This is a genomic window from Methylosinus trichosporium OB3b (assembly GCF_002752655.1).
Classification (GTDB): domain Bacteria; phylum Pseudomonadota; class Alphaproteobacteria; order Rhizobiales; family Beijerinckiaceae; genus Methylosinus; species Methylosinus trichosporium.
In genome coordinates this window covers 1,571,037-1,624,282 of the sequence record NZ_CP023737.1, presented here as the reverse complement: position 1 = coordinate 1,624,282, position 53,246 = coordinate 1,571,037, and the positions used below count along the sequence as shown (strand labels likewise).

Sequence of the window (53,246 nt, the reverse complement as noted above, 5' to 3'; positions counted from 1 at the left end):
CGCCGTGGCGCTCGCGGCGGCGAGCAAGGCTTTGCCGAGCGCGCTGAGCGGCGCCAGCGCGGGCGCGCCGGCGGCGTCGGTCATCAAGACTCTATCGCCCAGCAGCGACAAGGCGGCCAGCGCCGTCAGATTGTCGGCGCTCGGCTGGCGCGCCGCGAGCGCGGCGGCGGTCTGCGCGAGCTGCAGGGCGAGGGTGTCGCCCGTCAACGCGCCGACAGGCGCCGTCTTTATCTGCCCCGCGCTCTGCGTCGCCGCCGCCGCCGAGACGATCCATTCGGCGTAAGCGCCATCGCCGATTGCTTCGATGACGTCGACCGCGAGAATTCCCGTCACGCGATCCCAGGCCTGCCGCCGGGCGAGCATGGCGACCGTCGGATCGGCGGTCGAGACGATCGAGACGAAGGCGGTCGGCGCGAATGCGTCCCGCGCCACCGGCGGGATGACGACCTCCTTCGGCCCGAGCGCCGGCTCCATCGCTGTGTAGGACATGGTCGTGAGGATGCCGCCGAGATCGGCGGCCGCCTGAATGGCCGACAGCACGGGAGCGAGGACCGCGTTGATGCGATCCGTCCCATACCCCTTCAGCGCGTCCTCGAGCTCGGCGATCGACGTCGACATGTCCTCGACGCCGCCGACCCGCAGATCGAGATCGCGCAGGATCGCATTGAGGCGCTGGCTCAGAACGAGCGCCGTCGCCGCGTCGTTCGCCCGCAGTCGATAGGATTGGTCGAAGAGGATCGCCATGGATCAGTCTTCGAGGCGCGTGGCGGTGAGCACGCCGTCCGCCGATTCCGGCGTCGCGCCAGCGGCGGCGATGATGGCGAGCAGCTCGCTCCCCATGATCACATGCTCTTCCGCCGGCCGATAGACGGCCAGACCGACCTTGACGGGCCGGTGCATGACGACGTCGTAAATCGCCGCCGGATCGATTGTCTTCTTCATGACTGTTCCACTCCGCTTCAGAGCGCCACATCGGCGGTTTCTTCGATGACGAACGGCTTCAGCGCGTTGGTCGTGGCGAAGGTGAATTTCCATTTGTATGAGGTCAGATTCGGGAGCCCAGTGAAATTGACCGTCACCACCTTGAGCCCGTCGCTGCGCGTCCGAATCGACGTCGACGCCGCCGCCGCCTCCGTGGCGTAGCTCGCGCCATACAGCAGCTTCGCCGCGAAGCTGTGATAGGTCGTGTCATAGGACGAGAGCAGCACGGTGATCTGCACCGTGGTGATCGGCGCCGGCGTCGTCCATGCGTTCGAGATGGCGACGCCATTGGTGCGCGGCCGCGTGAGCGCGACGCGCGACTCGGCGAGCTTGACGCCAGGCGCGAAGTCCTGCGTGTGCGTCAACGCCAGCCGCGCCTGCACAAGCGCTGGAAGTCCGGTGAAGGGGGTCGTCCCGCTGATCGCGCCGACCGTATACCATGTGTTGTTGCTCTTGAATTGCCACTTGAGAATGGCGCTCCCGCCCCGCACACACGGCGCGAGGACGTCTATGCCCGTGATCCCGCCGTCGAGGCTCCACGGCTGCAGATTGACGACCGTGCTCGTCGACAAAAATTTGGCGTTGTATTCCTGGAAGCAGAGATCGCGATCGGGCATTGCGATGGCGTAATCATCGTCCACGAAGGTGAACAACGTGCCCTGGGTGTAGTCGTTGTTGTTCGAGATTTTGAACGTGTGAGCGCCGGCCGTGACGACGACGATGGCGTAGCGCGATTTCGGCGTGACGACGAACGGCTCGAGCGGGAAATGCGTCCAGCCGTTGGCGACGAGGTTCGCGGCGGCGACCGTCACCCACGCATAGATGCTGCTCAAATCCGGCTTGCCGTCGCTCACCTCGCACACGAGCAGCGTGACGTCGCCAGTCGCCGCCGCATCGGTAATCCAGAGATCGTAGCCCGTCACCCAACGCGTCGCGGTCGCCAGACGCGTCTGCGCGAGCAATTTTCCGGTGACGCTCTTCTGCGTCGCGCCGAACTTCCAATAGTCCTGTTCCCAATCGTCCTCGAAAAATCTCTGCAGCCGGATGATGCGGTGATTGAGCGACGCGGCCTTGATGTCATCCGCGACGAATGTCTCGCCGTTTTTGCGAAACACGCCGCTGACCGGGTCGAATTCGCCGGTCTTCCAGTAGCGCCCGTTTGTGCACACGAGGAACTCTTCGCCGTAACGCTGACGCAGACGGGACAGCGTGAGCACATCGCCCGAGATGGTCGTCATCTGGAATTGGGCGATCGGCAGATCGAGATCGCGTTCCTTCGCCGAGTCGCCGATCGACAGCGAGATGATCTCGGAATATTTGGGCAGCATCAAGCCGCCCGGCGTGATGGTGACGGCAGGATCGATCGACGACAGCAGCGCGATTTGCTGTTCATTGCGGTTCGCGTCGGCGAAGCGCACGCCTTCTTCGACCTTGGCCAGCCACGCCACATTGGCCGTGTCGCTTTCCGAGGCGGTGAGATAAACATCGGCGTGCGACATGGTGTAGGCGTCGGGCAGACCGATTTCCTCGCGCAGCCGCGCCAGCTCCCTCGCCAATTCCGAGAGCCCATCGACATTGGCGAGCCCTTTTAATGCGCTCGAGATGCTCGCGATCTCCGTCCGCAGCGTCTCCACCGAAGTATTGACGCTCTTTTTCCAGCTTTCGAGCGATGCGATGCGCCCGAAGGCGTCGTCGAGACTCTCGATTTCATCGGCGACGATCATCGAGATGGATGATTGCGCGACGACTCCAGCCGGAGTGAGCCGCACATAAGCGACGCCGAGATAGGTCGAGCCGATGACCGGATTGACCGGAGAAGCCGCTTCCGTCCCGGCGACGACCGTCAGCACCACTTGGCGATGCTGCTCGAGATAGACTTGCCGCGGTGTCGCTTCCTCGGTCGCTGGATTGATGAAATCGCGCACGACCGAATTGGCGTCCTGGGTCTGCCCGTAGCACACGATCGCGACGATGCGCGGGCTCACAGACGGGAGATAGGCGGTGATGTCGATCTCGCTCGCCTGATCGAGCCCATACATGCGTCCAGCGCTGTCGTAGTAGCGGCCCGGCGCCACGCTGACGACGGTCGACGTCTTGCGGGTCACCGCGAGCCCGGCAAATCCGCGCGCGCCAGACGGCTGCAGAAAGTCGGAGACGAGATTGTCGCCATATTCCTGCACATACCCCTGCAGCGCATTTTCATCATCGGCGAGCGCCTCCATATTGGCGCTGAAATTGATCCTCTTGCGCATGCATCAAGCTCCGTAGAAGCGCCGCTCGAACGCGGTTTCCAGATCGATGAGAATGGTCTCGTGCGGCAGCGAAGCCGCTCGCACGGCCTCCAGCGCATCGGCGAGCGCGCGGCCGTCGCGCGCGCGATAGAATCCGTGGAAGCCGCCGCCGCGCCATCGCTTGCGCTTCTTCGCCGGGCGCGAGGCGTCTATCGACAAGATCGCCGAATGGGTCGGCATGCCGCGCCACGACCAGCTCCAAAAGGAGCGCTTGCGCCGGTGCGCGACAGAGACGGACTCATCCCAGAGCCGCAGGCTGTCATAGACATATTCGGCCGCCGCAGACGGTCTCAGCCACCGCCGCAATGTCGAGCGATGCGACAGCCACGCCTTGCCGCGCGCCGCCGCGTGACGCGCCATGATGCGCGACGGGGACACGACGGCGGGATAAAGCCCAGGCGAGACGCTGCGCGAAAGCGCGTCGCCCGTCACGACGAACGACACCACCCATTGCGTGGCGCGGCTTCGTCCCCAATAGCGCTGACGGCGGAGCTGACCGCGTCCGAGCACGCGCGCGATCGACCATGCGTGCGGAAGATAGAGACGCGAAAAGACGCCGAGGCCTGCGTCGACGCCGTCCGGCGTCACATCCGCGATCCGCAACGGCGTCGCGACGCCGTCGCGCAAGAGCGTGGCCCGGCTCTCATGCACATCGTCGGCGCCCGCCGTCGACCATCCGCACCCCGAAGAATAATAGCGCCGCTCGAAAAACATTCGCCGCCCCGAGCCGCGCGGATCCGCGTAAACCTTGATCCGGATCTCTGGCATGTCGGCCAGCATCGCATCCATCTCGGCCGGCGTGAGGCGACGCCCGGGCGCGAAACGCGCGGGCGGCGTGACGGCGCGGAGCAGCTCGGCGTCGACATAGCCGAGATAGCGCTCATGAAGCGCCAGCGCGCCTTTGAGCCCCTGGTCGAGCAGCGCGCGTTGCGTGACGGCGCGCTTGCGCTCGATCGGCCAATCGTCGCGCCACACATCGGCTGATCGCGCAAAGGCGAGATAGCCGATCAGCGCCGCCGGGCAATCCGCCGCGCGCGCCAGCGCGGCGATCGTCTCGGCGGGTAGGTCCCAGCGCGCGGCGCTCGTCGCCTCGACGGCGCGCTCCCAAGGCGTCGGGTCCGGCAGCAGCGAGTCAATCATCGAGGGCGACGACCGAAACATCGAGACCGACGCAGTTCGCGCATTGGTCGTCGGCGATGGCGATATCGACCGGCGGCGCGCTCAGAACCACGCGCTCGACGCCAGCGACGCGCAGCGCCGCTTCGAAGGCCTGACGCAGCACATCGACGCCGAGCCCGCGGCGCGCGGCGATCATCGCCTGCGCCGCAGCGATCGCCGCCGCCTGGATCGGCGCCGAGGCGGCCCCGGCGTGAATTTGCAGGCTCGCGGCGACCGAATAGGCGACCGGCGCCGCCGCGGCGATGGCCACGGGCACGGTCATCGGCTTGACGTCCGTGCGGTTGAGCCGCGCCCTCACCGCCGCGAGCGCGCCGGCGCTCGGAACGCCGTCGCCGCCCCGCGCCAGGCACACGACGCGCACTCCCGCCTGTCCGGATGACGACAGTGATACGATCGGCCGCGCGTCGATCAGCTCCGGGGCGGCCTCCAGCGCATGGTGGACATAGGCGCCGGCCGATCCGCATGTCGTGAAAGCCTCCGGCGCGATCTGCGCGCGGCGCCGCAGCTCGGCGTCGCTCTCATAGACCGCGGCCGCATTCGCCGTCGCCGCCGCGATGAGGCGGCGCGCGACGCCATAGAGCGCCGCGAGCTGCTCGAGATCGGCGCCGACAGCGAAGGCCAGCATCGTCGCCTTCGCCGCGTCATTGATGCGCGCGCGCATCAACAGCTCGCGATAGGCGTCCGCTTCTTCGAGAACGACGCCCGGGTCGGTTTCCAGCCCGCCGACATTATAGGCCACGCCCGCCGCGGCGAATTTCGCCGTGAGCTCGGCGATCCGCGCGGCGAGGATCGCTTCATAGTCGATCGTCTCGACGACCTGCGGCGCCGGCAGCAGCGATAGATCGAGCGAGGATGCGAGGAAGCGGCTCACAGATCCACCGTCTTCGGAACGACCACAGTGAAATCCCCCTCGAGCGCGTTCGGCATATAATCGCCGTGGATTTGCATCCCGAGCCGGCCCTGCCCAGCGCTTTCGGCGTCGTTCGCATCGCTCGGCAGCGAGAAGCTCCGCACGCGGAAGCGCGGCTCCCACAAATCGATCGCAATGGCGACCGCGGACATGAAACGCAGCACGGTCGCCGGAACGAAGTTCTGGCCGAGCAGCGCGGGAACGGCCGAGCCGAATGTGCGACGCATGACGCGCGCGCCGACGCCCGTCGAGAAGATCACCTGCATCGACTGGACGACATGCGCCCAGCCGGTCAGAGTCTGGCCGGTGTGGCGGTCGATTCCGAGGCTGCTCACCAGTCCGTCGCTCCAGAAAGCCCGCCGCCGAAGCCGGTCCCGATGGAATAGCCCTGCAAATTGCCGAGGAAGCCCGCGCTCTGCACGACGCCGCCGGCGAGGATCGAGCCCGCGACCTTCAGCGCGCCATTGTGCTCGATCTGCGGCGCTTCCACGGTCACGCGCGATGTCGATTTGTGCTTGATCCCGCTCTCGCCGATGGTGATCTGATGATTGCCGCCGAACGCGCTCACAGTGAGCCCGCCGGTCGGATGAATGTGAAACAGATGCATCGCGCCGCCCATGTTCACCTGCGCCTCGAGGCCGCCATCCTTCGTGATCGTCCAGCCATGCAGCGCGTCGCCTGTGTTGCCGGCCCATGGATGCTTGTCGTCGACCGTCGCCGCGGCCTGCTCGTCCTTGTGCAGGGTCACCGAATGGCTCTGCTTCGAGATCGTCTCGGTGACGCCGTCGACCTCGCGCTTCAAGCTGCCGTCCTTCTGCGTCACGCGCGTCTTGCCGCGCAGATCGACATCGGCGTCGACATCGTCCGACGGCGCCGGATTATTGTCGGACCAGGTGAACGGCATGAGCACGGCGCGCTGCGCATCGCCGCTCGGGCAGAAGGCGGTGAGCTGCTGCCCGACGCTCGGCAACGACCATGTCTTGCGCACGCCGGCGGTCTGCGACATCGGCAGCCAATCCGTCTCCACCGGCCGGCCGTCTGCGTCCAGGCCGATCTGCAAGCGAACGCCCTTGGTCTTGTCGCGCGCGGTCACGACGCCATGCATGATGGTGCGCTCATGCGCCGCGCGCAGCTCCGCAATCTCCTGCACCGCGCCCGCCAGCGCCTGCTGAAGTTCTCGGATCGCCCGAACCGGGTCCATATGTCAGCTCTGCGGTTCAGTGAGCGTGGCGTCGGCGAATTCTTCGACGATCGTCGGGCCGTCGAATGATGGGCCGATATCGTGTTCCGCCGGCCCGACGCCGAGCGCCTCGCCGAGCGCGAAGGTAATGCCGAGCCGCGCGAGATCGGAACGCCAATCGGCGAGCGCGACTACGCCTGTGATCGCCGACTGAAGCAGATCGGCGAGGACGGATAGCTCGCCGGTTTCGGCGCGCATCGCGGCGAGCATTTCGGCCCAAACGCCTTGCGGCTCGACGCCGATGCTCGGCTCGCTCAACGGCTCGATGACGAGCTCGACAATGCGCGCCGGGATCTTCTGCCCTTTCTCCAGCTCGATCAGGTCGGCGCCGGCGACCAGCGAGTGAATGCGCGGGACGAAGCTGCGCCAGAGCCCGGACCAGACGTTCTGATCGGACTGCAGCGCGATCAAGCATTGACGCCAGAACAATGCGAAGGCCAGCGCCGCCGAGGCGTTCATATCCAGTTGCGCCTCTTGCTGGCCCGTCGCCAGCACGACGACAGGCGGCAGCAACAGCTCGAAACGAACCCGGCTCCCGCTCGCATCCAGCAGCGCGCGTCCCTCGACCTCCGTTTCGCCGCCGGCGACATAAACGCAGAGCGTCGGCGCGGTGACGGCAATCGCGACATTGGGCTCGAAATGCACCCGGTTCTCAGCCATGGTGCGGCCGCGCAGCGCGCGCGTCGCCGCGAGGCCGACGGCGAAGGACGTCAATCCGACCATGGAACGAACCTCATAGGGCGGCGAGCTGACAGATGATCCGGGACACGCCGTCCGGCTTGGCCGATAGGACTCGATAGCGCGGCGCGCCCGGACGCGACGGCGCGACGATCTCGTCGCCTTCCTTCGGAAGCGGCGCGTCGGGGCCGAAATGCTGCAGAGCGAAGTCCGCGGACGGCGTCTGCGCGATCACCTCCGAGCGGGCGCTGTCGCGTTCGCGGCCGACGGCGAGGATGTCGGTCGGCAAATCGAGAATGCCGACCAATTCGAGGGGAGGAGCCGCCGGCGTCGCATTGCGCAGAAATTCGCCCACGACGACCGGAATGATTTGCAGCGGCTCGCCGAAATTGTCGTCGAAATCGGCGTCCGCCGCTGCGAAGGCGTCGCGGAAGAGGGACATCCCGCGCCGGAGGTCAGTTGATTTTCGCGGCGTCGAGCGCCTGCGGCATGGTGCAGACATGCAGCGGATAGCTGTAGACCTCGACATCCGCCCAGGAGTCGCGATCCTTGTCCGGCACCACCCAGGAATATTCGTCCAGGCCGGGCGTATTGACGAATTCGAAACGCTCCGCCGGAGCCTTCGCGACCTGGAAAATCCCGGCTCCGGCCGGAAAGAATTTCGCTTTCTTCGCGCCGACCGCGAGCGTCGTCTGATCATCCGTGCCGCGGTAGTTGTGCCACATGATCTTGCCGAAGCGGAAAGATTCCCATGCGCCGCCGACGTCGTTCTGCAGATCCTTCGCCGCCATCGCATATTGATAGGTCTTGCGGACCTCGGCCGAGGTCACGAAGGCGTCCCAGAAGTCGTCGCCGCAGAGCGCATGGATCGTCACATTGGCGCCGCCGAGACCCTTCAGCGAGCGCACCATGCTGCGGCGCTTCGCATTGCAGGCTTTGATGATGTCACCCTCGGTCGCCGCAGAGCTGAAATCGAAGACGGTCTCGGTCGGCGCCGACACGCCGAACTCGTCGAACCAGGAATAGATGGTCGAGCCGTCCGCATCGACGACGACGCCGGTGACGCAGCCGAAGCGCATGTTCTCCTTGGTCAGGGCGAAGTTGTTCTTGATCTTCATCTGCCGGCGGCCGATCTCCATCTGAAGATCCTTCAAGCCGACTTCCTGGCCGAAGGGCCGGATTCCCTGAATTTCATGCGCCCAGACGCGCGACGAATCGGCGATGCGCGTGCTGCTGAAGGCGCGCACCTTTCGCTTGTCGCCGCTCTCCTGATGCGGCGGCGCGCCGCGCGGGCTCGTCTGGATCAGCGCCGGCGCGAAATCGCGCTCCTCGATGAAGATTTCCGGTGTGCGCACCGCCCTGTCCTCGAAGAGGCCGGGAATGGTCTCGAGGAAGCCGGGCACATAGGAATAGCGGTCGATGGCGGTGGTCAGCGAGCGAGCGGTGAAGGCGTCGCCCAGGAAGACGTCCATGATGGGCATTTCAAAGTCCTTTCAGGGGCTGGGCGACCAGCCGAGAGCAGGCCCGGCGTCGCCGGGGCGCGGATGGGAAGGGTCAGCGGAACTTGACGAGGCCGGCGCCGAGTTCGCGCTTCGCCTGGTCGATCTGCGCGGTGGACGGCGAGCCGCCGAAAATGAGATCGGCGAGCCGCACGGTCGCATGCGCATTGATGACGGTGATCTTCTTCGTCGTGGACGCGCCCGTCGTCGCCGGATAGCCGGCGATGGCGGATGCGCGTAGACCCGGCGCCCAGGCGACATGCACCTCGTTCGTCTCGTCGCCCTCGTCGACATGGAGGGTGAAGCTGTCGCCGGCCGCGAAATCCGTCGCGCCGTCGGCGATGGTGAACTTCACCTGCTTGGCGAAGGCGCTTCCGACGGCGCCCTGGCCGATGGCGACGCCGCGCGGATCGAACACTTCGAAGCGGCCGGAATTGGTCGCAGCCTCGAGGAACACGACGCGGTAATCGCCGCCGATCACATTGGCGTCGCAGCCCGGCGAGGCGAGGGTAAGCACGCCATTGCCGGTATTGCCGGCGTCGGCGGCCGCTGAGATGGTGACAGCGGCCGGCACGGCCTGGCGCGCCAGCACCTGGCCGACGACGATCGTCTGGCTGTTGCCGATGATCACCTCGTCACGTGAGAGATAGCCGGCGCCGTCCGAATCCTCCGAAACGACGAAGGTGAAAGGATGCGCGGTCTCGTTGAGCGTGATTCCCTGGGGCGTTCCCATGATGGCGTTCCTCTGGTTCCTGCCCGATCAGTGGCGGCCGCGCGAAGCGCCGCGGGACTGCTCGGCGTTCAGCTGTTTGACGACAGATTCCCACCCTTCGGCGGCGGCCTGCGCCGGAGAGATCGGCTCCAGATCGGCGTCGACCTTCGGATTCGGCGCCAGATTGTCGAGACGATGTGTTTTCGCCGCGGCCGCGGCGGCCGGCGCCGCCGCCGCAAGGGCCTCGATGGCGGAGTCGGCCGGCATAGCGGTCTTGAAGGCGAAATGCTGGGCGAGGCTCTCGCGGCCCTTCGCGTTCTCATGGCCGAGAATGGCGCCGATGCGCGCACGCTCGGCCTGCACGCCGGCGGCGTGCGCCTCGGTGCGGGCGGCGGCGAGAGCGGCTTCGTGGTCGGCCTTGGCGACCGTTTCGCCAGCGGCGGGGCCGGCCGGGCCCTTCGACGAGTCGGACATGGTTCCTCCGATGAGGGAAAAGCGGCCGGACTCCCGGCCTTGGGAAAAGAAGGCGAAGGCGTCGTCGAGCGTGCCGACGGCGTCCGCGAGACCGTTCTCGACGGCCCGGTCGCCGCGATAGACCCTCGCCTGCGTGTCGCGCACGGCGCGCTCCGGAAGGTCGCGGTGATCCGCGACCGTGCGAACGAAATCATCGTAGAGCTCGCGCATCTGCGATTGGATGCGGCCGCGCGCGCCATCGTCGAGCGCGGCGAAGGGGTGGCCGTCGGCCTTATAGGCGCCCTCGGTCAGCACGGTGACCTTGCGCCCGGCCTTCTCATGCTCGGCGCTGCGGTCGACATGCATCCACACGACGCCGATCGAGCCGACGCTGCCCGAGGGAATCGAGATGATGCGGGTGGCGCCGGATGCGATGGCGTAGCCGGCGCTCGCGGCCTGGGCGTTGACGAAAGCGACGACCGGCTTGCGATCGGCGATCGCACGCACGAGCTTCCCAGCCTCCATCGCGCCGGCGCCCTGGCCGCCCGGCGTGTTCATATCGAGGATGATCCCGCGCACGCGCGAATCCACGGCCGCCGCGCGCATGATGGCCTCGAATCCCTCATAGGAGGTGAGGCCGCTCCAGGCGTTGAGCCATGCTCCGCGAGTGACCAGCTCGCCGAAGACGTTGACGAGGGCGATTCCATCCTCGATCCGATAGGCCTCTTCCAGATCGCCATTGGAGAGGCGCGTTTCCGCACGGCGCCCGACGAAGCGCGACGCATCGAAATCCGCTGGCGGATCGACGTCGAAACGCTGGGCGAGGCCGGAGACGAGCGTCTCGGCCGCGAATTCATCGATGAGTTGCGCTTGATTGAAGATGAGCTTATGCGCGACGCGCGCGACGATCGTCATGAGCTCGCTCCTCCGCCGGGCCCGGCCGGTCCCGTCGCTTCCTCGCTGTCTGGCTTCGCGCCATTGTTGGCCTGCACGGCGGCGACCATCGACAGGCGCGTGAGGCCCTGCTCCGCGAGCACATCATTCTCGAAGGCGATCTGCTCGATGTTCTCCTCCCAATCGAGGCCTTGCTCGGCGTTCTCGATCTCGAGGTTCGAGGTGAGGCCTTCCATGCGCAGGGCCGCCGCCTCGGCCTCCTTCACCGGATCGACATAGCCGCGGCCCGGGCCGATCCAGCGGGCGGCGACATAGGCCTCCGGCATGTCCCAGAAATCCGGCGCTCCGGCGGGGGCGACGACATAGCCCTTGTCGAAGGCCTCTTCGAGAAAGGCGAAATAGATCGGCTGCACATATTGCTCGGCGAAAACCGCCTGCAGCCGCTTGATGGTGCGCCACACTTCATTGAGGGCCGCACGCGCGCTGGAATAATTGGTGCGGCTCCAATCCATCGCCAGCTGCTCGTAAGAGACGCCGAGCGCCGAGGCGATGGATTGCAGGAATGCCGCCTGGAAAGCGGGAAAGGCCGTCGTCGCGCGCGACGTGCCGTTCATGCTCACCTTGCTGCCCGGCATGAGCACGGGAATACGAACGCCGCCCAGCGTCGCCGGGTGCTTCGTATAATGATCGACCATCTTGTCGATGTAGGACGCGCGCAGCGACGTCTGCTGGCTTCCGGCCGCGAGCCGCTGCGCCACCTCCTCGGCTGGAAGGTCCGATTCGACGAAGGCGGCGAACAGCGCATTCGCCGTGGCGTTGGCGATCTCGAGATCAGCGTGCTTGCCGATCATGCGCAGCCTGGAAATCAGCGAGGCGAATGGCGTGATGGCGCGCGTCTGATCCTCGCGCTCCGGCTCGAAGGCGTGGATGAAGACGGGGCGCCCGTGCGGCGTCTCGCGCTCGATGCGGGTCCATGTCTGCGATTCGGTCCCGGCCCACCAATCCGCATAATGCGCGTTGCGGATGTGATAGGCCGCCGGCACGCTATCTTCATCGAACTCGACGCCGCCGCGCAATCTCAACGTGTTCGGCCGATTGTTCGGATTGCTCAACCGATCCGGATCGACCTGGGCGAGGCATGTCGCATAGCGCGCGCCCTTCCGCTCGACGCGCTTGCGATCATATTTCAGCACGGCGCAAGCTTCGTTCGCGGTCACGAAGGTGCGCGCGGCGAGGCGCAGCAGGCCGTTGAGCGTCAAGCGGCGCCGCGCATCGCAGAACTTGCGCGGATCACGTGAAAACAGCTTCCATTCCGACCGAATGCCACGGCCGAGCGCTCTCGCTTCCTTCGGAGAAATCCCCAGCGCCGCCGCGTCTGGAGTCGGCATGCATTGCCAGCCGGACCCGACGAGCATGTCGACAAGCCGCATGACGCCCGCAGCCGCATGCGGGTCGTTGCGGATGATGTCGCGCGTGCGATCGAGCGAGACGCGAATATTCGGCAGCGTCGCCGAATCGCCGGATGACCACGCGGGCCAATAGCCGGCCATCTCCTGGCTCATGCCGGAGGCCGCACGATAGGCCCGCGAGCCGACAGCCGACGGCGACGGTCCCGGGCCGGAATCGTGCGCGCCGAATTGATGCGCGCCGCTCACGACGGAGTCGATCATCGCCGAGCCGATGGGCATGTCAGAAGATCACTCCGATTCCGCTCGGGCGCCCGCCGCCGGCGAGGGCCGCCTCGAGGCGGGCGATATAGGCGAGGAGGCGCTCGGCGTCGGCGTGGCGATAGGTGACGGTTTTGTCCTTGTGGCGCAGCTCGACGACGCTGCGGCCGATGGAGAGCTGGTGATAGGCGGCGCGCGCCTCTTTGAGCCACTGCGTGAGCGTGGCGCTGTCGACGGATGACAGATTGGTCATAGCCTCACGAATCGTTGAGCGCCGCGAGACGCGCGAAGGGGTCGCGCGCCTCCGGCTCGGGCGCCGCGGCGGGCGCCGGGACGATGATCGGCGCGCCGGCCGGCGCAGGCGCTGCGTCGCGTCGCGGGGCGAACAGGCCTTCGGCGATGGCCTCCTGCGGCATACCGCGCCGGCGGGCGAGCTCGGCCCATTCATCGGCTGTCGTCGACGACAGGCCGAGATATTCGGCGAGCGCCAGATTGTAGATGCGGCAGTCGAGCAGATGATTGTCGGCGCCGGCGGTGATCGGCTTCCACACGCGCCGCGTGCGCCCACGGAACGACTCGGTGGCGAGATATTCCGCGGTGATCTGCTTGAAATAGGTCTCGTCGAGCCATGTGCCGAAGTGGCAATAGCCGTCCGGGTCGGCCGCCGCGCCGGATTTCACGCCGAGCTTGTGCAGATCGGCGTAGAAAGCTCCCTTCAACGGCCATGTGCCGACGGGCCAGAGCTTCACGCCCTGCCGTATCTTCGTGCCGGCGAGATCGATGTCCACCGGCGTCGGCATGCCGATCGCCGGCTTGCTCCAACCGTCGCGCCCGTCGACGGCGAGCACCATGTCCTGTCCTGTGTCCGGATGCAGGCGCTGCTTGGCGCGCACCCAGGCGTAGACCACATGGGTGCGGTAGCCGGAGTCGACGGCGAGCGCGTCGATCTTGCATCCGCGCCCGAAAGCGTCCGTAAATTCTCGATTCAGCACCTGCTGCTCGAGCTTCTCGAAGGCTTCTCCCTCCGGCGACTCGGTCGAGCCGTCGAGATAGAGCGCATCGACCACCCAGCTCTGCCGATTCGGCGCTACGGAGAGCACCTCGACCCATATGCCGCGCATCTGCACGTCGGCGGAAGCGACCCGCAGCAGGCCCTGCGGCGGCACATGGCCGCGGGCGAGTCCATCCTCGCGCCGCTCCATCAGCCGCTTGTGGTCCGGCGCATCGCCCTTGAACTGATGCGGCAGGCCGAGCACCAGATTGGCGAAGTCCTTGCGACCGATCTCGCCTCCCTTGCGCGAGGCGATGTGATCCTCGGCGATCGCCTCGTAAGACATCATCAGCGAGACGAAGGCGTCGATGTGAAACCCGGGATGGCGTGCGCCGCCGGCGGCCGTCGGGCGCCAGCAGCCGGAGCGGATCATCGGCACGCGGGCGAGATCGTCGATCCGCGCGCCGCAATGGGGGCAGACGTAATAGCTCTTGTGCGGATGCGCCTCGTCGACGACGAATCCGCCCCACTCATGCGCGAAATGCGCGCCGCAGCCAGGGCAGGGGACGAACCAGAAGCGCTGATCCGACTTTTTGAACGAACGATCGATGCGGCAATGGCCATGCGCTTCGCCGGCCTCGTCGCCGCTGTCGACCTCCGGCGTCGAGATTTCGAGGATCTTCCAATTGCGCCGACGGCGAAACGAGGTGAAGCGGCCGAAGAACAGCGTCTCCGGATCGCCCTTGCCGGGGATGTCCTCCCATTTGGACACCTCGTCCTTCACGCCCTTCTTCACCGTCTTCGACGAGAGGTCCATCACCGAATTGGCGTTGCCGAGCCAGAGGCGCCCGCGCGAGAAAACTTTCTCGTAGGTCGTGGAGCCGGCGCCCGAGCGCGATGTCTGCGGCTCGAACACGACGCGCCCCGTGTGCTTCTGCCAGGCGTCGATGAGCGGCTGCAGCTTGCCGCTGTTGAGATCGCGCAGGGCGTCGATCCCCGGCACGCCGTAGAGCGTGTTCGCCGGTTCGCGGTCGGCTATGTAGAGGCACCATCCGAGCGCGAGGATGGACGCGCCCGTCTGCTGCGATTTTCGCACCGTGACGAGGTTGCAGGGGTGGTCGTCGCCGAGGCAATCCGCGATCTCCGCCAGATAGGGCGCGCCGTCGAGGCTCCACATGCGGCCGGCGGACGGGCCGTCGACCAGGACGATGTTCTCGGCCATCCATTGCGAGAGCGGCTGCGGATCGATCGGCTCGACCCGCAGGGCGAGAGCGTCGAGGGTCGCCGCGACGGCGCCGAGGTCCATCATTGCTGCTGGACGTTCTCGGTGATCATCGCGCGCAGCGTGTCCGCCTCGGAGCGCAGGGCCGCGGCGATGTCGCGCTGCAGCTCGACGACGAGCTTCTTCATCGCCGTCTGCAGGCCGCGGGAGCCCTCGCGCCCGACCACAGCGGCGAGGTCGTCGCAATGCTCGTCGAGGCGACCGATCGTGTCGAGGATCTTCTGCGCGGCGCGATCATAGCCATCGGCGACCGCCGCCGTCTCGATGAGCTGGCCCTTGATCTGCGCCAGCTCGATGCGCCGCTTCTCGGCCTCGTGCCAGGTCTTCTGGCGCAGGGCTTCGTCATAGGTCTCCCTGTCCTCGACCGGCGCCGTCGTGCGGGCGGACGCCTGCGCCTTGGACGGATCGTCATAGCGGCCGCGCAGAGCGTCGTATTCGGCGACATTGAGCCGCGCGACGCGCCCGAGAGCGTCACGCTCGACCGTGAGCCCATGCTGCTCGACGAAGCGCTTGACGCGCACAGAGACGGTCGGCTTCGACACGCCGTCCCGCGCCGCCACCTCGGCCACGGTCCACATGACCGCTCGCGGCGAAGCGTTAGCGCCGTTAGGTGCCTCTGTTAGCATCGTTAGCCCTGATTTTTGGCCAGCATTACTGGAAAACCCCCGCGCGTTTCCCGGTCGTGGGGCGCGGCGGGGGAGGGGAAGGACCCGTCAGGCAGTCACCAGGGTCAGCGCCCGGCCGACCGCGGGGGGCAGCTCGCGCGCCACCATCCGCTCGAAGGTCGCGCGCGCCGCGCCCTGCACCAGCTCGCGCGGGATGAACACGCCGCTCTTCACCCGAGCGATGCGCCCGCGCCACTTCCCGCGCGCGACATTGCGGAACACCTGCCCGTGCAGCCGCTCGGCATAGGAGCGGTTCGGCGAGCGGCCGCTCTTGAGGAACGCGCCCTGGACATAGGTCCGCACGCCCCGCGGCCGCGCGATCACGCCGCCCTGCGCCTCTCGCGGCGAGAAATATTTCAGCGAGATATCGCCGCCGCGCGTCGTCAGCGAATAGGCGAGCCGGTCGCCGCCCGCGCCGATGTCATGCACCGAGCGAGCGACCGTCGCGCCCTTCAGCCCTGTCTGCAGGCGCAGCGGCGGCAGCACCGCCTTGTGGATTTCCGCGCCGACCTCGTTGAGCGCCCCGGCGAGCCGCGTGCGCAGACGCCCGGCCTCGGCCGCCTCCAGCCCCGCGATCTCCCGCTGCAGCGCCGCGGCGTCGAAGGTCACCAGCAGCCGCATGCGCGCCCCCACAACGAAAAACCCCGCCCTCTTGTGAGAGCGGGGTTTGTCGATCCTTTTAATCCGTGACCAACACATCGCAAAATATCTTCGGGGCGTCAAGGAATTTCTAGAGTCGCCCTTTCGCCCGTCGCGCATCCCCGCGAATCTGCCACCCGGCATCTTGCCGTAGATCGCGTAGCGTCCGCCCCTTGCGCGGCGCCGCCTCCACCCAGGGCCGCATAGGCCGATCACTCGCCACGGCCTCGAAATCGACGAGCAGCCCCGCCAAATCCTCCACCAGCAAATCGAGCGCCCAGCGCCAGATTTCATACTCGCCGCGCCCGACGACGCCATCGACCGGATCAGGGTCGAGATAGGTTTTCTGATAAGCGCCTGGCCGCGCATGCCCCCACTTGTCGCAGCCGTCGATCTCCACCTCGTGCGCGACCTGCCCATCCACCCCGTCGAACCACATCACCTCGCGCAGAAACCACTTCGGCCGGCCGTATTCGCTCACCACCCGCACCTGTGGCGGATCGATCTCCCAATCGGGGCACCCGCCGAGAATCGCATGACGAAACACCAGCGCCCGCGCCGAGCGCCGCAGCCGCGGCACGCCATCCGCCCCGGTCACGCAGAGCCGCGCCAGCGCCAGCCCCGGCAGAGCCGCGCCATGCCCGTCGAGATCGCCGAGCTCGGCGCAGGGCGACCAATCGTCCGGCACGCCGATGTCGAGCTCGTCCAGCCGGCACACGGCCTCATGCACGCGCAGCGCGTCCTCGTGCGGCGCCGTCATCACGCTCAAATCCGGGACGACGCCGAAGCGATTTTCGTTCGGTCCCGCCAAAGACAGCTCCTCGAGCCATTCCTCGACCTTCATCCACCCGCTGCGCCAGAGTTTTGGGCCATCCGTCCGCCGCATCGCCGTTTTCGGCAGCTCGCGCAGATAGGCCCAGGCGAGCAAGTCCTCGATCCCGCGCCGCTCGCGCGCCTTGGGCCGCGCCGCCACGCCCTGCCCACCCCACCCCCGCGCCAGAGCGATCACCGCCGCGCGCCGATCCTTCGTCCCGCTCATGCTTTGTTCCTGTTTTGCAAGGGTTGCACGGGTTGCGCAATGGTTTGTTCAAAACCATTGCAGATTACAAGCCTATATATTCATTGTTATTTTTCATCATTTGCAAGAGTTGCCTGAGTTTTCTACGCACATAACGTATGAGCAAACATTTTTAGAGCACTCCCCGAACCCCAATGTTTCATACATTACGCGAGGAAAACTCATGCAACTCTTGCACGCCTCTCATAACCTATTGCCGTATCACGCAAAAACACCTGCGACAGTTTGTTTCGAACTCTTGCGCAACTCTTGCAACCCTTGCAGATTTCCCGCCGGCCATCCAAACGGGCTACGGGCTTTTCGGCGCGCAGGAAAGCGTTTCGCGCCACGGAAGGCGACGCGAGGGCAGCGAAGATGAGAGTTGCGACGTTTGGCGACGCCGGCGGCCCGCGAGCGCGCGTCATAGGTCGGCCGTCATGGCGGCTCCTCTATCGGGCTGCGGGCCGCCGCCACCGCCGCCTCGACGCGACGAATGGCCCGGCCTATGGCTTCCGGGATTTGCGGCACGACGGCGTCGCCATAGGCGGCGACGATGCGGCCCGCGAGGCCATGGAGAGGGCTTGCCCGATCGCCGGACGCAGCAGCCAGCTCGGTGGATAGCCCATGATCCAGCCGTAGGTGATGGGCAAGGCCGCCGTTCCAGTGAGACCATGGCTCGCCAGCATCTTCGCCAGCGCCCTCGCGCCCGCCCATTTCAACATCGACGGCGCTGTGAGATTGCCCGTCTTCGTCGGGGTGAGCATCATCTCGGCGTTGGCCAGATGCTCGTTCAGCGGCCGCGCATTGCCACGCATCGTTTGTTCCGACGCCTTCGCCGAGCGGAAATCCCGCTTCGCCGGCGTGGCGAGATAGGTTCTCAGCTTCCGCCCTGTCACTCCCGGCGGCTCGGCTCCGCCGTCCGACTTCGTCGGCGTCGGCAGCATCGCCTGGTGCAGCATGTGCCGCACCGTTCCCATGCGGCCAGTATCGCCATGCCCCCCCGCCGCCATGTCCGATTTGCGCGGGGTCGAAAGCAATGATCCACACTCGCTCTCGTTTGTGATTGGCGCGGACATGGTGAGCACCCACCACGAACGGCCAAGCGGAGTATCCGATCTCCTCCAATGCGCCGAGCACTCTGTCTGCGCCGCGAGTTCGGAGGCGAGGGACATTTTCAAGAGCGACCCAACGAGGTCGCAGATCTCCGACGAGGCGGATGGTCGGGAAGAAGAGCCCGGTGCGCTCGCCGTCGACTCCCTGGCCGCGCGTGTTGGCTGCGCTCGCGTCCTGGCAGGGCGGGCTTCCGACGAGCAGGTCGGGACGATATCCGAGATCGGAAATAATTCGCCCTGCGGTGAGCTCTCGAACATCGTCATACATCCTCACGCCGGGGAAATTCGCCGCGAACATGGCGCGCCGCCACGGATCGGCCTCGCAGGCCGCAACCGTGCGATAGCCGGCGCGATGGAGGCCGAGCGACCAGCCGCCGGCGCCGCCGCAAAAGAGATCGATGACGGTAGGCCCGCGAGTGCGCGTCATTTCTCACTCTCTCGCGGCCATTTGAACACGTTGTATTTGAGATGATCGCCTATCCGAGCAGCCACTTCACAGTGCGCTGCGTCGACGCCATACGTCGTCACATGCTCACCGTGCGGTTTTGGATCGTCACCGACGCGCCGGGCGTAAATGATCACCTGATCGTAGCCGCATTCCTTCGCGATACGTTCCGCCGCAGAGATCGGAATCGGCTTCATGTTGCGTTCTCTTTGCCCGCTCATCCCCATACCCCTCCGGATAATCCGTCGCCGCGCGCGCCTTGCCCGGCTCCTCCGGCCGGTCGGGCACGTCATGCAGGCGGCAGTCGAGATAGGAGCGCGCCCGGTCATTGTCGCGCTTGAACAGTTTCGCCATCTCGCGGCCGAACGCCGTCTGCGTCTTCGCCCGCTTGGCGTTGGCCATGGACCAGCTCACATAGGCCTGATACGCCGTGCTCGCCGCCACGCGCTCGCCCTCATGCGCCTCGACGCAATCCTTGATGAATTCCCCGATCGGATTCATCTCCTCCTGATATTTCGAGGTCGCCGCGGCGATCTCCGGCGCGATGAACAGCCCATGCTCGAGATAATCGAGCACGCCGTCGAGCAGCCAATTCAATATGCCGCTGCGCTCCTCCAACAGCTCGGCGACGAAGCCGTCGAACTCGCGCCGCTCCTCCGGCGGAATCGTCACCGACCAATGCACGACGAGCATGCGCCGCCAGATGCCATTGTCGGTCCCGTCGATCTTGGGAAAGCCGTTGCCGCTCATATGCGGCGTCGCCCGATTGGCGAAATCGAAATAGCCCTCGAACAGATTGCGCACCGCCATCTCGTCGCCGCCGGTGAGCCGCTTCACGAGATCCTCGCGCAGCGACTCGTCCTCCTTCAGCTCGTCGATGCGCACGAAGCGCTTGCCGAACAATCTCACAATGTCCGGCGAGGCCTGCCCGGCGCCGCGTTCGCCGCGCCCGAGAATCGTCTCCTTGGGCAGCGACACGCCATAGGATTTGCCGATGACGCCGGAAATCACCGCGAGAAACACGCTTTTGCCATTGGCGCCGAAGCCATGATGAAACATCAGCTTTTGCAGCAGCGTGCCGACGAGTCCGAGCCCGGCGTATTGCCGCACCGTGCGGCGCATATCGGCGCTCGGCAGGCAGCGCAGCAGGAAGGCGTCCCACTTCGCCGCCTTCGCCATCAGATCGAAATCGCAGGGCACGAGTCCGGTCGCATAATCCTCGCGCGCAAAGCCGCGCCGCACGTCGAGCCGCGCCTCTTTCTTCCCGCCGATCTCCTCGACGATCACGCGCAGCGTCGCATTCTGCGTCACGATCAGCATCGACTCCGAATTGAAGCCGCCGGGCTCGCGGCGCAGATGCGGCGCCGCCGTCTTCAGCATGGCGACGAGCCGCGCGGAATTTTTCGAGCTCACGGCGAAGCGCCAGCGCGCCAGCCGCCGTTTCTCCAGCGCCTTCTCCGCCGCCGCGGCGGCCCGGCGCACGGCCTTGGCGCCATCGCTCTCGTCATCGGCGGCGAGATTGTCGGCTTCCTCGATCACGCGCGCCTCGGCCGGCGTCTGCTGCAGATAGCGCGTCTCCAGGCCAATGCGCCCGCCGATCATCTGCGCCATCTTGCTCGCGCGCGCGACGCCGCCGTCCAAGTCCCAATAGCGCCCCTCCCAGCCGAGCCAGCCGCCGCCCTCGACGCCGCCCTGCGCCATCACGACGAGATCGGCGCCGAAATGCTCGATCAACCGCTTGCCATTGTCGGTGTCGGACTGATCGAGCTTGGCGCAGCGCTCGACGACGCGCATGTCGACGCCATCGGCCTCCTGGTCCGACGGCCCGAGCGCGTCGCAGGCGTCGCCATCGCTCGCGTCATCGGCGTCCGCCGTCGGCGGAGCGGCGCGCAGGGGCTGCGGGCTCGCGCCCTCGACAGCGTCGGCGATGCGCTTGTAGGGATCGGTCGTCATGCCGCGGGCTCGCCCGCGCTTAGCTGCGATGCGTCGAATTTGCCGGCGGAAGACGCATAATCGGAATCACGCTCCAATCGCTTGCGGCATGGCGCGAGCCAATGGAACCGCGTTGAGGATCCTGACGCCTTGTGCCAGACAACCCAGGTGTAGGCAGTCGCCGATGATGCGTTGCGGTCCACCCAGCCTTTGACCATCGGCAGGCGCTCGGCGAATTGCACGATGTGCGAAGGCGGAAGCTTTGCGAACAGATTGTTGTATCTGTCCGATCCTTCAAGGAAGGCGATTCGAACGAGCATGGCGACGCCGAAGCGCGCGCGGTCGAACGCCGTCGTCGCAAACTGTGACGCAAGCCGAAACGGCGGATTGGTGATTATCCAGTCGGCGCGGCGGTCTGAGTGCCACAGGAAATCGTCGACATCACCAAAGCCACGGGCACAGACATCGGCCGCATAAACCTCACGGAAAAATTCTCCGAGCGGCTTCGCCATATGCCCTTCGCCGCAGGCCGGCTCCCAGACGTCTTGAAGGCCGGGGCTGGCAAGCCCTTCTGCCTCAAGCCATTCACACAACGCCCGCGTGCCCCATGCAGGCGTCGGATAATAGTCGAACGCGTCGAACGAGTCGTCGGGTCGCGGCTCTTTTGTCTTCGCGCGCCGCTGCATGACAGCCGTTGATCTGTTCTGGCCGCTCATCCGCGCATCTCCCGCACCAAATCCAGCACACAGCCGGCGAGGCCGCGCGGCCGCCCGGCGCCGTCGCGCGTCATGGTGCGGGCCAGCGCCTCCAGCGATGCGCCATATTGCAGGGCGATCGAGATCGCCTTTCCGAGATCGCAGGCGTAGACATCCTGCGCCGTGTCCAGCTTCAGCCCATTCAGGAACAGCTCGCCGACGCGCCCGTCCGGATAGAATCCGACCGTCGCCGTGAAGCATGTCCCCTCGAACTCGAAGTCGAAGCTCTCGCCCAACCGCCGCAGCGGCAATTGCGCGCGCCGCCCCTCGTCACCGCTCTCGAAGCCCATGTCCCGCCCGCGCAAAAGAGAGGAAAAAATCAATCCACCGTGTCGGCGCCGACCGGCGCCGCCACGACGGAGCGCTTGGCGAGCAGGTCGAGCATCGTCTCGGCGTCATCCTGCCGCGGCAGCGTCGCCACCAGCCGCTCCGTCCGCTCCAGGAGCTTCCACTCGCCGAAAGCCCGGCGCCTCGGCCATCTCACCCCTCCATCAGCACATGGTTGAAATCCTGCCCCTCGGGCGCGAACGCCGTGCGGATCACGCGCCCAGGCCGCTCATAGCGGCGCCGCGCGCGCTCGAGCGTCGTCTCGGTCAGCACGCGCTCGCTGTCGCCATCGCCGAGCAGCACCAGCTCCTCGACGCTGCCCGGAATGGCGATCGCCGGCGCCGCGCGATCGGGCTCCGGGCCCGGCAGGCGCTGACGATGGCCATTCGCATGCTTCAAGAACGGATGATCGATCGTCTCGGCCGCCGCGCCGCCGAGATTGCCGAGATCGACGCTCGACCAGAAGGCGTCATCGACGCGCAGCCGCCGCGTCGCCTTCAGCGCCGTCGCCACCGACAGCACGGTCTCGATTCCCTCGCCGATGAACAGCCGCCGCGGCGCCTGGGCGGCGCGCAGCACGATATGGCCGCCCTTCACCGAGCCTCGGCATTTCTTCGGCATGAGCGCCTCGCCGGTTTCGGGCTCGAAAATCTCCGCCTTGCCGGCGCCGCCGGGCGCCAGAAAGGTCATATGCAGCCCGCAGAATTGGCCCGCATTGTCGACGATCGCCGCCAGCATGGCCGGGCCGCGATGCACGACGCGCGGCGCCATGCGCCCGCGCTCGTCCGGCGCCTGGCCGTCGAAGAAGCAGAGTTCCGGCGCGCAGCGCAGCATCGCCGAGGCCGGCGCGAGACAGCGCCGCCATTGCAGATAGGCGGCGACGAGATCGAAAGGCGCGCGCGCCGCGCCCTCCCACAAGCGCCGCACGGCGGCGATCTCGCGCTCGCGATAGCGCTGCGCCTCGCGCTCGCGCTTTTCCTCCCGCTCCCGCGCGCGCTGCTCCAGCTCGGCGCGCTCGGCGTCGCTCAATTCGCGCGCGCCGCCGAGCCTCTCCACCGCGGCGCGGAAATCACAGCCGGTGGCGCGCTGCAGCAGGCGAATAGCGTCGCCGCCGTCCTGGCAGACGGCGCACACCCAGCCGTCGCCCTGCACCTCGAAGCGCTGCGCCGAGCGCCCGCCGCCGCAGATCGGACAGGAGCCGATGAGCTTTCGTCCTTGCTTGCGCAGTCCAGCGCCGAGCTCGCGCGCCAGCGCGCCGAGATCGACCCGGGCCTTCACATCGGCGATCTGCGCATCGTTCAGCCGCATGATCTCTCTCCTCGGGCGGCTCACGCCGCCCTTCGCATTTCCTCGCGCCAGCGCCGCGCGAACATCGTTCCGCTCAGCGCCAATCGCTCCGCTCGCGCGGGCGACACGCGCAGCGCCCGGCCGATGCGACGCCAGCCCCAGCCGGCGGCGCGCATGTTGCGCGCGATCGACGCGGCGAACCGACATTCGCGCCGCTCGACATGCACGAACACCGCGCCGAATCTCACCGCGCCGCCTCGAACATTTCGATGCAATCGGCGATGCGCTCGCGCGGCTCGCTCTTGCGACCTTCGCTGATCGCGCGCGGCGGCCGCATGGGCCCGCGCGGGTTGACCGATCGCAACGCATGATGCGCGCAATAGGACTTGCCGCCGGCGCTCGGCCGCCCGCAAAACCCGGCCGCGAGCGGCCATCTGCATTGCCCCTCGACCAGATCGAGGATCGACGCGACCAGCGCCGTCTCCCCACAGTCGACCGGCGGCGCCAGCGCGGGAACGGGCGCGGGCCTCGCGACGACGACCGGCGCCGCCTTCTCTGCCGGCCGTTTCACCGCTTGCGCCGGTGGCGGCGTGATGATCGCGGCGCGCGCCGCTTTCGTCCGCACTCCCCGCTCGCGCGCCGGCAAGCCGAGCCGATGAACCTTGCCGATCACCGCCGAGCGCGTGATCCCGCCGCCGATCTCAGCGGCGATCTGCGCCGCCGTGCAGCCCTCCGCCCACAGCCTGGCGACCGTCGCGATGCGCGCATCCGGCCATTCCGGCGTCGCGCGCGCTGCCTGCTTGCCGCGCTGCGACCGTGCCGCGCTGAGATAGGTGTCCAGCGTCTCTTTGCACATGTGCGCGCGGAGCGCGGCCCGTATCTCCGCATTGCTGCGGCCGGCGGCGACGAGCGCCTGGACCTGCTTCCACAGGGAACCTTCGCTCATCGCTCACCCCTTTTTGAGCCAGCGCTCGACATCGTCGAGCGCAGCTTCCAGCTCAGATAGGCGAGCCGGATCGACCACCATGCGGCTTTCGCGCATCTCGCCAATATCGCGGCGCAGCTGCGCGGCGCGCTGCTCGAGCCGGCGCAGGGCGAATCCCTCGAGCGCGAGAGCGACCTTCTCGACATTTTTGAGTCGCCTCTTGAAAAGATTGTGCAGCGTTCCCGGCGCGAGACCGCAGGCGTCGGCCACGGTCTCGATCGCGTCGGGCTTGTTGACGCGCGCGGCGCTCATTTCCTCGCGCACATAGCGGTCGGCGAGCAGATAGGCCCTGTCCATCGTCGCGCTCATTTGGGACGAAATATCCCTAAATTTGGGACACACGCGCTTTCCCCTTCGTGCCATGCTGTGATCATGGACGATGAGGAAAACGCCATGGAACGGAAGGCGGCGCGGCATATCTTGGCGGATCGGCGCGCCGCCGTTTCCGAGAAAAGAAGGAACCCCGGCGCCGAAGCGCCGGGGAGGGGGAGGAAACGCCGCTGGGAGTTCGGCGCCTTCGGCCGCGGAGAAGAGCACGCGGCGAAGAGGGGGAAACCATGAAGCGCAGCGAGGACCCGCACGAGAAGCTGATCCAGCGCCTGGCCGAATTGTCGCTGATGCTGGCCGCTCGACTCGCCCAAGCTGGCCGCGACAAGGACATCGCCGTCTGCCGACAGGCCTTTCTCGGAGACATCGGCGAAGCAGCGAAGCCGACGCGCTACGCCGACGGCATGGCGCGCATGATGGCGTTTTTCGACAAGATCGAGCGCGGCGACCGCGAGATGATCGATCATTGGCGCAATCCGCCCCAGCCGAAGCCGCCGCGATGAATGCGAGCCCGTCATGCCGCGCCGCCATCTTCGTCCGCCGGCGGATCGATATCGCCGGATCGCGATGGCAGAAGCGCGAGGCGCTTTCTGAACGCGTCGAGCTCGCGCCGCAGCGCCTCGAACGCCTCGCCATCGGTCCGGCCGGCGCGCTCGATGACGGCCTCGATCAGACAGCCGCAGTCGTAACGCAGGTCTAGAATCTCCTCATTCGTCACATGATCGAGAAACACCGGCACCGGCACTTCGAAATGGGCGACCGCGTCCCGCACCGTCACCGTGTGGCAACGAGCAAAGCTCATCATCTCGGCGAGCCATTTCGCGCGCTGCGCGTCGGTATAAGGTCCACGCGGCATGAAGCGGAGGCCGGGACGAATGCCTTCGGGCTCGGCGCGGCCGAAAGTGCGCGCATAAATCCGCGCCATGAGCGCGTCCCAGATGGGAGTCTTGCTCTCGCTCATTCCGCTGCTTCCTTCGGACAAGGGGAGGGGGCGGGGGCGGGAAGGAAATCAGCAAGAGGAACCGTGCCGTTGGTGGCTTCCGACAACTTCGCGGCCAACGCCAAGGACGGTAGCTGCTTCCGCTGCTCGATCTTGCACAGGAAGCCCTTCGAGACGCCGACGCGCGCGCCGAGCGCCGACAGCGTTATGCCGGCAGACTTTCGGTAAGAGCGAAGCGGGTGTGTCATGCCCGCATAGTTGCTTATTAAGAAACTTCGGTCAAGGAAAAAGTTTCCTATGGGCTTAACGACGTCGGCCGCGATGTTTCCTATGGTCCACGCCATGGCAAAGGTCGTTACGGCTCAGGCGAAGGAAGCTAAGCGCATTCACTACATCCAGGAATGGATGGAGCATCGAGGCATGAGGCCGGCTGATCTCGTCCGCGAGTTGGGCGTGAATAAGGGCACCGTTTCAAAATGGTGCAAAGGTGATTTACCCACAGAAGACAACGTGCGCGCCCTAGCCGGACTGTTCGAGATTGAGCCGGTCGAGCTGTTCCGCCATCCTCTGGACGACTGGATGAGCCGGATGTTTATGAATCGCAGCACGGAACAGCTCAAGACGATGGTCAATATCCTCAAAGCTGCATTTCCCGAAGAGGCACCGAGCCAACCGATACAACGCGGGAGCTCGCCCGCGAAGGGCAAAAGCAAGCGGTCGCAACCCAGTTCAGCATAGTCATGGGGGTTAAATGCGTGCGTCGCGTTTCGGATTGATTATTACCGCCACCCTATCTCTCCCATGCCAGGCCGCCACAGTGCGGCTGACGGGAGAGGAAATATGCAGCATCGTCTTTGGCGGCACCTATGGAGGCGGTAGCGACAATGCGAAAGCCTGCATGGCCGCGGCTCTCGGACACGGCAGTCAGGCCGATAATGCCATTTTTCGGGCGGCTCTCGATGGTTGGACTGGCGCCCCAGCTATTCCGAATTGCCAATATCCTGCGCCAGACCAGCCCGCAGCGAAGATATGCGCCGCCACTGCTGACGCCTACGACCGCGCCCGCACAGCAAACCTTGAATATATCGAGCGCCTGAATGGCAAATCAAAAGCGATAAATTCTGGCGTTGCGACACCGCCCCCGGCGCTCAAAGCTCAAAAACAAAGAGACGACGAAGAGTCGCCAATGAAAGTAATAAACGAAACATATTACGATTATGCATTCGTCAAGAAGTGCCAAATGAGACGAGACGGATATGTTATCGTATATGTGTCTGACGCAGAAGTAGACGAAGCGAGGACTCTTGCCTCTAAAATCGAAGATGCGACTAAAAAGCGTATGCTGAATACGGCGCACCTGCAACATGCTTGGGATGTCGCCCAAGATAGTGTCATATCATTTACTCGTTTTTACAATGGCTACTCTCAAATAGATAGGGACCTTTGTCAGAAACATTTATCGGCATTGAGAGCGAGAGCCGGGCGGGTCGCTCCAGGCGCCGTTAAGATCCAAAAGGACTTTTGAGCGCCGATCCCAGCGCTCTGGGGATGGCTATCTCTCTGACGCCTGCACTCAGGTAAGAGCCACCGACCCGGCTTCGGCCGGTTTTTTGTTGCCTGCATTCATCGTAGCGTCTCGCCAGCGCCGCAAGAAAGTTGCGTAACATGCAACTCATCGCTTGACGGCGGTTTCCTGTTGCGCAACTATTCCCCTCACGCCCGACCCAACCGGCTCGGCGCGCCCGTCACAGGGGAGGGGATATGCACCCGTCTTCCGCATCCGGCTCACAGCAAGCCGCAGCGTCTTCGTCACTCCATGGCGCGCAAGTTCCGCAGGCCCCTGAACAGCTTTCGCGCGATGCCGACACCGGCGGCGATATCCTCGACTGCGGCGCCGCGGCCGCCGGGGAGCGCGACGATCCCATCCGCGCCTTCGTCGGCAGCCTCATCGATCAGGATCGCGAGGGCGGCTTCGTCGATCGCGCCGCTGCGGATCATCCGCTCGGCGAGGCGCCGAAAAGCGGCGGCGAGAACGAAATTGGCGACGGCGGTCCGAACCTGACCGGCGGAAAGACGATGATCGACCATGATATTTCCTCCAAAGAGGAAGGAAGCCTATTCCATCCGACGCCGGCCGACGAGTGCGACGACTCCGCCCGCGTCACCGCAATGGCGGCCAGCCTTCCGTTGGAACAAAGCCTCGGCGATGAGCGCGGCCTGCTGCTCGCTCTGCATCGCCTCCGCTTTCCGGCGCGGGACATCGGCCGTCTCGCGCCCTTCGTCGCCGGCAAGGCGCGCGAGCTGCGCGACGCCTTCGGCCTCACCTCTCTCGGCGCTGCGGCCGAGGGCGCCGCATTCTGGCTCGGCGTTCTGAGCTGGGGCTTTCTCGGCCTCCTCGCCGACGCCATGCTCGACGAGGCGGAGGCGGCGACAGCGATCGTGACGACCGGCCGCGCAGGCGATCTCCTCATGACGCTGCTCGCCTCGGCGCTGATCCTCGCCAATATCGCCTTCGGCCTTCACGTCGCCGGCCGCATTCTCGCCTGCCAGCGCCGCCGCGAGGCGCAGCGCGTCGAGATCGAGCATGACGCCGCCGAGCGCGCCGCAGCGCAGCGCAGCAAGGCCTGGAGCGCCTATCTCGCCATGGGCATGGGAGGCGAGCTTTCGTCGCGCCAGAGCACCGAGAGGAGCGCCAGATCATGATCGCCGACGTTTCTCCCTGGGCGCAGATTCGCGGCGGCCGCGCCATGGACATGCTCCATCCGGACGCGGCGCAGATCGACTTTCGCGCCGTCGCCGACACGCTGGCGCAGATCAATCGCTTCGCCGGCAACGCCGACAAGCCGATCAGCGTCGCCATGCATACGCTGATCGTTTGCGACGCGGCCGAGCCGACCGACCGCCCCTATGCGCTGCTGCATGACGCGCATGAGGCGCATCTCGGCGACATCACGACGCCGGTCGCCGAGGCTCTCGAAGCGATAGCCCGCCACGCGGGCGAGGATACGAACGCCGTGCGCCGCGCGCTGCGCTCGCTGAAGGACCGGCACGACGCCGCCTTCCTGCGGGCCGCTGGCCTGCCGCCGCCGGACCATGAGCAGCAGCGGCGCATTCGCCGCGCCGACGTCGTCGCGCTGATGACAGAGCGCCGCGACTTCCTGGGCCAGCCCCCGCGCCCATGGAATCCAGTCTTCGAGGCCGTTCCGCCCCTGCGCAAAGTCTATCGCCTGCGCAAGCCGGCCGATGTCGCCGACGAGCTCTACGACAAATTCAGGCGCTTTCTGCCGGCGCTGGCCGCGCGAACGATGTGAGGAGGAGAGGGAATGACGAGACTGATCGACAGCTATCCGGAGATCATGAGCGTCTTCGGCCGTGAGGATGTGAACGGCAAGCTCAACGAATATTTGCGTGAGGCGCTGGAGGCGCTCGAGGACGCGCCCGGCGACAAGGCCAAGGCGACCGTCACGCTCGACATGAATTTCACGCGCGACGGCGACAAGATTTCGATCGTCCCGATCGTCAAATCCAAGCTGCCGCCGGAGCCCGGCTTCCGCGGCACCACCTGCTGGCTCGTCGACGGCAAGATTTCCGTCCAGCACCCGAGCCAGCTCGACATGTTCACCGGCCCGCGGGAAGTGACGCCGCGCGCGCGCGACGCCGGCTGATCTTTCCACCCTTCACACTGACCATTGGAGATTTGCATGTCGGAGAATGAGCCCATCCTCGGCGAGGCGTTGTCGCTGCAGCCCGAGACGCTTCTGAAGATCGAGAACAAGGACCTTCTCGACCGTCTTCTCGCCCTCGGCGGCGCCGCGCAGAACATCGAGATCGCCACAATCAAATCGCCGGTCGACGTCATCGGCCTGCCGAGCGAGATTCCCGTCGCCATTCATCGCAATGGCGTGAACCCGAAGCTCGAGGGCGTGAAGAACCTGTTCGACGCCTATCGCATAGCGCCGGAGCGCCGGCGCGGTGTGGCCAAGGTCGACAATTTGCAGAGCTTCATCGATCTGGTGAACCGCCACAAGGACGAGCACAGCGTCATCTTCGCCAACACCGACCTGAAAGCGGCGAAGCTGCTGGCGGTGATCGATTATCACGAGACCTCCGGCGTCGCTCGCTTCGGCAATCATCGCATCGAATATAATTTCCCCACGACCAAGGAGTTTCAGGTCTGGCAGCAGTTCAACGGCGAGAAATTCGACCAGGGCGAGTTCGCCGCCTTCCTCGAGGATCATATCGCCGAGCTGGCCTCGCCGAATGATACCAAGAGAAGCGATGCCGAGACGAACGATGCCGAGAAGAGCGAGTCCGAGAAGAGCGAGTCCGAGAAGAGCAAATATGAGCAGCTATTCAAGACGCGCTTCGGCAATCCGAACGAGATCATCGATCTCTCGCGCGGGCTGCAAGTCAATGTCGGCGCCACGCTGAAGACCAGCGTGACGCTGCAGAGCGGCGAGGGCGAGGTCGTCTTCAGCGAAAAGCACACCAATACGCAGGGCGAGAAGCTGATCGTGCCCGGCCTGTTCATGATTTCTCTGCCGGTATTCGAGGCCGGCGAGCCGGTGCGCATTCCGGTGCGGCTGCGCTATCGCGCCGGCGCGGCGATCAAATGGTTCTACCAGCTCTATCGCCCCGAACATTTTCTCCGCGAGCAGATCAAGAACGACCTTCTCACCGCCGCGCAGGAGACCGGGCTCCCCGCCTATGAGGGCGCGCCGGAAGCCTGATCGCAATCGACGAAGGCCGGCGTCCAGCCGCCGGCCTTTGTAGCGAGGAAGCCACAAATGAAACTCACCATCGATCGCGCGCCGCTGCTGAAGGCGCTGGAGACGACGCGTCGCATCGCCGAGCAGCGCACGACGATTCCAATCCTCTCTCACGCCCTATTGGAGACGGATCACGGCCGCCTCTGCATCCGCGCCACCGATCTCGACATCGAGACGCGCATACTGCTCGATGCGGAGATCGCCGAGACCGGCGCGCTCGCCGTCTCGGCTGCGGTGCTGCATGATCTGACGCGCAAGTTGCCGGAAAAGGCGCAGATCACATTGGAAGGGCAGGAAGCCGGCCAGCTGCAGATGCGCAGCGGCCGTTCGCGCTTCAAGCTCTCCACCCTGCCGGCGGACACATTCCCGGACACCACAGAGCACGGATTCTCCGCCGATTTCGCCCTGCCGGCAGCCACGCTGGCGCGCATGCTCGGCAAGACCGCCTTCGCCATCAGCACAGAGGAGACGCGCTATTATCTGAACGGCGTGTTTTTCCATCATATGGAAGATGACGGCCGCGCGCTGCTGCGCATGGTGGCGACAGATGGCCATCGCCTCTCTCGCATCGAGACCGAGGCGCCGGCGGGCGCGGCCGCCATGCCCGGCGTGATCGTGCCGCGCAAGGCCTGCGCCGAGATCGAGCGCCTGCTCAAAGGCCAGGAGGCGGAGGCGCGCCTCGCCGTCTCGGCGAACAAGCTGCGCTTCTCGCTCGGCGATGTGACGCTCTCCACCAAGCTGATCGACGGGACCTTCCCCGATTACGCCCGCGTCATTCCGCAAGGTAATGACAAGCGCGCGACGCTCGATCGCACGGCGATGGCGGCGGCCGCCGATCGCGTCTCCACCATTCACAGCGAGCGCGGCCGCGCGGTGAAGCTCTCCTTCGACGCGAGCGCGCTCACGCTCTCCGTGACCAATCCAGACATGGGCGAGGCGCGCGACGAGATGGAGGCCGATTATGACAGCTCGCCGATCGAGATTGGCTTCAACAGCCGCTATCTCGCCGAGGCGCTGCAGGTGCTCGAAGGCGATTCGGCCGTCATCCGCCTCGCCGATCCCGGCGCGCCGACCCTGTTCCAGAGCGCGACGCAGCCGGATTTGCTGATCGTGCTCATGCCGATGAGGGTGTGATCATCATGAGCATCAATCGCGCCATCCTCCTCGGCCATGTCGGCGGCGATCCCGAAATCCGCACCGTGCAGAGCGGCGATAAGATCGCCAGCTTCTCGCTCGCCACCTCCGAGCAGTGGAGGGACAAGGCGACCGGCGAACGCCGGGAGTCGACCGAATGGCACCGCGTCGTCGTCTTCAACCAGCCGCTGGTCGGGATCGTCGAGCAATATGTGAAGAAGGGCTCGAAGGTCTCGGTGCAAGGCCAGATCAAGACGCGCAAATGGCAGGCGAACGACGGCTCGGACCGTTATTCGACCGAGATCGTCATCGGCCGCTTCGATGGCTCGCTCGGCCTCGAAGGCTCGCCCAAGGGCGCCGAGCGCGACGAGCACGCCTATGGCCAGACGCGCGCCAAGCCCGCGCGCGAGGCCGCCGACGATCCGCGCATGGGCATGGCGAGCTCCGCGCCGTCCGGCCGCCCGCTCGCCGACGATCTCAACGACGACATTCCCTTTTGAGACAGGAGTTGGCCATGGCTATTCCCGAGTCGCGCAAGATATTCCGCAACAGGGCGATCGCGACGCGCGTGCGCGCCATTCTCGAAGAGCGCTTCCCGCAGGCCTTCGCGCCGGCGGGCGCGGAAAAGAAGCCGCTGAAGATCGGCATAGACACGGACATTCTGCTGGCCATGCCCGAGCTCACCCGCAGAGGCCTCGCCTGCGCGCTCGCCGACTACGCCTGGGGCCCGACCTATTGCCGCCACGTGCTCGCCGGCGCCGCCCGCATCGATCTCGACGGCGCGCCCTGCGGCCATGTGAGCGAGGCGGAAGCGGCCTATGCAGCCGATCGACTGAAGCTTTTCACCAAGCGCCAGCGGAAGCCCGGCCAGCCGGAAAAGGAGGCCGCCGCCGATGGCTGAGACGAGCAAGATCGAATGGACGGATGCGACGTGGAACCCGATCGTGGGGTGCTCGATCGTCTCGCCGGCCTGCACGAATTGCTACGCGATGGCGATGGCGGCGCAGCTCGAGCGGATGTCGCCCGGCTCGCATTACGCCGGCACGACGGAGATCGTGAACAGCAAGCCAGTGTGGACTGGCGTGCTTCGCCAAGCGCCGGAGAGCGTGCTGCTGAAGCCGCTCCGCTGGAAAAAGCCGCGCCGCATCTTCGTGAACTCGATGTCCGACCTGTTCCACGAGTCCGTGCCGGACGAATGGATCGACCACGTTTTCGCGGTGATGGCGCTCGCGCATTGGCACACGCTCCAGTCTCTCACGAAGCGCACCGCGCGGATGCGGGCTTATATGTCAGATCCGAGAACGCCGCATCGGATTGCACGCGTCATCGTCGATATGTGGATCGCGAAACAAGTCACGCCGGACGACAATTGGCCGGTCGAGAGCATCGGCGATATCGACATGCCGGACGATATCAAGTTGCGGGAATGGCCACTCCCCAATGTTTGGCTCGGCGTGACCGTCGAAGATCAGCCCCGCGCCGATGAGCGCCGCGACCATTTGAGGGAGCTAGCCAAGCACGGCTGGATGACATTCGTTTCCTACGAGCCGGCTCTCGACCCAGTCGATTGGTCGCTCTGGTATTTCGTCCGGCAGATCATCTGTGGCGGCGAGAGCGGACCACGCGCACGTCCGATGCACCCGGATTGGGCACGTGCAACACACGACTTCTGCGCAGTCCATGACATTGCGTTCTTCTTCAAGCAATGGGGGGAGTGGGGGCCGACGTCCAGCGTCGATGTTTATTGTCATGGGCCGAACCGCAACGAGCGCCTCTACCCGAATTCCGACGGCGTCGCCATGCTGGCCGATGGCCGTGTGTGCATGCGCGATTTCAGTGTTGCCGAACACAAGCGCCGGATCAGGACTGGAATCGCCTGCGACACGCGCGCGATCGAAGTCGACAAGACAGCCATTGCAGAATTCACCGGGCAGATTCGCCTCGAGGGAAGGGCGCTCGATAATCCACTCGGCTTTCAATGGATGTATCGCGTCGGCAAGCGCCGCGCAGGCCGCCTGCTCGACGGCTGCGAGCACAACGCCTTCCCGGAGACGCGGCCATGACCGATATCCTCGCCCGCGTCGACGGCTCCTATGACCGTCGCGCCATCATGGCGCTCGCCCTGCTCGAATATCGCGAGGTCGGCGGACGCTCCTTCGGCGAGTGCCAGCGCTGGGCCTGGGAGCAGGCCCGCAAGGAGCGCGCGCTTCGCGCCGAAGGCCGTGCGATCGAGCTCCGCCGACTGCGCGACATGCGCGCGCATCGCATCTCCCACCACCGTGCGCGCCGCTCGGTCCCGCTCGTGGAGGCCGCATGAAGAGCGGCGGAAGCTGCCGCCACGATGCCGGGTCCTGCTTGTGGAGCCGGGCGCTCAGAAGATGGCGGATGCCGCGCGCGCGGCAGGTGGTGGATCGGGTGCAGCGTAGACAGAAGCGAAAGGGTGCGTGACGCGTGGCGACCTCCCCGCCTCTTCAGCCCCGGCGCCGCGCGCCGCCCGATCCGGCTCTAGTGGAGCTGGTGAGAGCGCTTGCGCGCGACGCCGCGCGCCGCGATCATGAGGCGGCCCTGGCAAGTCGGGCGGGACGGAAACAGGAGGTCGCGGATGGCGACAGAAGGTCGACGCCCGGCGGCGTCTAGACGCGCCGCGATCTATGCGCGCTTCTCCACCGAGCTGCAACGGGACCAATCGATAGAGGATCAAGTCGCCCTGTGCCGCGCCACGGCGCATCGCGATGGCTTTTCCGTCGTCGCCACCTATGAGGACCGCGCCCGCTCCGGGGCGTCCATGTTCGGCCGGCCGGGCCTCGAGCAGCTGCTCCGCGCGGCCGAGGGGCGGGAATTCGACGTGATCTTCGTCGAGGCGCTCGACCGGCTCTCGCGCGACATGGCCGATCTCGCCGGCATTCACCGACAGCTGACCTTCTTGTCGATCGAGATCCGCGCCGTTCACGATGGCGTCGCCGACACGGTGACTGTCGGGCTGCGGGGCCTGGTCGGCCAGCTGTTTCGCGAGGACGGGGTGAAGAAGATTCGCCGCGGGATGGCCGGCGTCATTCGCGAGGGCCGCTATGCCGGCGGGCGCTCCTATGGCTATCGGCCGACGCCGGGCGAGCCGGGCCGGCCCCAGGTCGTCGCTGAGGAAGCGGCGATCGTGCGGCGGATATTCCTCGAATATGCGGATGGCCGCTCGCCCCGCGACATCGCTCATGACCTCAATCGCGAGGGCGTGCCGCCGCCGCGCGGGACGGCCTGGAACGCCTCGACGATCAACGGCAATGGCGAGCGCGGGAACGGAATCCTGCAGAACCCGCTCTATGTCGGCGAGCTCGTCTGGAATCGCGTCCGGATGGTCAAGGACCCCTCCACGGGACGCCGCATCTCGCGGCCGAACCCGTCGAGCGAGTGGCAGCGCGCGGACGCCCCGCAGCTGGCGATCGTCGATCGCGAGACATGGGAGAGGGCGGCGGAGCGCAAGCGCGCGAGCCTCGCCCGCGGGCCCGAGCCGCGCGGGCCGCGGCGATACCAGCGCTCGCTTCTGTCCGGCCTATTGCGCTGCGGCGCCTGCGGGTCCGGCATGGCGAAGCATGACAACGCCAACGGCCGCCCACGCATCCGCTGCAGCCGAGCGACCGAGAGCGGCAGCTGCGACAACCATCGATCCTATTATCTCGACCGGATCGAGGCCGGAGTCGTGGAAGCGCTGCGGGCGGAGATCGACCAGCCCGAGCTGATCGCCGAATTCGTGCGAGCCTATCATGAGGAGAGGCGCCGCCTGGCCGGCGACACCAGCCGCGAGCGTGCGAAGGCGGAGACCCGGCTCGGCGAGGTCGTGCGCCAGATCGAGCGCATGGTCGAGGCGATCGCCCAAGGCGGCGCGGCTTTCGACGCGCTACGGACGAAGCTGGAGGCGCTGGACAGGGAGCGGCGCGACTTGGAGGCGGCGCTGGCGGCCGACGCCGCGCCGGCGTCTGTCGTGGCGCTGCACCCGGCGGCCATCGCCGCCTTTCGGGCGATGCTCGAGGCTTTGGCCGCGCGACTCGGCGCGCGGGAATCGCCTATCGCGCATCCGGCGTTCCGTCAGCTCGTCGAGAGGGTCGTCGTCCACCCGGCGCCGAAAGGTGAGGATCCGCGCGTCGAGATCGTCGGCAAGCTCGCCGCAATCCTCGATCTTTCCGGCCTCGGTGCGCCGGCGGCCCATCGCAACGGAACGCATGGGGGATTTTTGGTAGCGGAGGAGGGACTCGAACCCCCGACACAAGGATTATGATTCCTCTGCTCTAGCCGACTGAGCTACTCCGCCCCGACGATTGCGCGTCGAGCGTAGGCGGTATAGGCGAGCTCGGCGCTTTGCGTCAAGACGCTCTTCGAGCCCGCGTGACAATGCGGTGGTTTCGCAGCTGTGGCGAGCCGACCGCTTCCGGGCGTGGCCGGTCGTCGTGGCGAGGCGGGGGAGGGGCCTCGAGACAGGCGCCGTCTCGCCCTCGTGGCCCGGCTCACGCCATGTTATTGCGCACGAAGGTGATGAGCCCCAGCAGGGCGCCCCACAACGCCAGCGAGCCGACGAAAATCACTCCGATATAGAGAAGGCGTCGCGGATAGCGCGACTCCTGCGGCGTCGCCGGCCATTCGATCACCTGGAGATACAGCATCTTCCTCTGGCTCATCTGGCGCGCCGCATCGAGCGCCGCCGTCGCCGCCTGATAGCGCGCCTCGGCGATCTTGTGCTCGAGGTCGAGGCTGGCGAATTTCGTCATCTTGCCGGACAGGGTGCGCCGGGCCAGAGCGGCGACGCCTTTGCTCTCCTGCGCCGTCATCTGCGCACGCCGCTCGGCGACCTGACCCTCCAGCGCCTCGATGCGCCGCCGCATCACGCGCAGCTGCGGCGCCGACTCTTCGAGATAATGGCTACGGATCTGATATTCCTTCTGCGCGGCCAGCAGCTCGCTCTCGAGCCCGGACAGAACATCGGTCTGTGACTTGCTCGCGAGGGCGACGTCGATCAATCCCTCCTCGTTGCGCGCCCGCTCCAGCTCGACCCACGCCGTCTTCAGACGCTCCACGGCGAGAGCGACCTCCTGTTCCGACACTTTGACCGTGTCCTCGCGCATGCGCTCGTTGAGCTTGTTGATCAGCGTGTCGCAGTCGGAGACGACCGCCTCGGCGATTCGTCGCGCGTCCTCCGGCGAGAAGGCGCGCACCGTCAAAGTGACGATGCCGGAGGGAACGCCCATTTTCGCCTCGGCCATCTTCGTCCAATATTCGATCAGGGGTTCGATCGATTTGCTCGCGTCGAACCGCGCCCAGCGATCCACCGAGGGCGCGCCATAGAGTGCGCGCAAGCCGACCTGCCGCTCGAGCTGCTCGACCAGCGCGCGGCTCTCGAGGAAACTGGTGATGATCAGCGTGTCCTGCATGATCATCATCATCGGCAATTCGATCACGCCGGCGCCGTTCGGCCGCGGCGTCTCGGAGCCGCTCACCGTGAAGCGGGCCTCGGCGACATATTGGTCGGAGGCGATCAGCCCGTAATAGGCGACGCTCATCGCATTGGGAATGGCGACCACGAGGACGAACAGGACGGCGAAGGCGATGCGCAGCGCCCGCGCGCCCCGCCGCGCCGCGAAGCTGCTGTCCTTATAGGCCCCGCGCACGCGCGCGGAAAAGCGCGCGCGCCGCGCCGCGTCGGCGAGGAAGCGCGAGACGGCTTCCGCTCGCTCCATGGGATTTTGGGAGCGCAGCTCCGGCGGCTTCGGCGCGTCGTTCATGGCGTCCCGCTATCTGTTCATCCGATTATAGAACTCGGCGGCTTTGCCGACCGTTTCGAACATCAGCAGCTGACCATCGACCAGCACGCCCGCCCGGTCGCAATAGCGGGCCACCGAGCTCATGGAGTGCGATACATAGATGACGCTCGTGTTCTTGCGTCGCTGCGCGAACACCTCCGCGCAGCGCTTCTGAAAGCGCGAATCGCCGACGCCGGTGATCTCGTCGATCAGAAAGACGTCGAAATCGATGGCCATCGACATACCAAAATTGAGCTTGGCCGACATGCCGGTGGAGTAGGTCTTGACCGGCGCGTCGAGATAATCGCCGAGCTCGGCGAAATCCTCGACGAAAGCAGCCGCTTTGCGCGGGTCGGCGCCATAGATGCGCGCGACGAAATGCACATTCTCGCGGCCGGTCAGCTGCGGATGCACGCCGCCGGCGAAGCCGAGCGGCCAGGAGACGCGCACGGACCGGATCACCCGGCCGGAGTTCGGCAGCGCCGTGCCGGCGATGATCTTCAACATCGTGGATTTCCCCGCGCCGTTGACGCCGAGAACTCCATAGGAATGGCTGGTGTCGAAGACCGTCGAGACATGGTCGAGAACGACCTTCGTATGCCGTTCCGTCTTGAAGAATTTGAACACCTTGTTCAATTGGATCATCGTTGACGTTCGGCTCCGATCGATTCCCCCCGGACGCGATGAACGAGGGGCCTTATACCCTGCCGTCCCGCTTTCGTCCATGCCGGGCGCCGGCCCGTCCGGCGGTCTGGCTTATTCGCCGCGGCTCGCGTATAGCACTTTTGAAACGCCGTCCGCGGCGCCGACCAGAGACGTCGGGTCGGCGCGCCGACGCATCCGAGGGTGATTGGAAACCGGGCCTTGCTGTTCAGAATTCCCTCTGTGAGACATGCGGGCTTGCGAAGACTGGGATGGGAGCGATGGCGGGCGATCGACGCCGATCCGCAATTCGTCTACGCGCCCTGGCTCGTCGGCGCCGCCTTTCTCGTATTCGAGATCGAGAACGCCGATCGTGATCTCGATCCGCGCGTCTTCCTGGATTATGGCGAGGATTTCGAGCGCGGCGAGGAGATCGAGCTGCGGCAGACGCGCGACGGCGTCTATGTCGTCGCCGTGAAGAGCTTCGGACGCGTGCGGCGCGTGCGCTTCGATCCTGCTTCCTTTCCCTCGCTCTTCGCCTTTCGCGCCTTCGCCGCGCGCGACGAGAAATCCGTGCGCGCCTTCGTCGGAGGCAAGCTGCGCAAGGCCGCGATGAACGGCGTCGCCGCCCCCTGCTGCGAGATCGTGGCGCGCGCCGGCGCCGACGATCTTTCCGCCCTCGGCCCGCGCGCGACCAAGATTCGCGGCGTTCCCCAGCATTTCGACCAGGTGATCGCCATGGCGATGAGTCGCTATGGCCATGCGGCGCCCTGGGAGGGCGAGCGTCCGCTGATCTCCTTTCTCACGCCCGTCTATAATACGAAGGCGTCCTATCTCGACCAGCTCGTCGATTCGTTTCGGCTCCAGCGGCCGGGCGCAGCCGAGCTGATCCTCGCCGACGACGGCTCGACGACGCGCGAAACCATCGACTGGCTCGACCGCCACGTCGATGATCCGCGCTTGACGATTCTGCGCGCCCCGGCCAATCGTGGCATCGCCGCGGCGACCAATATGGCGCTCTTCGCCGCGACCGGCGAATGGGCGGCCTTCATCGACCATGACGACGCGCTCACGCCTTTCGCCGTGGACGCGGTCGTCGACGCGATCGAGCAGAATCCCGGCGCCCAATGCATCTACACGGACGAGCTCGTCACCGACGGCCAGCTGCGGCCCAAATCCTATGTGCTGAAGCCGGCCTATGATCCGGTGCTTCTGTCCGGCGTCAATTACGTCAATCATCTCTCGCTGTTCCGCCGCGCCCGGCTGATGGAGCTCGGCGGCCTGCGCCCCGGCTTCGACGGATCGCAGGATTATGATCTGCTGCTGCGCTATCTTCGCGGCCTGTCGCCCGACGAGGTCGTGCATCTGCCTTATCCCGCCTATCTCTGGCGGCGCGACGGCTCGAGCTATTCGTGCAATTTCCTCGACCGCGCCACCGACAATGCGCGCCGCGCCCTTGCCGAGAATTATGCGGAAGCAGGCGCGCCGGCGCGTGTGGAGCCGGCGCTCGACGCCAATCTCCATCGCGTGCGGCTGCCGCCGCCGGGCGGCGATTGGCCGCTCGTCTCGGTGGTCGTGCCGAGCCGCGACGCCTACACGCTGATCTCGCGCCTCATGAACGATCTGACGCGCAAGACCGATTATCCGGCGCTCGAGATCATCGTCGTCGACAATGGCAGCGCCGACCCGCGCGTGCTCGCGCTCTATGACGAGATGCGTCGGACCCATCCGGCGTTTCGCGCCGAGATCGACGAGCGGCCGTTCAACTTCGCCGCGCAGGTCAATCGCGGCCTGCGCGCCGCGCGCGGCGATTGCGTGCTGCTGCTCAACAATGATGTCGAGGTGATCGACGCGGGCTGGCTGAAGGAGATGGTCTCCTGCCTGTCCTATCCGTCGACCGGCGTCGTCGGCGCGCGCCTGCTCTATCCCAACGGCTCGCTGCAGCATGCGGGCGTCATCGTCGGATTGGGCTCGGTCGCGGGGCACTGGTTCTGCGGCATGCCGGGGGAGTATCCCGGGCCGATGGCGCGGCTCAAGGTCCGTCAGTCCTTCGCCGCCGCGACCGGCGCCTGCCTGCTGATCACGCGCGCCTGCCTCGAGGCGGTCGGAGAGCTCGACGAGGAGAAATTCGCCATCGCCTATAACGACATCGACTTCTGCCTGCGGGCCGGCCGCGCCGGCTATCGCATCGTCTGGACGCCTTTCGCGACGCTCTATCATCATGAATCGGCGAGCCGTGGCAGCGACGAGACCAAGGCCAATATCGAACGGTTCCGACGCGAGCAGGAGGCGCTGCGCTCCAAATACGGCCTGCTCGATTATGACGATCCCGCTTTCAATCCCTGGTACAGCCGCGACAACGCTACGCCGCGCCTCGTGCTGCCCGCGCGGTTGCCGAAGCCGCGCCGCTTCCGCGCCTGAGCCGCGGAGCCGATCATGTGGTTCAAGCGCAAGCTCCCGGAAGATTTCGTCGGCTATGTCGACGGGAGAAGCGACCGACGTATCGCGGGTTGGGTTCACGACCGCTCGCGGCCGAACCAGCGCTTCGAGGTCGAAATTCTCTCCGCCGGCGCGGTGATCGGCGTCGTGCGCGCCGAGGATCCGCGCGTCGATCTCGCCGAGGCGGGGATCGGCGACGGCCGCTATGGATTCAGCTTCGCGCCGCCGCAGAGCGCGCCCGCGGAGACGCTCGCCGCTCGCGTGAAGGGGGGCGAATTCTGGCTGGTTTGCAAAGAGGCCGTGAAGGGGCCCGCCGCGCAGTTGATGAACTCGACCGGGCGCGGTTTGCCGCTGCTGGAGCCGACGATGTCGCTGCGCATCGCCGAGGAGCGCGACGTCGAGGTCGCCGAACGGCTGCAGACGGAATGGCGCGCCCGGGTCCGCGATTGGAAGGATCGGGGTCTCGGCGGCGGCGGCGCCATGTGGACGACGATCGTCGCCCAGCGCCATCGCCGGCTGCTGCGCCTGCTCGGCGGCCGCGATCCACGCGCGCTCGCGGTCTATCTCGTCGGCGTGCAGAAGACCTCGGCGGCCGAAGGTCTGGAGCAGGGGGCGCGCGCCTATCGCGACTTTCGCGCCGCCTCGCCGAAGGGGCGGCGCGCGGCGGTCATATCCTATCACGACATGCTGGCGTCGCTCGCCCAATATATGGGGCTGGCGCGCGCCGAATGCGCCGAGCAGAATTTCATGGGCGAGGCGATGTTCGTCGCCTCGCGCGCGCTCGCCGCTGAGATCGAGGCCGTGCTCGGCTTCGACATCGCCCCGCCCAATGTGTTCGACGGCCTGTTCGGCCTCGCCATCGAGGACCGCGTGCTCGATGGCCGCGACATTCAGGCGCTCTACGCCGCTCTGCGCGTCATCGAGGCGAGCGGGCGCGCCGCGCCGAGCGTGTGTGAGATCGGCGGCGGCTTTGGCAAGCTCGGGCGCTATGCGCTGATGCGCGGCGCGCGGCTCTACACGATCGTCGATCTGCCGACCGTCGCGGCGATGCAATATTTCTTCTTGAGCCGCGCTCTTCCCGAGGCGCGCGTCGCCTTCCGCCATCCGGCCGATGCGCCCGGCGAGACCGGCGTCGAGCTTCTCTTCGCGCCGCTCGTCGACGAGAGCGCCAAGATCGCCGCGGACATCGTTGTCAATTGCGATTCTTTTCCCGAGATGGGCGACGATGTGTGCCGCTCCTATTTCAGCAAGATCGGCGGCTGGGCGCCGCTGCTGCTCAGCATTAATCAGGAGGCCAATCGCAAGGTCGGCGAGTCCGGCGAGCGGCAATCGGTGGTCGGCCATCTGCTGCCCGACTTCGGCTTCACGCGCCTTTACCGCTTTCGCAGCTGGGTCCGCCGCGGCTATGTCGAGGAATTGTGGAGCGCGTCGGGGCAGGGCGGAAATGCGCGAGCCTGAAGGCTCGCGCTCCGAGGCGTGATCTCAACCGCGAGCCTTCAGGCTCGCTCTTTATGCGCTCACGCCGACTTCGCCGCCGCCGGCGGCGCGCGGAAGCCGATCGCGATGCGGTTGTAGGCGTTCATCAGCGAGATCGCCAAGGTGAGGTCGACGACCTCCTTCTGCGTGAAATGCTCGGAGAGCGCGACGAAATCCGCATCCGGCGCGCCGGTCTCAGCGATGCGCGTCACCGATTCGGACCAGGCGAGCGCCGCTTGCTCGCGTTCGTCGAACAGAGCGCCGGCCTCGCGCCAGACCGAGACGAGCATCAGCTTCTCGATCGTCAAACCTTCCTTCAGCAGCGCGCGCGTGTGCAGATCGACGCAATAGGCGCAGCCGTTGATCTGCGAGGCGCGCAGATAGACGAGCTCGATGAGCGCCTTCGGGAGTCCGCAATGTCCGACATAGGAATGCACGCCGGCCATCGCCTTCATGCCTTCGGGCGAGATGGAGGCGTAATCGAGTCGCTTGGTCATGAGGGCCTCCATTTACTTCTATGTTGGGCGCGCGGTTTCCTTCGGCCGTCATTGCGAGCGGAGCGAAGCAATCTAGAGCCGTGGGGCGGCCCCTGGATTGCTTCGTCGCTTCGTTCCTCGCAATGACGGCCCCTGCGCACGCGAAGCAATTACAGCTTGCGCAGCGCCACTTCCTCTATGCGATGATCCGCGCCCTTGGTCAGCACCAAGCTGGCGCGCGGGCGCGTCGGCGAGATGTTGCGGCGCAGATTTTCGAGATTGATGCGCGTCCAAATATCCTTGGCGACGCGCACCGTCTCGGCGTCGTCGAGATCTGCGTATTTCTTGAAATAAGAGCGCGGGTCGCGGAACGCCGTCTCGCGCAGGCGGCGGAAGCGGTCCACATACCATTGCTCGAGCACATCCTCCTCGGCGTGCAGATAGACCGAGAAGTCGAAGAAATCCGAGACGAAGGGGATTTCGCGCCCGTCGCCGCGCGGACGGCTGGCGAGCAGGACATTGACGCCCTCGACGATGAGAATGTCGGGACGATCGACATGGAAGAATTCGTTCGGCACGACATCATAGGTCAGATGCGAATAGACGGGCGCGGCGACATTGCGCTGGCCGGCCTTCACATCGGAGAGAAAGCGCAGCAGAGCGCGATTGTCATAGCTCTCGGGAAAGCCCTTCTTGTCCATCAGCCCGTCGCGCTCGAGCACGGCGTTCGGATAGAGGAAGCCGTCGGTGGTGACGAGTTCCACCTTCGGCGTGTTGGCCCAGCGCGACAGCAGCGCTTTGAGAATGCGCGCCGTCGTCGATTTGCCGACGGCGACCGAGCCGGCGACGCCGATGATATAGGGCATCTTGCCGTCCTCGGCGCCCAGAAACCGCTGCGTCGCCTTGAACAGGCCCTGCGTCGCTGCGACATAGAGCGCGAGCAGCCGCGAGAGCGGCAGATAGATCTCGATCACCTCCTCGAGCGAGATCGGATCGTCCAGCGATTTGAGCCGTGTCAGATCGTCGAGCGTCAGCGTCAGCGGCGTGTCGGCGCGCAGGCTCGCCCATTCGGCGCGGGTGAAGCGCCGATAGGGCGAGAGAACGGCGGCGGCCGGGGCTTGGATCGCGGCCGGGATCTCGGCCTCGGCATTCATTTGCTCTCTCCGCGCGACGCCTTCTCCGCGAGGCCCGACTGGCTGGTGCGTCGCTCCAGCTCGGCGAGCACGTCGTCGAGCGTGACGCCCGCGTCCTCGAGCAGCACCAGCAGATGATAGAGCACGTCGGCGGCCTCGCTCGTCAAGGCGCGCCTGTCGCCCTGCATCGCGGCGATCACGCTCTCCACCGCCTCCTCGCCGAATTTCTTGGCGATGCGCGGCGTTCCCGCCTCGAACAGGGTCTTGGTGTACGATTGCGCCGCCTCGGCGCCGCGCTTCGACGAGATGATCCGCGCGAGATCGGCGAGAGAAAATCCGCTCATGCGGCGCTCAGGCCGTCGAGACGCATCGCAATCCCTGCTTTCGCCATATGGAGCTTCGCCTCCTCGATGGTGAACTCGCCGAAATGGAAGATAGACGCCGCGAGCACGGCGGAAGCATGACCTTCGCGCACGCCTTCGACCAGATGGTCGAGCGTCCCGACGCCGCCCGAGGCGATGACCGGCACATCGACGGCGTCGGCGACCGCGCGGGTGAGGGCGAGGTCGAAGCCGCTTTTGGCGCCGTCGCGGTCCATCGAGGTCAGCAGGATTTCGCCGGCGCCGAGGCTCGTCACCTCTTTCGCATAGGCCACCGCGTCTATGCCGGTCGGGCGGCGCCCGCCATGGGTGAAGATTTCCCAATGGTCGCCGACCTGCTTCGCGTCTATGGCGACGACGACGCATTGCGCGCCGAATTTTTCGGCCGCCCGCCGCACGAAGTCGCGATCGGCGACGGCGGCGGAATTGATCGACGCCTTGTCGGCGCCGGCGAGCAGAAGATTGCGGATGTCGTCCTCGTTGCGCACGCCGCCGCCGACCGTGAGCGGCATGAAGCAGGCCTCCGCCGTGCGCCGCACCACATCGAGCATCACGCCGCGATTCTCATGGCTCGCGGTGATGTCGAGGAAGCATAATTCATCGGCGCCGGCGGCGTCATAGGCGATGGCGCATTCGACCGGATCGCCGGCGTCGCGCAGATCGACGAAATTGACGCCTTTGACGACGCGGCCTTCTTTCACGTCGAGGCAGGGGATGAGGCGGGATTTGAGAGTCATAGCGGCCAGTATATGGGAGTTAGAGGCAGAATTTGCCGTCCTTGCTCGTCGAAATTCGAGTAGGCTCTCAGGACGGCCTTGATCAGATTTTCGAAGTCGAGGAGCGTCAGCGGGATATTCGATCTTTCTGCCTCATAATATGCCTCTCGGGTGAACCCCCCGGTGCTGACAAACAAACCGCTCTCATGCGCTTTACGTCCGCCTATGAAGCTCCGGATTTCAGGCGCGCCCATCCTTTCGCGCGGCCGGTGCTTGACCTCCACGACGATCCTGGGAGCTTGAAACCCGAAGCCGTCCGGCGAGGCAAGAATATCCTTTCCACGATCCGCTCCCGGCTGCGACACCAATGTCTTGTATCCAAGAGCGCGCAGGAGACTCGCCACCAAGTCTTGCATTGTATACTCGTCGAGGCGAGCGATCCGATCTTTGATCTTTTCGTCGGCCAGTTCCGACAACTCGATAGCGGAAAAATCGAATGCACCAATTGCTTCCTTCGGAACGACTGGAGTTACGGGAGCCGGCCGTCGAGATTCGGACCACAATTCAGACGAAACGCTTGCCGGGATGGCGAACAAGGTGAGCGTGGCGCCGAGGGTGTTGCGAGCGGCGACAGACAAATCGTCGCGTGATTTTTCACATAGCCACTCGACATTGCGACGGTTGGTGAGCTCGAATGGGCCGCTGGTCGCGGGATGGAATTCACAACGACCTTTTATCAGGCCACACAGATACATACGCGCGCGTGGATCGTAAGTCACCACGCGATCATCTATTTTCACTTCATGCGCGAAACGCATGAGCTGACTGGCTGCGACGAAGAGCGCTTGCTCTGGCAAGTCGGCATAAACCCGCTGGAGTTTGCTGCAAAGCGCAGCCTTGTCCATGAGATCGCTCTCGGATTCGACCCCCTCCCATCCCAAGGCGACGATCGATGATTCCTTGAACTGATCGAACAGATAGCCGTGACGACCGGCCCGGACCATCCACGTGTCGACCATTTCAGTTCGCTTTCCACGATCGCAAGCGGGGAGGATCGTATATCAGAAAATAGAAAAAAGCGGCTGCTAGCGAGAGGATCGGCGCAGCAGCCAAGCTCAACAGGAAGAATGCCAGCACAACTTGGTCGTGCAACGCGTAGGCTGCAAGGAGAGCAGTCGGAGTAGTTATCGCCACGAGCTTGATCAGCGGCTCCAGCGCGCTGCTTCTCCGCACAAGGCGATAGAGTCTCTGGTCCGGCCTCACACCGCCTCCTTCGCCGCGCGGATCAGCGCCAGCGCTTCGGCCGGGTCGAGCCGCCCGTCATAGAGCGCGCGGCCGGTGATCGCGCCTGCGAGCTTCTTGCAGTCGGGCTGCAGCAGGCGCTCGATATCGGCGAGCGAGGCGAGGCCGCCCGAGGCGATCACCGGAATCGTCAGCGCGTCGGCGAGCGCCAGCGTCGCCTCCATGTTCAGCCCCTTCAGCACGCCGTCGCGCGCAATATCGGTGTAGACGATAGCCGAGACGCCGGCGTCCTCGAAGCTGCGGCCCAAATCCTGCGCCGAGACATGGGTGCGGCGCGCCCAGCCTTCCACCGCGACGAATCCATCCTTGGCGTCGACGCCGACGGCGATGCGGCCGGGATAGAGCCGCGCCGCCTCGCGCACCAGCGCCGGATCGCGCACCGCCGCCGTGCCGATGATGATGCGCGAGACGCCTTTCTCCAGCCAGCGCGCGATGGTGCGCATCTCGCGAATGCCGCCGCCGAGCTGCACGGGGATCTTGATCGTCGCCAGAATCGACTCGACCGCGAGCGCGTTCATCGGCGCGCCGGCGAAGGCTCCGTCGAGATCGACCACATGCAGATAGTCGAAGCCTTGGGCCTCGAAGGCGGCGGCCTGCGCCGCCGGATCCTCGTTGAACACCGTCGCGGAGGACATCTCGCCCTCGACGAGACGCACGCATTGACCTTCCTTCAGGTCGATCGCGGGAAACAGAATCACGGACGCCACCTCAGAAAATTGCCGATCAGAGCGAGGCCGAGGGTCTGGCTCTTCTCGGGATGGAACTGTGTGCCGACGAGATTGTCGCGGGCGACGACCGCGGTCAGCGCGTCGCCGTAGTCCGTCGTCGCGACGACATGCGCGCGAGAGGTCGGCAGGAATTGGTAGGAATGCACGAAATAGGCGTGGAGCCCGTTCGCGCCGGCAGCGATGCCTTCGAGCAGCGCATGCGGTCGCGCCAGCTCCAGCGTGTTCCAGCCCATATGCGGAATTTTGAGGCTCGCGTCCTTCGGCTCGATCGCCGCCACATCGCCGGCGATCCAGTCGAGGCCCGATGTCTCGCCATGCTCGAGGCCGCGCGTCGCCATCAGCTGCATGCCGACGCATATGCCGAGAAAGGGCCGTCCGCGCTCGATCGCCGCCTCGCGCAGCGCCTCGTCCAGCCCCGGGCGGGCGGCGAGGCCGGCGCGGCAATCGCGGAAGGCGCCGACGCCGGGCAGGCAGATGCGCTCGGCCCGGCGCACGATCTCCGGATCGTCGGTCACGCAAATCTTTGTCGCGGAGCCGCTCTCGCGAGCCGCCCGCTCGAAGGCCTTCAGCGCCGAATGCAGATTGCCCGAGCCATAATCGATGATCGCCGTCGTCACGGCCGCAACTCCTCGAACAATCCGCCGATCGCCGGGCGCGTCGCCGCGGCGCCGCCCGCCGCCGAGCCTCCCGCGCTCACGCCGCTCGGCTGGAGCGAGCCGAAAAACGCCTCCTCGGCCTCGCTCAGGCTTTCCGCGACGATCACCGCGCTCTCGGAAAAGCCCCGGCGCGCCAGCGACCAGGCGACGAGACGCGAGCCCTCGAGGCCGAGCAGGACGCCGAGCGCGATCTCGAGCGCGGACGCCGCCTCGGGCGAGAGCCCCGCCGCCGCCAGCGCGCCGATGGCGACGAGCAGGACGGTCCACAGCGCGGCCGGGAGCCAGGCGCGGCGCCACAGCAGCCACAGCGGCCCGAGCGCGAAGGCGGCGAGAGAAAATCCGTCGCGCAGAAAGACGATGCGCTCGGGCGTCGGCCTCTCGCCCCAACGCCCCTGCGGGATATGCACGGTATAGACGGCCATCGGCCCGCCTCTCCTCGATCAGTCGGTGAGCGTGCCCTTGGTCGAGGGAACGACGCCGCCGCGGCGCGGATCGAGCGCCGCCGCCTTGCCGAGCGCCCGGGCGAAGCCCTTGAAGCAGCACTCGGCTATATGATGCGAATTGACCCCGCGCAGTGACTCGACATGCAGCCCGATGCGCGCATTGGTCGCGAAAGCCTGGAAGAACTCGCGCGTGAGCTCGGTGTCGAACGCGCCGATCTTGGCCGAGGGAAAGGCGACGTCATAGACGAGGAAGGGCCGCCCCGAGATATCGACCACGACGCGGGCCAGCGCCTCGTCCAGCGGCACATGAGCGTCGCCATAGCGGGCGATGCCCTTGCGGTCGCCGAGCGCCCTGTCCACCGCCTGGCCGAGCGCGATGCCGACGTCCTCCACCGTATGGTGCCCGTCGATATGCAGGTCGCCCTCGGCCGCGACGGAGAGGTCGAGCGGCGCGTGGCGGGCGATCTGATCGAGCATATGGTCGAAGAAGCCGATGCCCGTGGCGATGTCGGACCGCCCCGCGCCGTCGAGGTCGACGGCGACGGAAATCTTCGTCTCTTTGGTGTTGCGCTCGATGCTGGCGCTGCGCATGGGGGTCGACCTGTCTCTGATTCTCTTGGGGCCGCAGGGGTATATAGACGGGCCGTCGCCGGCTTGTAGCAATTTGCCGGCCGCTTTGCCAGAAGCGCGGCCGCGGTCCGGGCGCTGCGATCCTACTCTTCGTCGGCCCGGCCGGCTCTCCGTTGCAACCGCGCGAGCCGGCCCTCGAGCCGCGGGAGGTCGAAGGCCTCGCATTCCCAGATCAATGCGACATGGAAGCCCTGCGCCCGCAGGGCCCACGCCTTGCGCGCGTCGCGGGCGCGGTTGGCGGCGAATTTCTCGAGCCAGAAGGCGCGGTTCTGCTTGGGAATCGTCCCGCGCGGGCAGGGCTTGTGATGATGCCAGAAGCAGCCGTTCACGAAGATCGCCCATTTGCGCTTCCGATTGGCGAAGTCCGGCGTCCCGGGCAGCGCCTTGCAATTGCGCCGATAGAAGAGCCCGGCGCGCCGAAGGCCGAGCGCCACCGCCTCCTCGGCCCCGGTGCGGGACTGGCGCACGCGCTTCATCAGCGCCGAGCGGGCGGGGTCGCCGGCCTTCGGCGTCTTCATCGCCGCTCCAGCGCCCGCATCGCGGAAAGATGCGCCGCCACCGCCTCGCGAAAGCCGGGCTCGAAGCGAAGCCGCGCCCGCTCCGTGCGCGCGAGGAAGCCGGCGCTGGCGCGCGCCGAGAGCGGCTTGCCGGGATGGTCGAGAAAGAGGTGCAGCGGGTCCCGCGGCTCCCACAGCGGGAAATCGGAGAGGGCGACGGCGCGCCGCTCGCCGCCGTCGAAGCGCGCCGCGCGCGGCCAGCGCGCGCCGGCCGCGAGCGTCCCGCCGTCGCGGGCGCGATCATAGCGGCCGGGGGCGGCGAGGCGCCCGCCCGCCCATTGCGCGACGGGGACGCTCACCGCATTGCCGATGAGCGACCAGCGCCAGGAGGCGCGGGCGAGCGCCTCGGCCGGCGCGGTCCAATCGGCGGGAAAGCCTTGCAGCCGCTCGGCGTCGCGAATATCCGGGGTGACGACTCCGCCGCCGGGCAGCAGAATGGCCGGCGGCGAGGCGATGCCGAGCGTCGAGCCATTCTTCAAGGTCGGCACGGCGTCGGGCGCCCAGCCGAGGCCGCGCACCCCTTCCGTCCAGTAAAATCCGTGGGCGAGGGCGCCGAGCGCGGCGCGGCGCAGCGCCGGCGCCCCCTCGTCGACGAGCAGCACATCGGCAGGATCGCCCGCGAGAGAGGCGAGGAACAGCACGCGTTGGCGGCGCTGCGGCAGAAAGGCGAGCGTGTCGACGACGCGATAGGCCCAGAGATAGCCGCGCTCCTCGAAGGCGGCGACGAGCCGCGCCATGGCCCGGCCGCCGTCGAGCCGCAGCATGAAGGAGACGTTCTCCAAGAGCACGAAGGGGGCGCGGCCGGCGTCGAGCAGGCGAAAGACATGGGCGACGAGGCCGGATTTTAGCCCCTCTATGCCGGCGGTGCGGCCGGCCTGGCTCAAATCCTGGCACGGAAAGCCGGCGGCGACGAGCTCCGTTCCGCCGGGCAGGCGCCGCAGCGAGGCGATGTCGCCGGCATTGGGAAGCCCGGGAAAGCGCGCCGCCAGCACGCCGGCGGCGAGCGGCCAATTCTCCGCGACGAGCAGACACTCATGCCCGGCGCGCGCCAGCCCGAGCTCGAGGCCGCCGATCCCGGCGAACAGGCCGACGGTCTTCATGGGCTCGCAAGGGGGTCGATTCGGGCAGGCGTCACGCCGACGATTGACGAGCACGGGCGCGGATCTGTCAAGCCGGGCGCGGCTTCGTGTCGAGAGTTGGGAATATATCGGAAAAATGCGTTCATCCGCCGATCCGCGCTGCGCGCCTCCTTGCCCCGGCCGAGGAAAAAACCTATAAAACCCACGCGTTTCCGGCGGAGCGCGGGCGTAGTTCAGTGGTAGAACGACAGCTTCCCAAGCCGCGGCGCAAACATCTCACATAGACTTGTTATTCTTAGCTTTTCTCGCCTTGTCGGGGGAGGCCTGCGGGATTTCTGCGGGACTTTCGGTTTGCGGGGCGACCGGCGTCGCGACCGGCGCGGCCTTGTTCAGCGCCGCGCGCAGATCGTCCTCGGTCACATGGGCGTAGCGCATCGTCGTGGTGATGCGGCGATGGCGCAGGGCCTTTTGCGCGGCGGCGAGATTGCCGGTGGCGCGCACCAGGCGCGTCGCCGCCGTGTGGCGCAGATCGTGGAGGCGAAGGTCCGTCAGCTTGGCGGCGCGGCGGGCGCGCCAAAAGGCTGTGCCCAGCGTGTCGGGCTCGATCGGCACGCGCGCGCCGATCTTGCCGCCCCAGCGGTGCCGCACCTGATAGGTGAAGACGAGCTCCGCATGGCGGCCGCTCTCGGCCCGCAGAATGGCGATAGCCGCGTCGGGGAGCGGCAGCGTGTCGACCGTCCCGCCCTTGCCACGCACCACCATGCGCGCGCCGTCCAGGTCGACATCGCTCCAGGCGAGGCGGCAGGCCTCGGCCCGGCGCAGGCCGGTGATGATCAGAAAGCGGGCGATCGGGTGGAAATCCGGCCGCAGCGCCGCGAACAGGCGCGCCTCCTCGGCCGCCGTCAGCTCGCGCACGCGCTCCTGCGCCTCGGCGAGCTTGTGCTCGCCCCAGTCGACCCGGGCGACGGCCTGGCCCCAAAAGGCCGCGCGGGTGAGGATCGCGCGCAAGGGCTCGGTGACCGAGCGATTGACTGTCGCCGTCGCGACGCCCTCGGCGCGGCGGGTGGCGACGAGGCGGGCGACGAGATTATTGTCGATCGCCGGAAGCATGGTCTTATGGCCGATCTCGGCCTCGAGCCACGCCAGGAACCGCTTGATGTCCGGGGCGTCTTTGCGGTGCTGGCCCTTCTCGCCCCACCATCTGGCGCAGGCGACCGCGAAGCTCATGGGGGCGTCGCCGGAACTTTCCGCGACTTCGGCCTCTTTTTGCCGCCGGTAGGCCGTGAGCCATTTTTCTGCCTCTCGGCGAGCTGTTGCTCCCGTAGAGCCACAAAATCGATGACCTCGAAATTGAAAGTCGTAGAGCCATTCGCCCGCTTCGGCGCGCCGGTAGAGCCCTTTGATTTTTTGGATTTTTTGCATGTCGTGCTGGTCCGCTGCGAAATGAACGCCTCGAGATCGGCCGGGCGCAGGCGATAGCATGTGCGCTCGCCGCGCCCGACATTGACGTGAGGGATTATCCCGTCGCGAATCAGGTCGCGCAACTGGCGCTCGGACACGCCGAGCAGCTCGGCCGCGGCGTCGGCGGAGAGGAGGAGCGCGTTCATGAGGTCTCCTTACGCGGCCATGCCGCGCCGCGCGGCGCGCGCCTGGGCCCAGGCGAAGCGGAGCGCGGTGGGGAAGTCCAGGCCGCGGCGATGCAGCGACCACGCTTTGCGCATGATGGCGCGGCGGTCATAGGTCATTGGCGTCCAGCGTCTCGCCGGCATTGAGAGCGGCAAGCGAGTTCTCATATGTGAGGGAGCAATCTGGAAAAGCGCGCCGTAGCATTTCCAATGCGACGAAAGTGTAGGTCTCCCAATCGACGCATGAAAGATTGATAAGCGCCGGGCCATCCTCGCAAGTCGTTGCGAGGATATCCCCGTGCTTTCGGATAATCCATCGCTGTCGGTGATCGAATATGATCCAGCAATGCATGTCATGTTGACTCGACAGGTCGAACCCACAATGCGTCATCGTCGCCCCCATCAATCGGCAACCATTCGATAATCGAAGGAAACCCATTCCCGGCGAATGGGCGGCAAGGCTTTCAGTTCTCGGTCGAAGACCGAGAGCTTTTCCTCGTCATGCGTCTGCGGCGAGATGGACCGCACGAAGGCGACCACTTCGACGCCGCTGTCTGTGAGCCCGGTCCAGATACGGCACGGCGCGCCCTCGAATGTTTCGAGGCGATCGGTCGGTTCGAGTGTGAGTTTCATATGTCGCTCCTGCGAGTTCGGTCATCGAGCAAGATCATGAGGAGCCGACCTCGCTCGACACGCCGAGGTAATGCTCGCCTCGCGCGACTATGCGCGCTGTTTCTATTGCTATTTGCACGAATTGCTCTTCTGTCGGCGCAAACCCCAGGGTGTTGATCAGCTCGAAAAGCGAGCCGAGCGATTCTGTCATGAGCGCGGAGATCGTCGTCAGATCATCGCCCCCGTGGCGCGCGATGGCGAAGTCCGCCATGGCGCGCCGAATGCGCTTCTGCATCCGTTGCGCCTCTGGCGTTCCGATCGAAGTAGATGGATCAGTCATCCGGGCGACCCTCCTCGGCGCAGCCGGGCTGAAGGCTCTCGGCGACAAAAGCGTCGGCCTCGGCTCGGGTCTCGAACAGCTTGCGGCGCTCGATGGCGTGGTCGATGTCGTCGGGGGCGAAATGCACGGCGGCGAATTTCGAGGCCTCGCGAAAGATCGGGACCAGCTCGACGACATCGTCGTCGCCTTCGCAAAGGGCGTCGATATCGTTGGTCGGCATATCGACGTCGCCGGCCTTCACATAGCCGAGGAATTGCAATGCGCTCGTCTCTGTCATGATCGATCCTTGTGGTTGGAAACCGTTTCAGCCATGCGCCCTCACTCTCGGCGCGGCGGATTTCAGCCGCCAGATGCGCCATTCGGTGCGAGACACGTCCACGAAATTCTTGCGCATGATCGTTTTGACGCGCTGCTGTTGCGCGCTCATCGCCGCAATGCTGTCGTCTGACCAGTCGAGGCTCTGAGCGATCATCGTCGCGAAGGCGGCGGCGCTCTCCCGGTCGGCGAAAAAGGCGATGCGGGTTCCGTTGGGCAGGTAATGGAGGGCGCACGCCTTCACGGTCTCGGCGTCATCGAGCCAGCACCAATCCATGCCGAAATCGCCGAGGGTCCAGCCCCAGCGAGCCACTCGGCCGACATTGCTCGCAATGGCGTAGAACGACGGCGTCCAGCCCGGAAAGCTCACGTCGTCGAGCGTCGCAGGCTCCGAGTCAGTTTCGAGGATCAGCGGCAGCTCATGCGACTGGATCGGCCGATGAAAGGGCGGGTCGGCGATGAGGGGCAGATCGGTCATCGTCTCTCACTCCGCCGCCTGGGCCGTTGCGTCATCCGCCTCGAGCGCGAGGCCCTGCCAGCTCATGACGCCGTCGATCTTCTTCCGCTCTATGCCGAGGCTGTTCATCAGCGCCGCTTGCGCGGGCTTCGGCACTTTCTTGAGGCTGCGATCGGCGCGCCATTGCTCGAAGGCATCGGCGAGCGCGTCGACGCCGACATGACGGCCGCGCGCCGGTGAGACATGGTCCCGCAGGAAGGCAGCGAAATGCGAGTGATTGCTCTCGGCGCCGAGGAATTGCAGATC

67 protein-coding genes, 1 tRNA gene and 2 pseudogenes (2 of these 70 cut by a window edge) are annotated in these 53,246 nt (G+C 66.2%); 15 read left to right on the top strand and 55 right to left on the bottom strand.

The window, feature by feature from the left end:
• From CQW49_RS07885 to CQW49_RS07760, 28 genes and pseudogenes are all read right to left on the bottom strand, one after another.
• Positions 1-744 carry the 5' portion of a beta propeller repeat protein gene (locus tag CQW49_RS07885; protein ID WP_003611067.1) on the bottom strand. Its footprint begins 1,386 nt before the window's first position, so only the first 744 of its 2,130 coding nucleotides appear in the window; its start codon is at positions 742-744; its stop codon lies beyond the left edge, outside the window.
• Between the two features lie 3 nt (positions 745-747).
• On the bottom strand, positions 748-942 hold the full coding sequence (locus tag CQW49_RS07880; RefSeq protein WP_003611068.1) for a hypothetical protein: 195 nt from the start codon (positions 940-942) through the stop codon (positions 748-750).
• A 17-nt stretch (positions 943-959) separates the two neighbouring features.
• Positions 960-3,233, bottom strand: coding sequence for a hypothetical protein (locus CQW49_RS07875; protein WP_003611069.1), 2,274 nt, complete (start codon positions 3,231-3,233; stop codon positions 960-962).
• Between the two features lie 3 nt (positions 3,234-3,236).
• Positions 3,237-4,412: a phage tail protein I gene (locus CQW49_RS07870; RefSeq protein WP_003611070.1), complete on the bottom strand. Its 1,176-nt coding sequence runs from the start codon at positions 4,410-4,412 to the stop codon at positions 3,237-3,239.
• Positions 4,405-5,322 carry a baseplate assembly protein gene (locus tag CQW49_RS07865; protein ID WP_003611071.1) on the bottom strand — a complete coding sequence of 306 codons (918 nt, stop codon included), beginning with the start codon at positions 5,320-5,322 and terminating at the stop codon, positions 4,405-4,407. The genes CQW49_RS07870 and CQW49_RS07865 overlap by 8 nt, the downstream gene beginning before the upstream one ends.
• Positions 5,319-5,696 (bottom strand): GPW/gp25 family protein, encoded by a 378-nt coding sequence (locus CQW49_RS24480; protein ID WP_003611072.1) that lies wholly within the window; start codon positions 5,694-5,696, stop codon positions 5,319-5,321. Before CQW49_RS24480 ends, CQW49_RS07865 begins: the two co-directional genes overlap by 4 nt.
• Positions 5,693-6,562: a phage baseplate assembly protein V gene (locus CQW49_RS07855; protein ID WP_003611073.1), complete on the bottom strand. Its 870-nt coding sequence runs from the start codon at positions 6,560-6,562 to the stop codon at positions 5,693-5,695. Before CQW49_RS07855 ends, CQW49_RS24480 begins: the two co-directional genes overlap by 4 nt.
• Before the next feature lie 3 nt (positions 6,563-6,565).
• Positions 6,566-7,324 carry a hypothetical protein gene (locus CQW49_RS07850; protein ID WP_003611074.1) on the bottom strand — a complete coding sequence of 253 codons (759 nt, stop codon included), beginning with the start codon at positions 7,322-7,324 and terminating at the stop codon, positions 6,566-6,568.
• A 10-nt stretch (positions 7,325-7,334) separates the two neighbouring features.
• Positions 7,335-7,721 carry a hypothetical protein gene (locus CQW49_RS07845; RefSeq protein WP_003611076.1) on the bottom strand — a complete coding sequence of 129 codons (387 nt, stop codon included), beginning with the start codon at positions 7,719-7,721 and terminating at the stop codon, positions 7,335-7,337.
• A gap of 13 nt (positions 7,722-7,734) precedes the next feature.
• Positions 7,735-8,760 carry a major capsid protein gene (locus CQW49_RS07840; RefSeq protein WP_003611077.1) on the bottom strand — a complete coding sequence of 342 codons (1,026 nt, stop codon included), beginning with the start codon at positions 8,758-8,760 and terminating at the stop codon, positions 7,735-7,737.
• A 73-nt stretch (positions 8,761-8,833) separates the two neighbouring features.
• Positions 8,834-9,511 (bottom strand): head decoration protein, encoded by a 678-nt coding sequence (locus CQW49_RS07835; protein WP_003611078.1) that lies wholly within the window; start codon positions 9,509-9,511, stop codon positions 8,834-8,836.
• A 27-nt stretch (positions 9,512-9,538) separates the two neighbouring features.
• A complete protein-coding gene (locus CQW49_RS07830) occupies positions 9,539-10,858 on the bottom strand; it encodes a S49 family peptidase (RefSeq protein ID WP_003611080.1) in 1,320 nt (439 codons plus the stop codon).
• Positions 10,855-12,525 carry a phage portal protein gene (locus CQW49_RS07825; protein WP_003611081.1) on the bottom strand — a complete coding sequence of 557 codons (1,671 nt, stop codon included), beginning with the start codon at positions 12,523-12,525 and terminating at the stop codon, positions 10,855-10,857. Before CQW49_RS07825 ends, CQW49_RS07830 begins: the two co-directional genes overlap by 4 nt.
• Before the next feature lies 1 nt (position 12,526).
• A complete protein-coding gene (gpW, locus tag CQW49_RS24475; protein WP_003611083.1) occupies positions 12,527-12,757 on the bottom strand; it encodes a gpW family head-tail joining protein in 231 nt (76 codons plus the stop codon).
• A 4-nt stretch (positions 12,758-12,761) separates the two neighbouring features.
• Entirely contained in the window at positions 12,762-14,804 is a 2,043-nt protein-coding gene (locus CQW49_RS07815) for a terminase gpA endonuclease subunit (protein WP_003611085.1), read from the bottom strand.
• The gene (locus CQW49_RS07810) at positions 14,801-15,355 is read right to left on the bottom strand and encodes a hypothetical protein (protein ID WP_003611086.1); all 555 of its coding nucleotides are present in this window, start codon (positions 15,353-15,355) and stop codon (positions 14,801-14,803) included. The genes CQW49_RS07815 and CQW49_RS07810 overlap by 4 nt, the downstream gene beginning before the upstream one ends.
• Positions 15,356-15,490: 135 nt before the next feature.
• Entirely contained in the window at positions 15,491-16,063 is a 573-nt protein-coding gene (locus CQW49_RS07805) for a hypothetical protein (RefSeq protein WP_003611088.1), read from the bottom strand.
• Between the two features lie 109 nt (positions 16,064-16,172).
• The gene (locus CQW49_RS07800) at positions 16,173-17,120 is read right to left on the bottom strand and encodes a hypothetical protein (protein WP_003611090.1); all 948 of its coding nucleotides are present in this window, start codon (positions 17,118-17,120) and stop codon (positions 16,173-16,175) included.
• 521 nt (positions 17,121-17,641) lie between these two features.
• Positions 17,642-18,175: a hypothetical protein gene (locus CQW49_RS25515; RefSeq protein ID WP_244441325.1), complete on the bottom strand. Its 534-nt coding sequence runs from the start codon at positions 18,173-18,175 to the stop codon at positions 17,642-17,644.
• Positions 18,176-18,221: 46 nt separating this feature from the next.
• Positions 18,222-18,677: pseudogene (locus tag CQW49_RS26305) on the bottom strand (DNA cytosine methyltransferase); the annotation flags it as partial.
• Between the two features lie 126 nt (positions 18,678-18,803).
• A complete protein-coding gene (locus CQW49_RS07785; protein ID WP_099831761.1) occupies positions 18,804-20,648 on the bottom strand; it encodes a DNA primase family protein in 1,845 nt (614 codons plus the stop codon).
• Complete coding sequence (locus CQW49_RS07780) at positions 20,645-21,343, bottom strand: hypothetical protein (protein WP_003611099.1); 699 nt, start codon at positions 21,341-21,343, stop codon at positions 20,645-20,647. The genes CQW49_RS07785 and CQW49_RS07780 overlap by 4 nt, the downstream gene beginning before the upstream one ends.
• On the bottom strand, positions 21,340-21,672 hold the full coding sequence (locus tag CQW49_RS07775; RefSeq protein ID WP_003611100.1) for a hypothetical protein: 333 nt from the start codon (positions 21,670-21,672) through the stop codon (positions 21,340-21,342). Before CQW49_RS07775 ends, CQW49_RS07780 begins: the two co-directional genes overlap by 4 nt.
• Before the next feature lie 29 nt (positions 21,673-21,701).
• Positions 21,702-21,866 (bottom strand): hypothetical protein, encoded by a 165-nt coding sequence (locus tag CQW49_RS24470; protein ID WP_003611101.1) that lies wholly within the window; start codon positions 21,864-21,866, stop codon positions 21,702-21,704.
• Positions 21,863-23,017: a DUF7146 domain-containing protein gene (locus CQW49_RS07770; RefSeq protein ID WP_003611102.1), complete on the bottom strand. Its 1,155-nt coding sequence runs from the start codon at positions 23,015-23,017 to the stop codon at positions 21,863-21,865. The genes CQW49_RS24470 and CQW49_RS07770 overlap by 4 nt, the downstream gene beginning before the upstream one ends.
• Positions 23,018-23,037: 20 nt before the next feature.
• Positions 23,038-23,244, bottom strand: a complete 207-nt coding sequence (locus CQW49_RS24465; protein ID WP_003611103.1) for a hypothetical protein — start codon at positions 23,242-23,244, stop codon at positions 23,038-23,040.
• Complete coding sequence (locus CQW49_RS07765; RefSeq protein WP_003611105.1) at positions 23,241-23,942, bottom strand: GcrA family cell cycle regulator; 702 nt, start codon at positions 23,940-23,942, stop codon at positions 23,241-23,243. The genes CQW49_RS24465 and CQW49_RS07765 overlap by 4 nt, the downstream gene beginning before the upstream one ends.
• 3 nt (positions 23,943-23,945) lie before the next feature.
• The gene (locus tag CQW49_RS07760) at positions 23,946-24,290 is read right to left on the bottom strand and encodes a hypothetical protein (protein WP_024749878.1); all 345 of its coding nucleotides are present in this window, start codon (positions 24,288-24,290) and stop codon (positions 23,946-23,948) included.
• 248 nt (positions 24,291-24,538) lie between these two features.
• On the opposite strand from CQW49_RS07760, the gene CQW49_RS07750 reads away from it, so the two are divergent.
• Positions 24,539-24,811, top strand: a complete 273-nt coding sequence (locus CQW49_RS07750) for a hypothetical protein (protein ID WP_003611108.1) — start codon at positions 24,539-24,541, stop codon at positions 24,809-24,811.
• Between the two features lie 11 nt (positions 24,812-24,822).
• Here the strand turns inward: CQW49_RS07750 and CQW49_RS07745 are convergent, their stop codons facing one another.
• Together CQW49_RS07745 and CQW49_RS07740 are read right to left on the bottom strand one after the other, a co-directional pair.
• Positions 24,823-25,269 carry a hypothetical protein gene (locus tag CQW49_RS07745; protein ID WP_003611110.1) on the bottom strand — a complete coding sequence of 149 codons (447 nt, stop codon included), beginning with the start codon at positions 25,267-25,269 and terminating at the stop codon, positions 24,823-24,825.
• Complete coding sequence (locus CQW49_RS07740; RefSeq protein ID WP_051418758.1) at positions 25,266-25,592, bottom strand: helix-turn-helix domain-containing protein; 327 nt, start codon at positions 25,590-25,592, stop codon at positions 25,266-25,268. Before CQW49_RS07740 ends, CQW49_RS07745 begins: the two co-directional genes overlap by 4 nt.
• Here CQW49_RS07740 and CQW49_RS07735 point away from each other — a divergent pair.
• Together CQW49_RS07735 and CQW49_RS24460 are read left to right on the top strand one after the other, a co-directional pair.
• Positions 25,591-25,986, top strand: a complete 396-nt coding sequence (locus CQW49_RS07735) for a helix-turn-helix domain-containing protein (RefSeq protein ID WP_065083622.1) — start codon at positions 25,591-25,593, stop codon at positions 25,984-25,986. The genes CQW49_RS07740 and CQW49_RS07735 overlap by 2 nt on opposite strands.
• Before the next feature lie 13 nt (positions 25,987-25,999).
• The gene (locus CQW49_RS24460; protein WP_003611114.1) at positions 26,000-26,773 is read left to right on the top strand and encodes a hypothetical protein; all 774 of its coding nucleotides are present in this window, start codon (positions 26,000-26,002) and stop codon (positions 26,771-26,773) included.
• 284 nt (positions 26,774-27,057) lie between these two features.
• Here the strand turns inward: CQW49_RS24460 and CQW49_RS24455 are convergent, their stop codons facing one another.
• Entirely contained in the window at positions 27,058-27,336 is a 279-nt protein-coding gene (locus tag CQW49_RS24455) for a hypothetical protein (protein WP_024749882.1), read from the bottom strand.
• Between CQW49_RS24455 and CQW49_RS07730 the strand changes: the two genes are divergently transcribed.
• The 10 genes and pseudogenes from CQW49_RS07730 to CQW49_RS25510 all read left to right on the top strand — a co-directional run.
• Positions 27,325-27,951 carry a hypothetical protein gene (locus CQW49_RS07730; RefSeq protein WP_024749883.1) on the top strand — a complete coding sequence of 209 codons (627 nt, stop codon included), beginning with the start codon at positions 27,325-27,327 and terminating at the stop codon, positions 27,949-27,951. The genes CQW49_RS24455 and CQW49_RS07730 overlap by 12 nt on opposite strands.
• Positions 27,948-28,559, top strand: coding sequence for a hypothetical protein (locus tag CQW49_RS07725; protein WP_003611118.1), 612 nt, complete (start codon positions 27,948-27,950; stop codon positions 28,557-28,559). The genes CQW49_RS07730 and CQW49_RS07725 overlap by 4 nt, the downstream gene beginning before the upstream one ends.
• Before the next feature lie 12 nt (positions 28,560-28,571).
• The gene (locus tag CQW49_RS07720; protein ID WP_003611120.1) at positions 28,572-28,913 is read left to right on the top strand and encodes a hypothetical protein; all 342 of its coding nucleotides are present in this window, start codon (positions 28,572-28,574) and stop codon (positions 28,911-28,913) included.
• Between the two features lie 36 nt (positions 28,914-28,949).
• Positions 28,950-29,978, top strand: a complete 1,029-nt coding sequence (locus tag CQW49_RS07715) for a DUF2303 family protein (protein WP_003611121.1) — start codon at positions 28,950-28,952, stop codon at positions 29,976-29,978.
• 57 nt (positions 29,979-30,035) lie between these two features.
• The gene (dnaN, locus tag CQW49_RS07710) at positions 30,036-31,151 is read left to right on the top strand and encodes a DNA polymerase III subunit beta (RefSeq protein WP_003611122.1); all 1,116 of its coding nucleotides are present in this window, start codon (positions 30,036-30,038) and stop codon (positions 31,149-31,151) included.
• A 5-nt stretch (positions 31,152-31,156) separates the two neighbouring features.
• On the top strand, positions 31,157-31,651 hold the full coding sequence (ssb, locus tag CQW49_RS07705) for a single-stranded DNA-binding protein (RefSeq protein WP_003611124.1): 495 nt from the start codon (positions 31,157-31,159) through the stop codon (positions 31,649-31,651).
• Positions 31,652-31,665: 14 nt separating this feature from the next.
• Positions 31,666-32,052, top strand: a complete 387-nt coding sequence (locus CQW49_RS07700; RefSeq protein ID WP_003611125.1) for a ProQ/FINO family protein — start codon at positions 31,666-31,668, stop codon at positions 32,050-32,052.
• Entirely contained in the window at positions 32,045-33,214 is a 1,170-nt protein-coding gene (locus CQW49_RS07695; protein ID WP_003611126.1) for a phage Gp37/Gp68 family protein, read from the top strand. The genes CQW49_RS07700 and CQW49_RS07695 overlap by 8 nt, the downstream gene beginning before the upstream one ends.
• On the top strand, positions 33,211-33,468 hold the full coding sequence (locus CQW49_RS07690; protein WP_003611127.1) for a hypothetical protein: 258 nt from the start codon (positions 33,211-33,213) through the stop codon (positions 33,466-33,468). Before CQW49_RS07695 ends, CQW49_RS07690 begins: the two co-directional genes overlap by 4 nt.
• Before the next feature lie 237 nt (positions 33,469-33,705).
• Positions 33,706-34,797, top strand: a pseudogene (locus CQW49_RS25510) (recombinase family protein); the annotation flags it as partial.
• Here CQW49_RS25510 and CQW49_RS25505 read toward each other — a convergent pair.
• The 5 genes from CQW49_RS25505 to CQW49_RS07670 all read right to left on the bottom strand — a co-directional run bounded on the left by CQW49_RS25505 (position 34,696) and on the right by CQW49_RS07670 (position 37,579).
• The gene (locus tag CQW49_RS25505; RefSeq protein ID WP_040566516.1) at positions 34,696-35,019 is read right to left on the bottom strand and encodes a hypothetical protein; all 324 of its coding nucleotides are present in this window, start codon (positions 35,017-35,019) and stop codon (positions 34,696-34,698) included. The pseudogene CQW49_RS25510 and the gene CQW49_RS25505 sit on opposite strands and share 102 nt — an antisense overlap.
• Positions 35,020-35,040: 21 nt before the next feature.
• Positions 35,041-35,349: a hypothetical protein gene (locus tag CQW49_RS25500; RefSeq protein ID WP_040566518.1), complete on the bottom strand. Its 309-nt coding sequence runs from the start codon at positions 35,347-35,349 to the stop codon at positions 35,041-35,043.
• 25 nt (positions 35,350-35,374) lie between these two features.
• Positions 35,375-35,451: transfer RNA gene (locus tag CQW49_RS07680), tRNA-Met, on the bottom strand.
• Positions 35,452-35,644: 193 nt separating this feature from the next.
• On the bottom strand, positions 35,645-36,916 hold the full coding sequence (locus tag CQW49_RS07675) for a KpsE/RkpR family capsule polysaccharide export protein (protein ID WP_003611129.1): 1,272 nt from the start codon (positions 36,914-36,916) through the stop codon (positions 35,645-35,647).
• A gap of 9 nt (positions 36,917-36,925) precedes the next feature.
• A complete protein-coding gene (locus CQW49_RS07670; RefSeq protein ID WP_003611130.1) occupies positions 36,926-37,579 on the bottom strand; it encodes an ABC transporter ATP-binding protein in 654 nt (217 codons plus the stop codon).
• 255 nt (positions 37,580-37,834) lie between these two features.
• On the opposite strand from CQW49_RS07670, the gene CQW49_RS07665 reads away from it, so the two are divergent.
• The gene (locus tag CQW49_RS07665; protein WP_244441326.1) at positions 37,835-39,997 is read left to right on the top strand and encodes a glycosyltransferase family 2 protein; all 2,163 of its coding nucleotides are present in this window, start codon (positions 37,835-37,837) and stop codon (positions 39,995-39,997) included.
• Positions 39,998-40,012: 15 nt separating this feature from the next.
• Entirely contained in the window at positions 40,013-41,473 is a 1,461-nt protein-coding gene (locus tag CQW49_RS07660) for a putative sugar O-methyltransferase (RefSeq protein WP_003611132.1), read from the top strand.
• Positions 41,474-41,532: 59 nt separating this feature from the next.
• On the opposite strand, the gene CQW49_RS07655 is transcribed toward CQW49_RS07660, so the two are convergent.
• From CQW49_RS07655 to CQW49_RS07560, 19 genes are all read right to left on the bottom strand, one after another.
• On the bottom strand, positions 41,533-41,988 hold the full coding sequence (locus tag CQW49_RS07655) for a carboxymuconolactone decarboxylase family protein (protein ID WP_003611133.1): 456 nt from the start codon (positions 41,986-41,988) through the stop codon (positions 41,533-41,535).
• Between the two features lie 149 nt (positions 41,989-42,137).
• Positions 42,138-43,121 carry a type I pantothenate kinase gene (gene coaA, locus CQW49_RS07650; protein ID WP_003611134.1) on the bottom strand — a complete coding sequence of 328 codons (984 nt, stop codon included), beginning with the start codon at positions 43,119-43,121 and terminating at the stop codon, positions 42,138-42,140.
• Positions 43,118-43,444 carry a phosphoribosyl-ATP diphosphatase gene (locus tag CQW49_RS07645; RefSeq protein ID WP_003611135.1) on the bottom strand — a complete coding sequence of 109 codons (327 nt, stop codon included), beginning with the start codon at positions 43,442-43,444 and terminating at the stop codon, positions 43,118-43,120. Before CQW49_RS07645 ends, coaA begins: the two co-directional genes overlap by 4 nt.
• Positions 43,441-44,217, bottom strand: a complete 777-nt coding sequence (gene hisF, locus CQW49_RS07640) for an imidazole glycerol phosphate synthase subunit HisF (RefSeq protein ID WP_003611136.1) — start codon at positions 44,215-44,217, stop codon at positions 43,441-43,443. Before hisF ends, CQW49_RS07645 begins: the two co-directional genes overlap by 4 nt.
• Positions 44,214-45,215 carry a restriction endonuclease gene (locus tag CQW49_RS07635; RefSeq protein ID WP_003611137.1) on the bottom strand — a complete coding sequence of 334 codons (1,002 nt, stop codon included), beginning with the start codon at positions 45,213-45,215 and terminating at the stop codon, positions 44,214-44,216. The genes hisF and CQW49_RS07635 overlap by 4 nt, the downstream gene beginning before the upstream one ends.
• A gap of 240 nt (positions 45,216-45,455) precedes the next feature.
• The gene (gene hisA, locus CQW49_RS07625) at positions 45,456-46,205 is read right to left on the bottom strand and encodes a 1-(5-phosphoribosyl)-5-[(5-phosphoribosylamino)methylideneamino]imidazole-4-carboxamide isomerase (protein ID WP_024749887.1); all 750 of its coding nucleotides are present in this window, start codon (positions 46,203-46,205) and stop codon (positions 45,456-45,458) included.
• Positions 46,193-46,843 (bottom strand): imidazole glycerol phosphate synthase subunit HisH, encoded by a 651-nt coding sequence (hisH, locus tag CQW49_RS07620; RefSeq protein ID WP_003611140.1) that lies wholly within the window; start codon positions 46,841-46,843, stop codon positions 46,193-46,195. The genes hisA and hisH overlap by 13 nt, the downstream gene beginning before the upstream one ends.
• Complete coding sequence (locus CQW49_RS07615; protein ID WP_003611141.1) at positions 46,840-47,304, bottom strand: DUF2628 domain-containing protein; 465 nt, start codon at positions 47,302-47,304, stop codon at positions 46,840-46,842. Before CQW49_RS07615 ends, hisH begins: the two co-directional genes overlap by 4 nt.
• 18 nt (positions 47,305-47,322) lie before the next feature.
• Entirely contained in the window at positions 47,323-47,916 is a 594-nt protein-coding gene (gene hisB, locus CQW49_RS07610) for an imidazoleglycerol-phosphate dehydratase HisB (RefSeq protein ID WP_003611144.1), read from the bottom strand.
• 122 nt (positions 47,917-48,038) lie between these two features.
• Complete coding sequence (locus tag CQW49_RS07605) at positions 48,039-48,473, bottom strand: very short patch repair endonuclease (protein ID WP_003611145.1); 435 nt, start codon at positions 48,471-48,473, stop codon at positions 48,039-48,041.
• Positions 48,470-49,612, bottom strand: a complete 1,143-nt coding sequence (locus CQW49_RS07600) for a DNA cytosine methyltransferase (protein ID WP_024749888.1) — start codon at positions 49,610-49,612, stop codon at positions 48,470-48,472. The genes CQW49_RS07605 and CQW49_RS07600 overlap by 4 nt, the downstream gene beginning before the upstream one ends.
• A gap of 255 nt (positions 49,613-49,867) precedes the next feature.
• Complete coding sequence (locus tag CQW49_RS07595) at positions 49,868-50,818, bottom strand: tyrosine-type recombinase/integrase (RefSeq protein ID WP_003615818.1); 951 nt, start codon at positions 50,816-50,818, stop codon at positions 49,868-49,870.
• Positions 50,815-51,150 carry a helix-turn-helix domain-containing protein gene (locus CQW49_RS07590; RefSeq protein WP_157926074.1) on the bottom strand — a complete coding sequence of 112 codons (336 nt, stop codon included), beginning with the start codon at positions 51,148-51,150 and terminating at the stop codon, positions 50,815-50,817. Before CQW49_RS07590 ends, CQW49_RS07595 begins: the two co-directional genes overlap by 4 nt.
• 57 nt (positions 51,151-51,207) lie before the next feature.
• Positions 51,208-51,336, bottom strand: a complete 129-nt coding sequence (locus CQW49_RS26050) for a hypothetical protein (protein ID WP_003615822.1) — start codon at positions 51,334-51,336, stop codon at positions 51,208-51,210.
• 282 nt (positions 51,337-51,618) lie between these two features.
• Positions 51,619-51,849, bottom strand: a complete 231-nt coding sequence (locus tag CQW49_RS07580; RefSeq protein WP_003615826.1) for a hypothetical protein — start codon at positions 51,847-51,849, stop codon at positions 51,619-51,621.
• A 34-nt stretch (positions 51,850-51,883) separates the two neighbouring features.
• On the bottom strand, positions 51,884-52,168 hold the full coding sequence (locus tag CQW49_RS07575) for a hypothetical protein (RefSeq protein WP_155931296.1): 285 nt from the start codon (positions 52,166-52,168) through the stop codon (positions 51,884-51,886).
• The gene (locus CQW49_RS07570) at positions 52,161-52,445 is read right to left on the bottom strand and encodes a hypothetical protein (RefSeq protein WP_003615830.1); all 285 of its coding nucleotides are present in this window, start codon (positions 52,443-52,445) and stop codon (positions 52,161-52,163) included. The genes CQW49_RS07575 and CQW49_RS07570 overlap by 8 nt, the downstream gene beginning before the upstream one ends.
• A 27-nt stretch (positions 52,446-52,472) precedes the next feature.
• Entirely contained in the window at positions 52,473-52,961 is a 489-nt protein-coding gene (locus tag CQW49_RS07565) for a hypothetical protein (protein ID WP_003615831.1), read from the bottom strand.
• 6 nt (positions 52,962-52,967) lie between these two features.
• A protein-coding gene (locus CQW49_RS07560; protein ID WP_003615833.1) for a ParB/RepB/Spo0J family partition protein crosses the window boundary here: on the bottom strand, positions 52,968-53,246 show its final stretch. 1,971 nt of this gene lie beyond the right edge of the window; only the last 279 of its 2,250 coding nucleotides appear in the window; the start codon falls outside the window, past its right edge; it ends in the stop codon at positions 52,968-52,970.

Bases quoted from the DNA above. Each gene is read 5' to 3' on its own strand.
- CQW49_RS07580 (WP_003615826.1), bottom strand. From the start codon at position 51,849: ATGAAACTCACACTCGAACCGACCGATCGCCTCGAAACATTCGAGGGC.
- CQW49_RS25500 (WP_040566518.1), bottom strand. From the start codon at position 35,349: ATGGGCCGCCGGCGCACCGAGGCCGGAAAGATCGAGGATTGCGGCGAG.
- CQW49_RS07730 (WP_024749883.1), top strand. From the start codon at position 27,325: ATGATCGACCATGATATTTCCTCCAAAGAGGAAGGAAGCCTATTCCAT.
- CQW49_RS07830 (WP_003611080.1), bottom strand. From the start codon at position 10,858: ATGACGATCGTCGCGCGCGTCGCGCATAAGCTCATCTTCAATCAAGCG.
- CQW49_RS07645 (WP_003611135.1), bottom strand. From the start codon at position 43,444: ATGAGCGGATTTTCTCTCGCCGATCTCGCGCGGATCATCTCGTCGAAG.
- coaA (WP_003611134.1), bottom strand. From the start codon at position 43,121: ATGAATGCCGAGGCCGAGATCCCGGCCGCGATCCAAGCCCCGGCCGCC.
- CQW49_RS07750 (WP_003611108.1), top strand. From the start codon at position 24,539: ATGAAGCGCAGCGAGGACCCGCACGAGAAGCTGATCCAGCGCCTGGCC.
- CQW49_RS07615 (WP_003611141.1), bottom strand. From the start codon at position 47,304: ATGGCCGTCTATACCGTGCATATCCCGCAGGGGCGTTGGGGCGAGAGG.
- CQW49_RS07855 (WP_003611073.1), bottom strand. From the start codon at position 6,562: ATGGACCCGGTTCGGGCGATCCGAGAACTTCAGCAGGCGCTGGCGGGC.
- CQW49_RS07595 (WP_003615818.1), bottom strand. From the start codon at position 50,818: ATGAGCTTCGCGGTCGCCTGCGCCAGATGGTGGGGCGAGAAGGGCCAG.
- CQW49_RS07700 (WP_003611125.1), top strand. From the start codon at position 31,666: ATGGCTATTCCCGAGTCGCGCAAGATATTCCGCAACAGGGCGATCGCG.
- CQW49_RS07785 (WP_099831761.1), bottom strand. From the start codon at position 20,648: ATGACGACCGATCCCTACAAGCGCATCGCCGACGCTGTCGAGGGCGCG.
- CQW49_RS07565 (WP_003615831.1), bottom strand. From the start codon at position 52,961: ATGACCGATCTGCCCCTCATCGCCGACCCGCCCTTTCATCGGCCGATC.
- CQW49_RS07725 (WP_003611118.1), top strand. From the start codon at position 27,948: ATGATCGCCGACGTTTCTCCCTGGGCGCAGATTCGCGGCGGCCGCGCC.
- CQW49_RS07740 (WP_051418758.1), bottom strand. From the start codon at position 25,592: ATGGCGTGGACCATAGGAAACATCGCGGCCGACGTCGTTAAGCCCATA.
- CQW49_RS07880 (WP_003611068.1), bottom strand. From the start codon at position 942: ATGAAGAAGACAATCGATCCGGCGGCGATTTACGACGTCGTCATGCAC.
- CQW49_RS07570 (WP_003615830.1), bottom strand. From the start codon at position 52,445: ATGACAGAGACGAGCGCATTGCAATTCCTCGGCTATGTGAAGGCCGGC.
- ssb (WP_003611124.1), top strand. From the start codon at position 31,157: ATGAGCATCAATCGCGCCATCCTCCTCGGCCATGTCGGCGGCGATCCC.
- CQW49_RS07695 (WP_003611126.1), top strand. From the start codon at position 32,045: ATGGCTGAGACGAGCAAGATCGAATGGACGGATGCGACGTGGAACCCG.
- CQW49_RS07670 (WP_003611130.1), bottom strand. From the start codon at position 37,579: ATGATCCAATTGAACAAGGTGTTCAAATTCTTCAAGACGGAACGGCAT.
- CQW49_RS07635 (WP_003611137.1), bottom strand. From the start codon at position 45,215: ATGGTCGACACGTGGATGGTCCGGGCCGGTCGTCACGGCTATCTGTTC.
- CQW49_RS07845 (WP_003611076.1), bottom strand. From the start codon at position 7,721: ATGTCCCTCTTCCGCGACGCCTTCGCAGCGGCGGACGCCGATTTCGAC.
- CQW49_RS07735 (WP_065083622.1), top strand. From the start codon at position 25,591: ATGGCAAAGGTCGTTACGGCTCAGGCGAAGGAAGCTAAGCGCATTCAC.
- CQW49_RS07850 (WP_003611074.1), bottom strand. From the start codon at position 7,324: ATGGTCGGATTGACGTCCTTCGCCGTCGGCCTCGCGGCGACGCGCGCG.
- CQW49_RS07605 (WP_003611145.1), bottom strand. From the start codon at position 48,473: ATGAAGACGCCGAAGGCCGGCGACCCCGCCCGCTCGGCGCTGATGAAG.
- CQW49_RS07660 (WP_003611132.1), top strand. From the start codon at position 40,013: ATGTGGTTCAAGCGCAAGCTCCCGGAAGATTTCGTCGGCTATGTCGAC.
- hisB (WP_003611144.1), bottom strand. From the start codon at position 47,916: ATGCGCAGCGCCAGCATCGAGCGCAACACCAAAGAGACGAAGATTTCC.
- hisF (WP_003611136.1), bottom strand. From the start codon at position 44,217: ATGACTCTCAAATCCCGCCTCATCCCCTGCCTCGACGTGAAAGAAGGC.
- CQW49_RS07770 (WP_003611102.1), bottom strand. From the start codon at position 23,017: ATGCGGCTGAACGATGCGCAGATCGCCGATGTGAAGGCCCGGGTCGAT.
- CQW49_RS07765 (WP_003611105.1), bottom strand. From the start codon at position 23,942: ATGAGCGAAGGTTCCCTGTGGAAGCAGGTCCAGGCGCTCGTCGCCGCC.
- CQW49_RS07840 (WP_003611077.1), bottom strand. From the start codon at position 8,760: ATGCCCATCATGGACGTCTTCCTGGGCGACGCCTTCACCGCTCGCTCG.
- CQW49_RS07805 (WP_003611088.1), bottom strand. From the start codon at position 16,063: ATGCGGCTGCTGGTGACCTTCGACGCCGCGGCGCTGCAGCGGGAGATC.
- CQW49_RS07815 (WP_003611085.1), bottom strand. From the start codon at position 14,804: ATGATGGACCTCGGCGCCGTCGCGGCGACCCTCGACGCTCTCGCCCTG.
- CQW49_RS07870 (WP_003611070.1), bottom strand. From the start codon at position 4,412: ATGATTGACTCGCTGCTGCCGGACCCGACGCCTTGGGAGCGCGCCGTC.
- CQW49_RS07760 (WP_024749878.1), bottom strand. From the start codon at position 24,290: ATGAGCGCGACGATGGACAGGGCCTATCTGCTCGCCGACCGCTATGTG.
- CQW49_RS07720 (WP_003611120.1), top strand. From the start codon at position 28,572: ATGACGAGACTGATCGACAGCTATCCGGAGATCATGAGCGTCTTCGGC.
- gpW (WP_003611083.1), bottom strand. From the start codon at position 12,757: ATGACCAATCTGTCATCCGTCGACAGCGCCACGCTCACGCAGTGGCTC.
- CQW49_RS24455 (WP_024749882.1), bottom strand. From the start codon at position 27,336: ATGGTCGATCATCGTCTTTCCGCCGGTCAGGTTCGGACCGCCGTCGCC.
- CQW49_RS07655 (WP_003611133.1), bottom strand. From the start codon at position 41,988: ATGACCAAGCGACTCGATTACGCCTCCATCTCGCCCGAAGGCATGAAG.
- CQW49_RS07775 (WP_003611100.1), bottom strand. From the start codon at position 21,672: ATGGGCTTCGAGAGCGGTGACGAGGGGCGGCGCGCGCAATTGCCGCTG.
- CQW49_RS26050 (WP_003615822.1), bottom strand. From the start codon at position 51,336: ATGACCTATGACCGCCGCGCCATCATGCGCAAAGCGTGGTCGCTGCAT.
- dnaN (WP_003611122.1), top strand. From the start codon at position 30,036: ATGAAACTCACCATCGATCGCGCGCCGCTGCTGAAGGCGCTGGAGACG.
- CQW49_RS07745 (WP_003611110.1), bottom strand. From the start codon at position 25,269: ATGAGCGAGAGCAAGACTCCCATCTGGGACGCGCTCATGGCGCGGATT.
- CQW49_RS07800 (WP_003611090.1), bottom strand. From the start codon at position 17,120: ATGAGCGGGACGAAGGATCGGCGCGCGGCGGTGATCGCTCTGGCGCGG.
- CQW49_RS24460 (WP_003611114.1), top strand. From the start codon at position 26,000: ATGCGTGCGTCGCGTTTCGGATTGATTATTACCGCCACCCTATCTCTC.
- CQW49_RS07715 (WP_003611121.1), top strand. From the start codon at position 28,950: ATGTCGGAGAATGAGCCCATCCTCGGCGAGGCGTTGTCGCTGCAGCCC.
- CQW49_RS07835 (WP_003611078.1), bottom strand. From the start codon at position 9,511: ATGGGAACGCCCCAGGGAATCACGCTCAACGAGACCGCGCATCCTTTC.
- CQW49_RS07825 (WP_003611081.1), bottom strand. From the start codon at position 12,525: ATGCCCATCGGCTCGGCGATGATCGACTCCGTCGTGAGCGGCGCGCAT.
- CQW49_RS07875 (WP_003611069.1), bottom strand. From the start codon at position 3,233: ATGCGCAAGAGGATCAATTTCAGCGCCAATATGGAGGCGCTCGCCGAT.
- CQW49_RS07810 (WP_003611086.1), bottom strand. From the start codon at position 15,355: ATGTGGACCGTGGCCGAGGTGGCGGCGCGGGACGGCGTGTCGAAGCCG.
- CQW49_RS07675 (WP_003611129.1), bottom strand. From the start codon at position 36,916: ATGAACGACGCGCCGAAGCCGCCGGAGCTGCGCTCCCAAAATCCCATG.
- CQW49_RS07600 (WP_024749888.1), bottom strand. From the start codon at position 49,612: ATGAAGACCGTCGGCCTGTTCGCCGGGATCGGCGGCCTCGAGCTCGGG.
- CQW49_RS07690 (WP_003611127.1), top strand. From the start codon at position 33,211: ATGACCGATATCCTCGCCCGCGTCGACGGCTCCTATGACCGTCGCGCC.
- CQW49_RS07780 (WP_003611099.1), bottom strand. From the start codon at position 21,343: ATGAGCGGCCAGAACAGATCAACGGCTGTCATGCAGCGGCGCGCGAAG.
- CQW49_RS07575 (WP_155931296.1), bottom strand. From the start codon at position 52,168: ATGACTGATCCATCTACTTCGATCGGAACGCCAGAGGCGCAACGGATG.